We start from the raw sequence: 55789 nt of genomic DNA, 5'->3' as shown, positions 1-55789 counted from the left end.
ACTGCGGGGCGCAGGCGGCCGGCCCATGGTACTCAAGCGCTTCCCGAAGGGGATCGGCGCTGAGCCGTTCTTTCAGAAGCGCGTGCCTGAAAACCACCCCGACTTTATCGACACGGCAACGCTGCACTACGCGTCCGGAACATCAGCCGAAGAGGCCGTCATCCGGGATGCTGCGGGCTTGGCGTGGGTCGTGAATCTTGGATGCCTGGACCTCAACCCGCACCCCGTGCGTGCCGAGGACCTCGAGCACCCGGACGAGCTCCGGGTCGACCTCGACCCGATGCCGGGGGTCGACTGGGCGCAGATCGTCGACGTCGCCTATGTCGCGCGGGAGGTGCTCGACGACGTCGGACTGGTGGGGTGGCCGAAGACGAGCGGTTCGCGGGGACTTCACATCCTCGTGCGCATCGCGCCTCAGTGGTCGTACCGCGACGTGCGGCTCGCCGCCGAGACCCTCGCCCGCGAGGTCGAGAACCGCGCTCCGGGCCTCGCCACCGCACGGTGGTGGAAGGAGGAGCGCGGCGAGAGTGTGTTCGTCGACTTCAACCAGAACGCCAAGGACCGCACCGTGGCATCGGCGTACTCGATCCGGCCCCTGCCCGACGCCCGGGTCTCGACTCCGCTCACGTGGGACGAGGTTACCTCCACCCGGCCGGAACAATTCACGGTGCCCACGGTGCTTGAGCGCTTCGCGGCGATGGGCGACCCCCACGCCGGGATCGACGACGCGGCAGGGACACTCGACAGGCTCATCAGTCTGGCTGCCGGGCTCGGCCCCGCCGAAAAGCCGCCGCGCGGCGGCGACGGTCTGGGCCGCCGGCAATCGGTAATGCCGCTCATCGAGGTGGCACGGACCAAGACCAAGCCCGAGGCGCTCGCGGCGCTCGAGGAATGGAAGACCCGGCATACGGACCTCTTATCAGCCCTGCACCCCGCAGACGTACTCGTCGACGGAATGCGGGGATCGAGTTCGCTCTGGTACCGGGTCCGGGTGAACCTGCAGCACGTCCCGGAAAAGGAGCGTCCGCCGCAGGAGGAACTCATCGCCGACTACGACCCCTGGGCCGGCAAAGAGTGGCCGGGGCGCCCTGGATCCTGACCGCCGGATCCTGACCACCGGATCCTGACGCCACGGGACGGGCTCAGGCGTCCTGAGGCTTGTCCGGCTGCGCCAGGGTGTCTGCGTGGCGGTGGGCGACCTTCCATTCGCCATCCTCGCGCCGGTAGACCTGGGTCACGCGCAGTGTGTAGTCCCTCGGCTCTCCGTTCACCGAGGCGCTCGTATGCTCGTACCCAACGGTGTAGGCCATGTCCCCGATCACGTCGGCAGCAATCACCTCGTGCGTGTATGACGTGCAATCCGAGAAGGATGCTTCCAGCTGATGGAAGATGCGCCCCACGTCCTCGGGACCGCTGCCGGACGTCCACGCGCCAAGCACGGTAACGGGCTCTCTTCGGGACCAGATGGCGAACCGCGGCGCGGCGTCGCCGTTATGCAGGGCGGTCTCGGCGTCCTTGAGGCGCGACCCAACCCAGGCCATGAAGTCATCCCGCTCACTCACGTCGGACCTCCAAAGGGCTCACTGTCCGTCAACGGCAGGATAGGTCTATCGCCGTCCAGGCCGTCCCGGCCCCGCCATCCTAAGCGTGCCTCGTGGTGGCTGCAAGGGTGGGGGTTACCTCTGCCCCGGGCAGCTGCGGGCTAGAGGCCTCGTCTCGATTCCAAGCTTTCCACAAGGGGGTTCAGGCAAGATTCGGTCCGAGGGTGTCCCAATTGATTGCGGGGTGGTTGTTATGGATGAGAACCCGAGGCCGAAACTCTCTGCCCTATTTTTGGTGGTTTCCGTTGCCGTTCTGGGTGCACTTGGGGCATTGGGCTGGTATGCGGTGAACGTCATAACCGCCCTGTTGTCCCCGTCGGTGCGTTGAATATGCATCGACGCTCCTGACACCCAATTCGACGCGCACTCGGATTGCGGGATCCATTTTGCGGCTGCCATCGCGGCCGCCGCACATCACCGCCGTCGAACATGGCCAAGGACGCGGCGGGGTGGACGGGCCTGAACGCCAGATGTTCGCGTTAGAAGTTGATAGCGGCATAGGCTTCCCGACGACGCAGGGCACGCTTACGGTGGGCAAGAGGAGCAGGACACAAGCCATTCGAAGGGACCCGCCATGCTGATCTGTGCAACTTGCGCCGTGGAACGCGACGAACCTGCCCGGGACGTTTGCCCGATCTGCACCGACGAGCGGCAGTATGTACCCGAGGACGGACAAAAGTGGCTCACACTGGACGGGCTGGCGCAGGAGGGCCAGCAAACGGTGTTGACGGAGAACGAGCCGGGCCTTGTCGGGATCCGGACAGAGCCAAAAGTCGGGATCGGCCAGACCGCCCAGCTTGTGGCGACACACGAGGGTTCGCTGTTGTGGGATCCGGTCGGATATGTCGACGACGGCGCTGCGAAGGCAGTGCTCGAGCGGGGCCCGGTCCTGGCGATCGCCGCCAGCCATCCACACATGTTCGGTGTGCAGGTCGAATGGTCGCATCGGCTCGGCGGCGTCCCCGTACTTGTGGCGGATGCAGACCGGCGATGGCTGGGGCGCAATGATCCGCTCATTAAATACTGGTCCGGCAGTCAACCTATCGCCGAAGGGTTGACCCTGCACCAGACCGGGGGCCATTTCCCGGGCAGCGCGGTCGTGCACTGGGCAGCAGGCGCCGGCGGCAAAGGAGTTTTGCTGACCGGTGACAGCGTGTATCCGAATCCAGACCGTCGCTCCATCGCCTTCATGCGCAGCTACCCTAACCACGTGCCGCTATCCGGCGCGGTGGCGGAGCGAATCGCCGCGCAGCTGGGAGAGCTCAACTTCGACCGGATCTACGGCAACTTCAACAATGTCATCGCGTCCGGCGCCAAGGCCATTCTGCACAATTCCGCCCAACGGCACGCTGCTTGGGCGCGCGGCGACTTCGACCATTTGACCTGATCCGTCCAGTTCCCCTTTTGCGTTAGCGTGGGATCAAGCGCCGCAGTAGACGTCAGAGGTATCCGAGCCATCATGGCGACCAGGAGAACCCCAGGTTCTCACGGCGCTCTCATCCCTTCCCCCTATGGAATCCGAAGAAGCGGAGTAACAGTGAAGGCCATCGTGTACGAAAAGACAGGGCCATCGTCCGTGATGGCCCTCCAGGACAGGCCACTGCCGGCACCCGGACCGGGCCAGGTCAGAGTCCGGGTGGTGGTCTCCGGGGTCAATCCCACCGACTGGAAGTCCCGGGCCGCCGCCGGGACCGGCAGCAGGCTGGAGGCACCAAAAGTGCCCAACCAGGATGGTGCCGGCGTTATCGACGAGCTTGGATCCGGCGTGCCGGGGCTGTCCGTCGGCGATCGTGTTTGGCTCTGGGACGTCGCCTGGGGCGGCACCGAGGGCACAGCCCAGGAGTACGTGGTGGTGCCGGCCGCGCAGGCCGTTGCCCTTCCAGACATGGAGTCTTTCGACACGGGCGCATCCCTGGGGATCCCGGCACTGACGGCACATCGTGCACTGACCTCCAGCCAGGACGGCCCGGCCAGGCTTTCGCCGGGCGCCCTGGAAGGGCGGGTGGTGCTGGTCACCGGTGGCGCGGGTGCGGTCGGGCACGCGGCCATTCAGCTCGCCCGCTGGGCCGGGGCAACCGTCATCGCGACCGTGAGCGGGGAGCGGAAAGGTGAACTTGCCCGCCGGGCCGGCGCGCACAGTGTGATCAACTATCGCACTGCCGCCGTCCCACAGGCCGTGCACGAGGCAGCCCCTGGAGGCGTTGACACGATCGTCGACGTCAATGCTCCGGCGAACATCGGCAATGACCTCAAGGTGGTGAAGCCGGGCGGAACCATTTCCATTTATGCTGCCAACCCCGGCGAATCCTTGGCCATTCCCATTCGCGAGAGCATGGGCAAGAACGTCCAATTCCAGTTCATCCTCACGTACACCGTGACGGAGCAGCAGAAGGCGGCGGCCGTTGCCGCCGTCGCCGATGCGCTGAAAGCGGGGGCATTGCGGGTCGGCAATGAACACGGACTGCCCCTCACCCGCTTTCGGCTCGAGGAAACCGCGGCAGCGCACGACGCCGTAGAACAAGGCTTCGTCGGGAAGGTCCTGGTCGACGTGTCCGCGGCCTGACCACCTTCTGCGTGTCCGGCGAGGAGCCTGCGACCAGACAATGCGTTCGGCATACTGGTTCCATGCAGGCGACGACGGTGTTGGTCGAAGGTGAGAGTGACCGGCTTGCGGTTGAGGCGCTGGCCTTCCGCCGTGGCCATGACCTGGCAGCCTTGCGGGTGTCGGTCGTGCCGATGGGAGGCGCGACCAGCATCGTTCACTTCCTCGACCGCTACGGACCGAATGGCGCAGGCCACCGGTTGTTGGGCCTGTGTGATGCAGGGGAATCCCGTGGCATCGCCCGCGCGCTCGGCCGGGCAGGTATCGGGTCCGGTTCGCTGGCCGAGCTTGGGTTCCACGTCTGTCACGCCGATCTGGAGGACGAACTCATCCGCTGCCTGGGGATCGATGCCGTGCTCAAAGTCATCGCCGCTCAAGGCGAGCTCGCGTCGTTCCGGCTCCTCCAACGCCAGCCGTCACTGCGAGAGCGGCCAATAACGGCGCAGTTGCGCCGGTTCTTCGGCGGACGCAGCGGCAACAAGGTCCGATACGCGCCGCTGCTGGTCGACGCTTTGCCGGCCGGACAGGCGCCTCCGCCGCTCGCCCACCTCGTTGCATCATTTTGATCCTGCCGCCCAAAGGATCGAATGCCTTCACCGTGTCACGGGCATCCCGCTATCTACGTGCGGCGGTGGATGGACTTGTAGCTCAGGTACGCGTTCAGGCCTTCAATCCCGTACTCGGTGCCAAGGCCGGAATCGTGCCGGCCGCCAAAGGGGGCTGCATGGTTGGATGCGAAGAAGTTGATGCCCACGGAGCCCGTGTCCATCCGGTCGGCCGCGTTCAGAGCGGCCGCCGCGTCCTGCCCGAACACCAGACCGCCGAGCCCGAACTCGGTGTTGTTAGCCAGCGCGACGGCCTCGTCAACACTGCCATCGGCGTCGTCGTATTTTAGGATGCACAGGACCGGGCCGAAGATCTCCTCGCGGGAGATCCGCATCTCCGGGGTGACGTCGGCGAAGACTGTGGGCTCCACGAAATAGCCGCCCTCAAGGCCACCGCCTAACGACGCCGCACGCCCACCGGTGGTGGCCCGCGCGCCGTCGGCCAGGCCCGACTCCACGTACTCCAGCACGGTCCGGTACTGGGACTCCGTTGCGCAAGGGCCGAACACAGTGTCCGCCTCGAGCGGATCACCCTGCTTTCCGGCCGCAATCGTGGCCGTGACCATCTCCACCACTTCGTCGTATCGGCTCGCGGGCGCCAGGATCCGGGTCGAGATGTAGCAGGTCTGGCCGGTGTTGCGCATCGACGACCGGATCAGCACCTTGGACATCGCATCCAGATCCGCATCAGGGAGCACAATGGCGCTGGACTTCCCGCCCAGCTCCAGCGTGACCGGACGCAGCAGTTCCCCGCAGGCCGCGGCAATTTTCCGGCCCACCGGCGTCGATCCCGTGAACGCCACCTTTTCGACGCCCGGGTGCTTCACCAACTGATCCCCCAGCCGGCCGGAGCCGGTTACCAGGTTGACCACGCCCGCCGGAACCCCGGCCGCGGCGACGGCCTCGATAATCACCCGGATGGACAGCGGCGTGGGCGACGCCGGCTTGATCACCACGGTGCAGCCTGCCAGCAGAGCCGGCGCCAGTTTGATGACCACCAGGTTGATGGGGAAGTTCCACGGCGCGATCAGCGCGCAGACTCCCAGCGGGTCGCGCCGCACTACTGACTCGCCGCCGCCGCGCGGGAAGGGGCGGACATCCTCATGCTCAAGGTACTCGGCGAGGGTGGCGAAGTACCGGAAGATACCGGCCGCGTTGGCTGCCGCCCCGGCGGATTCGGACACCGGTGAGCCGTTTTCCCTCGAGTTCGTCAGGGCAAGCTCCTGAGCCCGATTCTCCACCTCCTCAGCGATCCGGAGAAGGTAGCTGGCGCGCTCAGACGGGGTAAGCCGGGGCCACTCGCCCTGAAAGGCCCGCTGGGCAGAGCCGACGGCGGCGTCCAGGTCTTCCGGCGTTCCGTCCGGCACCGAGCCCCACACTTCGCCCGTAGCGGGGTCTGTCACCGGGTTGCGGCCGGTGCCCCGCGAAGGCTGCCACGCGCCGTCGACAAAGATCGTATCCACATGCGTATGCGGCAGGGACAGCTCCGTCCGGGCTACCAGGGCAGGAGCATCATGCGTGGCGGAGGTCATCGGATCACCGCCGTCTTAAGAAGGGCGTTGGATCGGTTTAGGTCCGCGGCGGCCATATCGTGGGCGGCCTGGGTGATGAGTTCGGGCACGATCTCGGTGGCCAGCCTGTCGGTGTACGTGGCCGGGTCCATGGCGAACCACGAGGAGGCCAGGGCGATCCCGGCGCGGTCGAAGCGCCATAGCCTGTCGGCATCGCGCATCAGGGCGTCTTCCAGGGACCGGGCCACCGGCCGGGTGTCGTGGCCGTCGATGATCTCGCAGACGCGCTCAATGAATTCGGTGGAGTATCCCAGGGCGGGGAGCACCCGGCGGGCCACGTCGCAGCCCTGCTGCTCGTGTTCGTAGCGGATGGCGGCCTTCCGCCAGTCACCGGTGAAGCCCTCGGATATGATGCGGGATTCATCAACGTGGGCCCAGCCAGTGTCGTGCAGCACGGTGGCCACGCGTACCAGTTCAGCGTCGGCGCCGGGATAGGCCCGGCACAGCCGTTCGGCGTAGGCCAAGGAAATCGGCAAGTGGATGTCGTTTCCGCGTGTCCGCGTCTCATGGACCACGGCCTTCCACAGGGCGTCGAGTTCCTGAACGGCAGCCGGGGTATTGCAGATCGCGGTGGTGTCTACCGGACCAGCCGCGGGAACAGGCCGGACGCTGTACTCCGCGGCAAAGGCCTGGGCCGGCACGTCCACCGGTTCAGCGGCGGGGCTGGCTGCGACCGGAGTCTTGGGGGTGCTCATAATGCTCCTTCGGGTGGGCCGGCGTACTGTCTGAGTGCAGTTAGCTGTCCGTGGTGATGGTCTTGAGTTGCGTGGTGGGGTCCGCCGCGGCGTCGGCAGGGATGTTCTGGTCCTTTGCCAGTGCGTTCTTGACGGCCATGAAGTCCAGCGGGGCGTTGACGCAGTCCGCGGCGATGACCTGGCCCTGGCGGTAGTACAGGACGCTGAACTTCCCGCGGTCCTCGTCCCGACGGAGTACCGTCTGGTCGTAGCCGTTGCACAGCCCGGCGATCTGCAACTTGAGGTCCGCCTGATTGGACCAGAACCACGGGATCCCGGCGTATTCCTCGCGCCGCCCGGTCAGCGAGTAGGCGGCCACCTTCGCGTGTTCGATGGCGTTGTTGACGCTTTCCAGCCGGATCCGCTCCCCCGGCTCCGACCCTGGCACCGGGTTGGGCATGTTGGCGCAGTCGCCGATCGCCACCGTTGTGCCGTCCGAGGCCAGCGCGAAGCGGTCCACCACAATCCCGTTGTCCACCGTCAGCCCGAGCTGTTCGGCCAGCTGTGTGTTGGGAATGACGCCGATCCCCACGAGCACAATCTGCGCGGAGAGCTCTGTGCCGTCCTGGAGTTCGACGCCGGCGACCGCGCTACCGCCCTCGCTTGCTGTGAAGCGCTTGGCGCTGGTGTTGAGCCGAATGTCCAGGCCGCGGGAACGGTGCGCCTGCAGGAAGTACTCGGCCGTCTCATCTCCCACGGCGCGGCCAACGAGCCGCGGACCGAACTCCAGAACCGTGACGTTCTTGCCCATCTTCCGCAGGCTGGACGCGGCCTCCAGTCCGATGAACCCGCCGCCGATCACCACCACATCCGTGGCATCCCCCACCCGCGCCTTGAGTGCCAGCGCGTCGTCGGCGTTGCGGAGGTACAGCACGCCGTCGAGGTTCCCGCCCTCAATCTCCAGCTTGCGGGCCCGGGCGCCGACCGTGAGCGCCAGCCGCTTGAAAGGGAACTGTTTTCCGGCGGAAGAATGCGCGACCCCGGAGCCGTCGGGTTCCTTGTCGATCCGGACGATGTATTCGCCCTTGACCAGGGCCACGTTGTGTCCGGCCCAGTAATCGTTGGAGCGGAAGATCAGTGATTCGCTCTCTACCGTGCCCTGCAGGAACTCCTTGGACAGGGCCGGCCGCTGGTAGGGTCGGTGGTCCTCGTCTCCGAGCAGGGTGATGTGTTCGTCGAAGCCGAGTGCCCGCAGCGATACAGCAAGCTGGACCCCGGACTGACTGGCGCCGATGATCAGGAGCCCCGTGCGCGTTGGAGTGCTTTGCTCCGCGACGAGGGTGTCAGTTGCCTGCTCCACTGCTTCCGCGCCCACGGCTACACCTGGGTTTCCGGGGTGGTGACGAACAGCTCCACCGCGTCCGTGAGCCGGAGCTGGCACGACAGCCGCGAGTTGTCCTCACGGTCGACGGCCGTGCCGTAGAGCATTTCGTCTTCCATGTCCTCCATCGGCGGAAGCTGCGAAAGGCAGTCCTCGCGGACGAAGACATGGCAGGTAGCGCAGGACAATGAGCCGCCGCATTCGGCGACGATCCCGGGGACGCCGTTGCGGACGGCCGTTTCCATGACTGAATCGCCGGGGTTTCCCTGGACGTCGCGGACAGCGCCCTCGGCGTCGGTGAAATGAACCGTTGGCATGTGGTTCTCCTTAGGTTGAATCGGATGATGGCAGGCAAGGGAGCGCCTCAGATGAACTGGCGGCCGCCGTCCACCACCATGGTCTGGCCCGTGTAGTAGGAACTGTCCGGCCCAGCCAGGAAGAGGGCCGCGCCCACGATGTCCTCGGGCTGGCTGGCCCGCTTGATGGCCCCGCGGTCCACACCGTAGTTCTCGGCGTTCTCCATCAGGCCGTAGCTGGCTTCGGTCAGCGTGAAGCCGGGGGCGATCGCGTTGACCGTGATCCCCCGGCGGCCCAGTTCCTTGGCCATCACCCGGGTCAGGGCCACCACGCCGCCCTTGGACGCGACGTAGTGGAGCCACTGTTCCGAGCCGCTGAAGATGGTGGCGCTGGAGAGGTTGATGACGCGCCCGCCCTCGGGCAGGTACGGGCTCGCCGCGCGGGTCACGAGCCAGGGGCCCTTGAGGTTGACGTTCATCACCAGGTCCCATTCGGCCGGGTCGATGTCCTCGAACGGGCTGCGGGTCACCCCCGCGTACACCGCCGCGTTGTTGAGGACGACGTCGATGCTTCCGTTCCCGAAGTCCGCGCAGTCCCGTGCGAGGATCTCAGTGGCGTCCACGCTGGTGACGTCCGCCGGGAAGGCGGCGGCCTCGGCGCCGAGTTCGCGGACCAGTTTGGCCGTCTGCTCAGCGCCCTCGAGGTTGATGTCGGCGACCGCCACGCGGTACCCGCGACCGGCAAAGCCGAGCGCAAACGCCCGGCCCAGCCCGCCGGCGGCACCGGTGATCAGGACGGTCCTTGCAGCCGGCGCGTTCAGCTCAGACATGACTGTGGCTGTGGGCGTGGGCGCCGGGTCCGGTCGCCAGGAGCTCCGGTTGGTCGGCATCGAGGATCTGCACGGTGCCCTTGGTGCCGTCCACCCGCAGCCGCTGGCCGGTCTTGATGGTGGTGGAGGCGGAACCCGTTCCGGTCACCGCCGGAAGACCGTACTCCCGGCAGACGATGGCCGCGTGGCTCATCATGCCGCCGATGTCCGTGACCGTAGCCTTGATCTTGCCGAAGATCGGGCCCCAGGACGGCGCGGTGACGGTGGCCACCAGGATCTCGCCCTGCTGGACCTCGGAGAGCTGGTCCGCGTCGGTGATGACGCGGGCCAGGCCCTCCACCACGCCCGGCGAGGCAGCCATGCCGCGCAGGCCCCCGCCCTCCACTTCCTCGCCGGCGCCCAGCCACTGCTGGACCTGCTCGGTGGTGATGCCCCACAGCATCCGGGTAAAGGGTTCGGTGATGGATTCCGGCGGGGTGTTCAGCGCCGGGGCAGGCCGGGCGGTCTTGAGCGCGTCCACGATTCCGCGGCGGCGCTCGATCTCTGCCGGCCAGTAGTCGGGACCGATCGGCTTGGCACCGACGCCCCAGCCCGTGACCAGGTCGAACAGCGCGTCGCGGACCTCGTTGCGGCCCAGGTAGAGGAGGTCGTCCGGTTCAGTCCAGAAACCCTCGGCCTGCATCATGCGGGACAGCTCGCGGATCTTGCGCCAGAAGACGCCCATGGTCCAGTGCTCGATGTAGAAGTTGTGGTTCTCCACGTACGGGTAGGCGGTGGCGGCGAGGCCGCGCTTGGCGTCGAAGAGGGCCCGGTTTTCGCCTTCGAGCAGCTCGCGGTATTCCTCGATGATGCGGTCGCGTTCTGCGATGAGCGCCTCCACCGGCCGCATGATTTCCTGGCCCTCGTCCACGCGGCGGATGTAGTCCGCGACGTAGCCGAGCGGGATTTCCTGGTGTTCGTTCCAGTACTTGTCGTGGCCGTAGAAGCCGTTGCCCACGGTGAAGTTGAACCACGGGTCCTTGGCGGCATCGTACTGGGACGTCCAGCGGTCACCGCCGGGGGCCGCGGCGATGGCAGCCAGGGTGGCCTCGACGTCGTCGGTGTTGCTGAAGTGGGCCTGGATCCCAAGTTCCACGGCAAGCTTGGCGAGCTGCTTGAGCTCGTCATCCGGGCGGAAGAGCTCCATGTCCACGCCCTGCACCATGGTGGCGATGGACTGGTCCGGGATGTTGGGGAAGACCTGCTTGCAGAAGTTGAAGAAGTCCAGGTAGGCGATGTAGCCGAGGTTGAGGAACTCGAAGTGGTACTGCCAGTTCTGGTAGGCCAGCTGGATGAGCCGGTCGTAGCTCTCCAGGAGCTTCTCGGAGCCGTCCTTGCCCTTGCCGGAGAGGATGTCCTCCATGGGGACCAGGTCCGGGAGCTTGGGGAAGGAAATGGTTTCCATCTCGTCGATGGTGCCCTTGACCTTGACGTGCCACTGCTTGAGCAGCTGGTCCCAGTTCTGGAAGTAGTGGCCAACGCGCTGTTCGAACAGGGGCACGCGGGCGGCGATCTGGTCCGCCGGGACCGGGATGGGCGACATGTAGAGGTAGCCCAGGTGGACGCGGAACTCGATGCCGTTGGCGTTGGGGATCATCAGGTGCCGGGCGTTGTACTGGCCCAGGCACTTGACCGCGAACTCGCCGCCGATGGTCTCGAAGGGCTTGAACACGGTGGGCCAATGCTGGCTGTCGCAGAACCAGAACTTGGCGTCCTCCTGCTCCTTGAGCTTGTCCTGGAAGACCAGATAGTACGGGTAGATCTTTTCCCAGCCCTCGGCCCCGGCGGGGACCGCGAGCTCGGAGGGTTTGGGGAAGGACTTCAGGGACATGGCGGTCCTTTCAATACGGGCTCGGCGTTGAGCCTGGGTGACGTAGCGGACTAGCGGGTCGGAACGTTCTAGAAGGACGGCTTCAGCAGTGAGGACGTGATGCTGCCGAGGCTAAAGCCGGTGGCGGACGACGGCGCCGGGCCGGCCGGCGTCGTGATGGCCGGCGTCGTGGTGGCTGGCGTTGTCGGGGAAGCGGGTGCTGCCGCAGAAGTGGCGGGGCTGAGTCCGCTGAAGTAGCCGCCGGCGGCTGCCGAGGATGGGACAACAGGCTTCGAGGAGTGCACGGTTTCCGGGCGGGACTGCAGCAGGAGCAGGTTCTCCCCGTCCGGCAAGTCCGCATCGAGGGCCCACTCGATGTCCTGCGGGCACTTGTAGTGCTTCTCCGCGCGCTTGGCCATCTGCGCGACGGCGGTGAGCTCGGCGCCGGTGAGGCTGCGGCGGCCGCGGCGTTCGGCGTCGACCTCCCGCTCCACCAGGCGGCCGGCAACAGCGTCCGGGACGAGTTCGGCGTGCTTGTCGCCGAGGTGTTCGGAGACGACCGCCAGCGTGACCTTGTCCAGCATGATGTTGTCCGGCGTGACCTGGCCGGAGACCACCATCTCCCCCACCCCGTAGGAGGAGTCGATAGTGATCTTGGAACGGTCGCCGTTGGTGGGGTCCATGGTGATGGCGACGCCGGAGACCCGTGCGTTGACCATCTTCTGCACCACGACCGCCATCGAGAGGCCCTCGTTGGGGATGTTGTTCTTGAGCCGGTAGATGATGGCGCGGGATGTGAAGAGCGAGGCCCAGCACTGGCGGATGTGCTCGGTGACGGCCTTGACGCCGTCGAGCCAGAGGTAAGTGTCCTGCTGGCCGGCGAAGGAGGCGTCCGGCAGGTCCTCGGCGGTGGCGCTGGAGCGAACGGCCACCGGGACCGGCGACTCAAAGCGGGACATCAGGGACTCGTAGGCGGCGACGGTGAGCTCGCGCAGGGCCTGAGGCACCGCGCGGGAGCGGATGTCCGCCCGGATCGCGGCGGACACCCTGTCCACCTGGCCCATGTCTTCGGGGTCCAGTCCTGCAAGGAGCTGGTGGATGTCCCGGGTGATCCCGGCTTCCTCCATGAAGGCATCGAACTGCGCGGTGGTGACCACGAAGCCGGGCGGGACGGGCATGCCGGCGGAGGTCATGGTGACCAGGGAGGCGCCCTTGCCGCCGAGGTTTTCGAGCTTCGGTTCGATGCCGCCGTCGAAGAACTGGACGTATTCGTTGCTCTGCATATTTCTCAGGCCTTCCAGGTGACGGGGACGGTCTCGGGGACGCGGAAGGAGAGGTTCTCCCGGAAGGAGATGGTTTCCGGATGCTCCAGCTGCAGCTCCGGGACGAGCCGGACCACTTCCTCGAGGGCGATCTTGGCCTGGAGCTTGGCGAGCATGTTGCCCAGGCAGTAGTGGATGCCAAACCCGAACGAAAGGTGCTCGCGGGCGTTGGGGCGGGTGATGTCGAAGTCCTCGCCGGCGTCGAACTTGGTGTCATCCCGGTTGGCTGAGCCCATGAGGAGCAGCAACTGTGCGCCTTCTTCGATGGCGACGCCGCCAACTTCAGCGTCCTTGAGGGCCTTGCGGCGCCAGCCGACGATCGAGCCGGCGTAGCGCAGGACTTCGTCGATGGCGGCGGGAATTTTTTTCGGGTCCTCCACCAGCTGCTTCCACTGCTCGGGGCGGGCCAGGAGTTCGCGGAGGGCGTTGGAGATCAGCGTGGTGGTGGTCTCGTGGCCGGCGAAGAGCAGGCTATAGAGGACGGAAGCGACCTCGTGGTCGGAGATTTCGGCGCCGTCCTGCTGCGCTTTGACCAGGTCCGCGGTGAGGTTGTCGCCGCCTTCCTCGTGAGCCACCCTGACCAGCCGGAGGCATTCCTGCCAGTACTCCACCAGGTTGTGGGCGTGCGGGATCTGTTCGTCGTCAGTGAGGTCGCCCCACGTCATGGCGGCGCGGGAATCGCTCCAGCGCTTGAAGGTGTCGACCTGGGCTACGTCTGCGCCGATCAGGGTGAGGATGGTGATGGTGGGGACGTCGTAAGCAAGGTCCTTGACCATGTCGCCGCGGCCTTCCGGCCGGGCCAGCATTTCTTCAAGCAGTCCGACGACGTTTTGCCGGATGAACGGTTCCAGAGCCTTGTAGCGGCGGGGGGTGAAGGCCTTCTGCACCACGGCGCGGATGCGGGTGTGCTCCGGCGGGCGGCGGGCGGAGAGGCCCGAGTAGGCGGTGAAGCCGCCGTCGTCCATGATCTTCTTGGCCGCGGCACCGCGTTCGCGGACAGGCGCCTGGGCGTTTTCGCTGGAGAAAGTCTCCCAGTCTTCAAAGACGGCCTTGATGTCGTCATAGCGGGAGACGACATAGAGGCCGATCCGCTCGTCGAACATCACGGGCTGCTCGGCCCGGAGTTCGGCGTAGGCGGCGAAGGGATCCTTCATCTGGAACGGCTCGTAGCCGTGGTGCCCCGTAGGGGCTTCGGCGCCGTGTCCGAAGGGACAGCGGCCGGCCGTTTCAGTCGACGATGACATCTGGGCTCCTTGGTTTTCCGGTCCCGCTGACAGCAGCAGTGCATGCCGGGGGTTCTTCCACCAGTGTGGCCCCCGTCACCTCGGGATGGCAGGAATGGCTTCCACTGAGCGGAAGCCACTTTGCCGCGGGCCTGCAGCTGCAGGATTCGGACTAGTCCGATCCCGCGGCGTGGCTACCCAGCAGCGTTTCCAACGGGATCCGCGCGGTGGCGCGTTCGATCTGCGCCGAGATGCCCCTCAGGACGGGAAGGTGGCGGCTCATCGTGGCGGCCTGGCTCGTGGGAAGCACCAGGCCGATCGCGGCGCCGATTCTGCCGGTGTGGAAGACCGGGACGGCGATGGAGCACGAGCCCAGCCGGACTTCCTCGAGCGTAGTGGCGTAGCCCTGCTCCCGGATCTGGGTCAGTTCGGCGGCCAGTTTTCTCGGGTCAACGTGGGTGTGCGCGGTGTGCCGCTCGAGCTGCCGGTTCAGGTAGGCGTCGCGGACCCAATCCTCCTCGAAGGCCAGGAGGACCTTCCCGACGGCGGTCGCGTGCATGGGCAGGCGTCCGCCGACGCGGGAAGCTCGGGGCAGGCGCTTGGAGCCGTAGACGCGGTCGATGTACAGCACCTCGTGGCCGGACCGGACGGCCAGGTGCGCGGTTTCGCCCGTGAGGGAGAAAAGATCCTGGATGTATGGGCGCGCCGCGTCGCGGAGCTGCCGCCCGGTGTTCTGGGCAAGCTCCCAGAGGCGGATGCCCAGCTGATAGCGGCCGTTGGGCTCGCGGGAAAGTAATCCCCAGTCCGTGAGCTCGTTGACAAGCCGGTGGGCGGTGCTCAGGGGCAGCCCGGATTTTTCCGCGATTTCCGTCAGGCTGAGGGCACCCCGGGACTTTTCGAAGGCTTCCAGGATGGAGAGCACCTTCGAGGTCACAGTCCTACCGGGCTCACTGCTGCCGCCAGCCATCAAGGCTCCTCTGCGATATTCGCCCATCGTCGATGGTCGCCGGGACGTCCGATCAGAGTCTAGCCCTCGAGCAGGAGCACACGAGTCCGCCAAAGAGCTGCAGCCGGCCGGTAAGTAGAATCCGGGGAAGTATCTTCCATGGAATCCAAATGCTAATCTTGATCCATGGACACCAGAACTGGCCAGACTGACTTCTATCCCCTCTTCAGCGCACTGACCCGGCTGGAAACCGAGCTGTGGGATGCGGTCGACGCCCGCCTGCGCCAGGAATGCGGACTTCCCCTCGGCAGGTTCGAGGCGATGGTCGTTGTCTCCTCCCTTGGCACGTGCAGGGTGTTCGACATCGCGTCGGCGCTGGCCATAACCGTGGGCGGCGCCAGCAAGCTGGTTGACCGTGTTGAGGCGGCCGGGTACTGCTCGCGGAAGATGAACCCGGGCGACCGGCGCTCCTCCCTCCTTGACCTCACGGAAGAAGGGAAGGCGGTGGTTGCTCGGGGCCGCGCTGTGATCGAGTCCGAGCTCGCGCGCTGGTTCACCCCGGCCCTGAGTCCGCAGGAGACCACCACCCTGTTCGACCTCCTGGCCCGGCTTCGCAGCGCCCAGCGGCCCTCCGTGGACTCGACGGCGGCCGGTCAGTGAGCGGCGGCACCATGCGGGCCGTGGTGCTGGACGGCCCAGGGCCGGCCGAGGCGCTGGTCATTCGCGACCGACCCATCCCCGTGCCGCTGCCGGGCCAGGTGCTCATCCGGGTCCGGGCGTTCGGGCTCAACCGCTCGGAACTGCACACCCGCCTGGGCCTGGCCGAGGGCGTCACGTTCCCGCGCGTGCCCGGAATCGAAGCTGTCGGCGAGGTGGCCAACTCCCCCGGCGGCGAGTTCCGCACCGGGCAGAAGGTCGCCACCCTAATGGGGGGCATGGGCCGCGTGTTCGACGGCGGCTACGCCGAGTACACGTGCGTGCCGGCCCRGCAGGTCATTGCCTTCAAATCAGAGCTGCCCTGGTCCGTCATCGGCGCCGTCCCGGAGATGCTTCAGACCGCCCACGGCTCCCTCACCATTGGCCTGGACATCCAGGCCGGCCAGAGCCTGCTCATCCGCGGCGGAACCTCCTCCGTCGGCATGGCCGCCGCAATACTTGCCAAGCGCCGCGGGCTCACCGTCCTGGCCTCAACGCGTGACGAAGTCAAGCGGGAAGCGCTCGCCTCGATCGGCGTCGATCATGTCCTGATCGACGACGGCGACCTCGCCACTGCCGTGCGCCGCATTGTTCCGGGCGGCGTGGACGCCGCCCTCGAACTCGTCGGCACCCCCACGCTGCCCGACACGTTGCGCGCCACCCGGGTCCACGGCGTCGTCTGCTTCACCGGGATGCTCTCAAACCAGTGGACGGTCCCGGACTTCTATCCGATTGACTACATTCCGCGGGGCGTCCGGCTCACCTCCTACACAGGCGGCGCCCCCGACCTCCCCGGCGGCGTGCTCCAGGAATTCCTGCAGGCCGTCAGTGACGGCACCGTGATGGTACCCATCGGCAAGGTCTACACCCTCGATGACATCGTCCAGGCCCACACGGACATGGAGAAAAACCGCGTCAGCGGCAAACTCGTCGTCACCACGTAAGACCCACAGCCGGCAGCGAATGCTACGTCCCCCCAACCCTGTTGCGACGCCCCGCTGATTCGCAACAGTCGCTGGGGGAATACGCGACGCGCAATAATACTTGAAGCTTCAAGAGAAACTTATTGTGCCCAACACCCCCGAGCAGGAGCATTCATGCGCATCTCCGAGAAGTCCACCGATCTTGACGGCCGCCACCCGGGCACTTCGGCAGTGGCGACGACGGCCGGGTCGTCCGACCCTGCGGCTCCCCTGGTGGTGCTGTTGCACGGCCGGGGCTCAAGCGAGCGCGAGATCATTGCCCTCGCCGACCACCTGCCGCCCGGCCCGGCCTACGCCGCCGTCCGGGCGCCGATCGCAGAGGGCGGCGGCTATGCATGGTTTGCCAACCGTGGCATCGGCCGTCCGGTCGCCGAGTCGCTGACGGCATCCATGGCGTGGTTCCGAACCTGGCTCGATGCTGTCGCCCCCGCAGGCCGGCCGGTCGTGCTCGTCGGCTTCAGCGGGGGTGCAGCATTCGCTGGCGGGCTGGTCCTTGCAGATCCGCAACGATTCTCCGGTGCGGCTATTCTGTACGGCACCTTGCCGTTCGACGCCGGTGTCCCGGTCACGCCGGCCCGGCTGGCAGGCCTTCCGGTTTTCGTCGCTCAGGGCGATCAGGACAAAGTCATCCCGACGGAACTGCTGGACCGCACCTGGAATTATTTGCTGACGGATTCCGCCGCCCCCGCCTACGCCCGCCGCGACCCCGGAGGGCACCAGATCAGCGGCCAGACGCTCCGTGAACTCGCGGGCTGGATCCACGAGCGACTGTCGTTCCTGGCTCGTTCCGGAGCGAATGAAGGCACCACCGGCGGACGCTGGTCGGCCCTGCCGGACGGCACTCTTCCCCGCAGGGCCGGTCAGCGTCCCACCGTGTCATGGACAATCCCGCAGGAACAGCGCAGTGACAATGCGCCAGTGGACCTTCAGGAAAAGTTGTTCGCCAGGATCAGTTCGCTCGCCGGAGTCTCGACTTCGCAGTCCGTTATCTCCGTTCCAGGCGCGCGGGGCCTGATGATAAAGCCGGAACCTGACGCTCCCGAGGATGCGTTCCTGGTCCCCTCAGCCGGGGAGTTTGCCCACCAGCACCCGCCCCACGACGGCTCCCTCCACCTGGCCCTGCCACCCCAACTGGCCGCGGACGCAATCGCCAAGGGCTGGGCAGTGGCCCACCCGCTGGCCGGCATCCGGCCGGCTCGAGGCATGGTCATGGTCTACGGGCCCCGCGACGAGAATGAGCTGCACGTGGTCGCTGCAATGGTAGAGACCAGTCACGCCTGCGCCACAGGCCCCGACGCCCACAGGTTGTAACGTTCCGGCAGGCCGGCCCCGATCATGCACCCCGGCGTGGCTTGCGAACCCGCGCATGGCGTTTCGCATTGTGCCGCGCCCGAGTGCGCGTGGCAACGTGGCCCAGCTTCGCCTGGAGCAGGAGAAGGCGGGGAACGGCGAAGTAGACGGCAATGGGAACGACCACAAGAGTGAGCGTAAAAGCGCGCAGGATCGGTGGCCACTCCGGCGCCAAAGCGGCCAAAATACTCATCCCGATTGCGGCCAGCGGAAAGATCGCCACCCAGGTGATAGCAGCCCTCACATGGACCGATGCCACACCGACGGTTCGGTGATGATGCGCATCCGTTTCATCGGCCGCTAGCGCCTTACCCTCGTGTTCCACTCAATCTCCAAACGTCTGGTTGGAATTGATGCTACTGCGCGCTGTTTCGCGAAAGCAAACAAACGGTTGGAGTTATGATGGGGGCCATGGCCTGGGACACTGATGCGACGCAGAAGAAGATCCTCGATGCCGCAATTACCGAGTTCTCCGATCGGGGCTTCTCCGGTGCGCGTATCCATCAGATTTCGCGGATCTCCGGGTGCAACCGCGAACGGATTTACTTCTACTTTGGCGGCAAGGCCGGACTCTTTGAAGCGGCCCTCACCCGCGAACTCGTCACCGCCCTGGACGACCTTCCGGTCGCCGGCATGGGTCCTGGTGCGATCGGAGAGTTCGCGGGACGGTACTTTGATTTTTCCAGGAGCCGCCCCAGCCTCGCACGCCTTACCTTTTGGGAGGGGCTTGAGCAGGGACATCCAGTAGGAGCCGAGGCCCGCACCCTCCGCTCGGCGAACAAAGTCACCGAGATCCGGAATGCCCTACCGGCCTTGAGCGAGGCCGCGGCCGAAGACCTGCTCCTGACCATCGTCACCCTATGCCACGCTTGGGTCTCGAGCCCGAATGTCCCCTTAGTGATCACCGGACCGCCGGACGAAGAGCGCAGGCGCGCATCCATCGTTCGCACCGGCGAACTGCTCGCTCAAGATGCCGTGGATACGGCCCAGCGGCCGTCATAGGCGCCAGCCCGGCCTGCGTAGCCGCCGCTCCCCGGCGCCCAACCCCGGGCCCGACCCCGGGGAACTCACCCGCCACACCCGCCCGCCGCGAGTTCCGTTCTGAGAAATAGTTGACGCTTCAACTTTCCTGACGTACATTTAGTTGTAGCTTCAAGCATCACTCCCCCAAGAGAACAGAATCTGATGAAAACCCTCCTGGCCCGCATATTCGGAAAGAAGACACCCATGACGAACCTCACCATCATCGGCAACGGCAACATGGCCCGCGGCATCGCCACCCGAGCACTCGCCGGCGGCCTGACCGTGGAAATCCTCGGACAGGACATCACCAAAGCGCAGGAACTGGCCGCCAAACTCGGCGCCGGCGTCACCTTCGGGACCACCGCCGAGGCCCCGCAGGGCGCCATCGTGGTCCTCGCTGTCCCGTTCGACGCCGCCAAGAACGTCGTCAGCGCCTACGGCGAGGCCCTGACCGGCAAGACCATCGTCGACATCACCAACCCGGTGAACTTCGAGACCTTCGACTCCCTGGTCGTCGAGCCCGGCACCTCCGCCGCCGAAGAAATTGCGCAGCTTGCCCCCGCAGGCGCCAACGTGGTCAAGGCGTTCAACACCACCTTCGCCGGCACCCTCGTCGCCGGAGAGTCAGGCGGACAGCCCCTGGACGTCTTCATCGCCGGCGACAAGGCGGACGCCACCGCCGCCGTGAGCAGCTTCGTCAGCGCCGGCGGCATGCGCCCCCTGGTGGTCGGTCCGCTCAAGCGCTCCCGGGAACTCGAAGGCTTCCAGTTCGTCCTCATGACCATGCAGGCCAACCCCGAGTTCGCCGACTTCAACTGGGACACCGGACTTCAGGTCACCAAGTAACACGGACTGCGATAGGCGTCAAGAAATAGACGCAAGAGCACGACGGCGGGCCGGATCCGCCGTCGTGCTCTTGTTTGCCTCGGCGGCAGGCCTCCGGTTCAACGCTTCTTGCCTCCGACACCCGGCACGGACGCGACCTGCTTCATCCACGCCGCGATCTGGCGTTCGTCGACGTCGTCCATGGATTTGAGCTCCACACCCCGAGTCGACTTGCCCATCCCCACCGGTGTCACCGGAGGTACAGGCTCGAGCGCGGCGCCATTCACAAACATGAGCTTCACATGGCCAGCAAAACCGCCGCAGCTGAAGCACCACCCGTCGCCGACTCCGTAGTAGGACATGCCCCACTTCACTGAGCGCCGGAGGCTGGGCAGCGTCTTTGCCGCCAAAGCATCGACCGTTTCGGCGATGCCCCGCTGCGGCTGTGGCAGGCTGGCGATATATGCGAAGACTGGCTTGTCGCCGACCGCCGCTTTTGCCGGGCTTGCCCTGCCGGTCATGGATTCCGGCAGAGTTGGGGCGACGTCAACACGCGCACCGGTGCGCGTTGCCGGCTTTTGGGCTTCCCTCTTACCGATCTCCCCGCTGGTCATGGAGGGTATTATTCCTCACCCATCGCGAGACGGAACCACAACCGTTTTCTCGCGAGCCGTATCAGGCTCTTCGGCGAGGTCTCTAACTGTCCGCAGTTATCGATTCCAGGACGGCCTGGAATGCTGGACTTACTCGTATCCCCAGGCCACCATCGTCGGACACCTCGGTAAGTTGCTCGTAGCTCGTCCCGTTCCACCAAAAGACGTGTGGACTCACCGGTGCAGGTGAATCGCTGTATCCCATGGCGGCGAATCGGGCCATTCCGTTAACCGCTGGAATGACGGTGGCGTCTTCGATGATGTGCCAAACGACTTGGTGTCGGTTCGGGACGCTCATGAGCCAGCCGAATTCTTCTCGGACGCGCTTGCCGATGAGTTGTGAGGCCAAGTCGGGAAGAAGTAGAGCCCGGCTCCCGGTATAGACAGATTCACCTAACAGAGCCGTGAACGAGCCCCCTCCCGGTGCAGGGAGGGTTTCGAGTTTTTCGACTGCCAGCCCGCGAAGGTTCGCAATACCCTGGGTTCTGAGGGCTTCGAACCCGCCGAACTTGTTTGCGTTGTTGTGACTGAAAACGGTAACCGTGTCCGGGAGGTCGAGCGCGATCATCTCGACGATGCCCGGCGCGAACTCCCTGTGCGGGTAGCCGTCGATCCCTGGCATGCTCGCCTCATCATAAAGGCGTGCGAAAGTCTGCTTCGCTACATCAGCAGGGGCAAGGATGTCGAACGGATCGGGTGCGTCGAAGCTCGCCAGAACGCGTTGAAGATGTTCGCGTATCAGGTCCCGCCACAAGGATTGCGGCTGGTCACCACGAGCGGCGGCCACGTTCCAAAATCCGAATTCACGCCCGGAGTCATCGACAGCGTGGCCGGGCTGAACATGGACTTCGAGTCCCATCTCGGCGAAAACTTCGCGCGTGATCGTTCGGAAATGGTTAGCGCCTGAAATCGTGAAGAACGTGAGGTGCGAATCAGGCGGTTCCGGTTCGGGAGACTTCTTCCTGAAGATGCCCACAATGACCCGCTTTCGTTGTGGCGGTCGATCGATTCAAGTCGACAATGCCCGGCCTGGGAGTTTCTGCTGCCGTCAGTGGGTCCACAGGCTGAGCGCCCGGTGAACCCGATTCCGATTCTGTCGCAGTCCGATGGGAACCCAGGTTGCGACCCGCCCGGTAGAGACCTCCAGCCGGAACAGGCGGCATTGCTTTAGGGGCGGGTCCGGCACACCCAAGTCATGTCCAGGGTTCCGGCCGGGAATCCAGACGTGCCCACGTATCGAGACCGAGATTCGCGTGCATCGCACTGCCCCTAAGCCGATCGGTCTGCACAGCATGTGTATGGTGCTGATATGGCTTCTCCGCAGACGCTAAGTGAGCCCGAGCGCCGCGTCGTCGCGACTTGGGCCGCAGATTGCGCTGAGCGGGTGGTGGCCTTATTTGAGGCCGAGGCTCCTGCAGATGATCGCCCCCGCGACGCCATCGCCCGGGCGCGGGCCTTCGCCCGCGGTGAACTCAGTGCCGCCGACGAGATCCGCCGGCGGTTTGTTGCCGGCCGTGCCGCACGCGAGGTGACCAGCCCTGCTGCGGTGGCTGCCGCCCGGTCTGCCACGCAAGCCGCCGCCGTCGCCCACATGGGCGCGCACGCCCTGGGGGCAGCCGCGTATGCCGCGAAAGCGGCCGGACTGGCCGCGCCCGGTCGGCCTCAGACGATCGACGAAGAGATCCACTGGCAACTCGAGCACATGAGCGCCGAAGCCCGGTCCGCGCTCCGGCGCCTGCCACCGCTGGGCGCGAATCCCGCCGGTCCGCTGGGGCCAGGACTTCTCGCATCCGGAATCCTCGCCTCGATCATCCGCACGATCCAGGCCGACTTGGCCCGCCCCGACCGGCCTGCCTCCTCCAGTTGAATCTGCCGCCCGCAAGCCGGTCCCCCCACCGCGACACCATCCGCCCGCACTGGTGCTGCCAGAAAATCCGATACAGCTACTGGATTCCTGGAAGCCAGCAGCTTGGCCCACGTGTCCGGGTGAGGAGACCGTCGGGACCAGCCGCCGGAGACGGTGGTCGAGGATGCCATCACCTGCTAGGATCCCCAGAATCCCCACGACCGCATGCAAGTCGCAATCACTCTGGAGGTTCGCGATGCCGGACACCACCTGCCACATGTCGATCTCGCTGGATGGCTTCGTCGCCGGGCCGGACCAGAGCCGCGAGAACCCCCTGGGCAAGCGGGGGCTGGAGCTGCACGGCTGGCACATCGGCGACCCGCGGGCCAACGATGCCGACAAGGTCGCGAACGAGTGGCTCATGCGCCCACGGGGTGCGTATGTGATGGGTCGAAACATGTTCGGCCCGGTCCGAGGGGACTGGGATGAGGACTGGGCCGGGTGGTGGGGAGCCGAACCGCCCTACCACGCGCCGGTGTTCGTGCTGACCCACCACGGACACGACCCGATCCAGATGGACGGCGGAACGACCTTCCACTTCGTCACCGAGGGCTTCGACGCGGCCTACTCCGCAGCGCGCCAGGCCGCCGGGGACAACGGCGTGGACATCGCCGGCGGGGCCTCGACCGTCCGGCAGGCACTGATCGCCGGCGTGATCGACGAGCTCACCCTCGACATCGCACCGGTCCTGCTCGGTTCGGGCGAACGCATCTTCGACGGGGTTGAATCCTTCGGCTTCGAACCCGCCGAGGTGCTCCACTCACCGCTGGCCACCCACATCCGCTATCGCCGCGTCGGCTGACTCCGAACAGGGATCCGGCCCGCTCCGGCCCAGGTACGACCCGGTCCGAAGCCCAGGGTGTGCACATTGTGCATACCCTCCTTTTGCCCACTTCGGCGCACCCAAACAAGGGGCCACATATGCCTGGGACCAATCCCAATGGCCAGTACGTTCGTCCAGCGACGGTAATCCGTCCTCCCCGATCGGTGTGACGGGTTTCCCCCGGTGCGAGAATGTCTGCATGCTCACCTTCCTGGAGACTGAACGACTTCTGCTCCGGCAGTTCACCCCCGACGATGCGGAGCTACTCGTGGAACTGGACAGCGATCCGCGCGTGATGCGGTACATCACTGGCGGTATCCCCACCCCCCGGGGCGAGATAGAAGGCGACTTCCTCCCGGCATTCCTCGACTACTACCAGCGCTTTCCCGGCTACGGGTTCTGGGCCGCGATCGAGAAGGCGACCGGGGAATTCCTCGGCTGGTTCCACTTCCGGCCGGGCCCCGACGATCCACAAGATCAGCCGGAGCTGGGCTACCGGTTGCGCCACGCAGCCTGGGGAAAGGGGCACGCGACGGAGGGATCGCGGGCGCTGATCGCCAAGGGGTTCACCGAGTTCGGGGTGCAACGGGTTGTAGCCTCGACCATGGCAGTCAACACGGCCTCCCGAAGGGTGATGGAGAAATCCGGGATGCGCCTCGTGCGGGCCTTCGTCGCGGACTGGCCGGTGTCCGTTCCGGGCGACGAGCACGGCGACGTCGAGTACGCGATCACCCGAGATGAATGGGAGACTGACGATTCCCGCCTTCGTCCCCAGTGACCCGCCCGTATCGGCGCGCGGCCGAGGCTGCCCTTCAGCAGCTTCAGTGCCCCCCCCCCCCCCCCGCGCGGAAACCAGTTCGAAAGCTTCGATGCTTCAGTCGCGGTCCTCGCCAGCCAGGCATGCGCACAACTGCGTGAGTTCATCCAATCCCGGCTGCGGCACGGCGTAAGCGGCCGCAGCGGTGACGATGCCGCTCTCCGGGCTGGACTCGCCTCATCGATGCTGGTCGGGATCGTCACCAGCAGGCGGATCATCGGCGTGCCTGTGCTGGTCGACGCGGACACGGAGAAACTGGTGGCGACCGTAGCTCCGGCGATCCAGCAGATCCTGGTCGGCGCACCCTCCCAGACTGACCGGATCGTGGAAGGCACCGGCGCGTGACTGCCATTGAAAGTCATGTCACATAGGACTCGTGGGCTGCATGAACTCATGTCAGCTGAAATAGGCAGGTAGGGGCCCAGCCACCAGCAACGGCATCAGGTGTACAGGGGCTTGGACAATGTCCACGCTATCTTTGGCCGGACAAAGGTCCGCCAGCCCCTCCCGGCCACACGCCAATTCGAAGTCATGGTGGCCTGACTGCGCTGACCCTACACGGCCGGGGAGTACGCGGACCTCCGCGCCCTCCCGGAAAACCTGACAGCGACCGATCAACGTTGAAGCCCGGATTAGACTCACGCACACGGGCAAGCCCCCCGTTCCTCTGCGGCTTCCCACCGGCTGTCACCATCACCGATCAGGACCCCTATGCGGAGATTGCATGCTTCCTGAAGATCCATCGCGGGAACGTGGCCCGAATATTCAAATGAACGCGCGCACCTAACGGTTCACTTGACAATATTTCTGAGTCGACTCAAAATTGAGTAGGCTCATGTTTAACCAAACCGTACGTCATAGAGGAGCAGCACGCCATGAGGGCATTCGTCGTCACCAAGTACAAGGAGCCGCTTCGCGCAGCAGACGTCCCTGAGCCGACCGTCGGCGACCGCGATGTGCTGGTCCAGGTCCAGGCAGCTGGCCTCAACCAATTGGACGAAAAGATCCGCCTGGGTGAGTTCAAGCAGATCCTCCCGTACAAGCTGCAGCTGATCCTTGGCAACGATGCCGCCGGCACAGTCATCCGTGTCGGGGCAGAGGTGCGCGGCTTCAAACCCGGTGACGAGGTCTACGCCCGCCCCGACAAAGACCGCATCGGCACGTTCGCCGAACGCATCGCCATCACCGAGGCCGATCTGGCACTGAAACCCGCATCGATCAGCATGGAGGAGGCTGGCTCACTACCGCTGGTTGCACTTACGGCGTGGCAGGCCCTCGTTGAGCAAGGCAACGTACGTCCGGGGCAGAAAGTCCTCATTCACGCCGGGGCCGGCGGGGTCGGGTCGATCGCGATCCAACTCGCCAAGCACCTCGGCGCCACCGTCGCGACCACCGCCAGTGCCTCCAACGCCGACTTCGTGCGCGATCTCGGCGCGGACACTGTGATCGACTACCGTACGCAGGACTTCGAACAGCTCCTCACCGGGTACGATCTGGTGCTCGACAGCCTCGGCGGGGAGAACCTCGTCAAGTCACTGCGCATCCTCAAGCCCGGCGGGAAGGCGATCGGAATCGCCGGCCCGCCGGACCCGGCGTTCGCACGCAAGGCCGGCCTGAACCCTGTGCTGCGCCTGGCCATCGCGGGGCTCAGCAGCCGGATCCGGCGGCAGGCGAAGAAGCTCGGCGTCAGCTACGAGTTCCTCTTCATGCATGCCAGCGGCGACCAGTTGCGCCAGATCACCGCCCTGGTTGACGACGGCGTGCTGCGCCCGGTCGTTGGACGGGTCTTCGACTTCGCCCAGACCCCACAGGCGCTCGAGTCGCTGGCCAAGGGTGGCCTCCGCGGCAAAGCCGTCGTCACACTTCCCTCCTGAGCCGCCGGCAGCCATTCACCTCACAGACCACCCAGGAGGACTACCAGCATGAGCAGCTTTGACACCCCGAACGGCTCTGTCGTCACCTCGTACGCGAAGGCCGCCACACGCTCCATCACTTCAGGTGGCATCACCTACGCCTACCGCGAGCTGGGGCCCAAGACCGGCATCCCCGTCGTATTCTTCGTGCACCTTGCCGCGACCCTGGACAACTGGGACCCGCGCATCATCGAGCCCATCGCGAAGAACCGCCACGTCATCACCTTCGACCAGCGCGGTGTCGGCGCCTCCACCGGGCAGGTTCCCGACAGCGTCGAGGCGATGGCCGACGACGCCCACACCTTCATCAAGGCCCTCGGGTTCGACCAGGTCGACGTCTTCTCCTTCTCAATGGGCGGCATGATCGCCCAGGACCTGGTCCTCAAGCATCCCGACCTCGTCCGCAAGCTCGTGCTGGCTGGTACCGGGCCGCGGGGCGGCAAGGACATCGACAAGGTCGTCGGCACCACCTACTGGGACGTCCTCCGCGCGACCCTGACACGCTCGGACCCGAAGGAGTTCCTGTTCTTTAACCGCAACGCGACCGGCAAGCCGGCCGCGAAGGCGTTCATCAAGCGCTTGCAGGAGCGCACTGTCGACCGCGACAAGCCGATCAGCACCAAAGCCTTCCAGACTCAGCTGAAGGCAATCCGGAAGTTCGGCCGCTCCGCGCCGTCGGACCTGTCAAGGCTCACCCACCCCACCCTCATCGCCAACGGCGACAACGACCGCATGGTGCCGTCGGTCCTGTCCGGGGACCTGCACCGGCGCATCAAGGGATCCGAGCTGATCATCTACCCCGATTCGGGCCACGGCGGAATCTTCCAGTTCCACGACAGGTTCTCCCCCGTCGCCGTGGAATTCCTCGCCCACTGACCAGCACGTACCTGACAAGATCCCGCTAACAGAGCAGAGAGTCACTGTGGCTGTGCCCGTCCGTGAATACGGGCGGGCACAGCCATTGGCGTGGCGCCCCGTCGCGCTGGCCAGCTCGAACAGGACACCCACAAACGCGTCAGCAGAGTGATCAAAAGTATCGCCACCCGTGACGCGGCCCCTGGCTAGTGACTCCCCCGGAGTGTCAGGCCAACCCCGGATCCTCCGCTATTCAGACACTCCCTGCGGCGGGAGTGGTGCCACCGCGCTCACTTTTGGTGAACGCGGTGGCACCGGTTGTTCCCTTATGCGTTCGTCGCCGCCAACTGCGGGTAGACCGCTTCGAGGGGTGCGCTGAGTCCGGCCTTGAGCTGGACAGACGTGTCGTCGGCGAGGACCTCGTACTGCCCTGCCTCGGTGGCGTCGAACACGGTGCGCACCAGCACGGCCGGGTCGAGCTTCGGGTCGGTGGCGTGCGCGGCCATCGCGGTGTCGACGTATGCGACGTGGACGCCGACGACGTGCACGCCGGCGGGGGCGAGTTCGAGGCGGAGGGAGTTAGTCGCGGACCAGAGGGCGGCTTTGGTGGCGCTGTAGATGCCGGCGACGGCGTACCAGCTCAGGGCCGAGTGGATGTCGATGATCATCGCTCCGTCCTTCACCGACAAGACCGGAGCGAACGCGCGGGCGACGAAGAGAGGCCCGAGAAAGTTCGTCTCGACGTTCCTGCGGATCTCCTCGTCCGTGTGGGTGAGGATCCCGGCACTGGAGACCGACGCGCCGGCGTTGTTGATCAGCACGGTCACATCCGGTGCCGCCTCGACCGCCGCCTGGATGGAGGCGGAGTCGGTGACGTCCAAGGCGAGCGGAACGATGCGCTCGTCGTTCCAAGTGCGGGGGGTGCGGGCGGAGGCATAAACCTTTGCAGCTCCCCGCGCGAGTGCTTCGTGCACGAACTGCGTGCCGATTCCGCCGTTGGCTCCGGTGACGAGGACGACTGCTCCGTTGAGTGAGGGCATGACTGTTTCTTCTTTCTGATCGGTACGGGGTATGTAAGGTCGGCGGCGGACGGCCCGCGGCAGACGATTAGGCGTGTGCCAGGGCCGGATAGTCGGTGTACCCGGCCGCGCCGCCGCCATACAGGGTTGCCGGGTCCACCTCATTCAGTGGCGCACCAGTGCGCAGGCGCTCAACAATGTCGGGGTTCGACAGGGCGAAGCGGCCCAGCGGCGCGATGTCCGCGAGCCCGGCGTCGATGTCGTCGGCAATCTGCTCACGGTCGCGCCCATAGCGGACGACGAGGATGGCCGCAGGCCACGCGTCGCGGAAGGACCGCAGCAGTTCGTCGTCACCGAGGTGGTGTACGTGCAGGTACGCAAGGTCCAGTGCGGCGAGTTCGCCGACCAGGTGGCGGTACTGGGTCCGGACGTCGGCGGGATCCCCTTCGTTGATTCCGCCCAGCGGGAACGCCGGTGAGATGCGGATGCCGGTCCGGTCTGCCCCGATCTCCTCGGCCACCGCGCGGGCGACCGCGACGACGAACCGGGACCGGTTCTCCACGGATCCGCCGTATTCGTCCGTGCGGTGGTTCGAGTTTGGCGAGAGGAACTGGTGGAGCAGGTACCCGTTCGCGCTGTGGATCTCCACGCCGTCCGCTCCCGCTGCGATAGCGGAGGCTGCGGCGTGGCGGAACCCGGCGATGGTGGCCTGGATGTCTTCGGCAGTCAGCTCACGCGGCACCGGCGTCTTCTGCGGGCCCGTTGGAGTGAACATGTCCTGCTCGGCCGAGATCGCCGACGGGCCCACGGGCTGACGGTGGTGCGGGGTGTTATCCGGGTGCGACATCCGGCCGACGTGCATCAGTTGGATGAACAGGGCTCCGCCGCCTGCATGCACCGTGTCGGCGATCTTTCGCCATCCCTCGATGTGTTCAGGAGTGTAGATGCCGGGGGTGTTCAGATAGCCCTGGCCATCCTCGGACGGCTGCGTGCCCTCGGTGATGATCAGCCCGAGCGAGGCGCGTTGGCCGTAGTACTCCGCGGCCAGTTCCCCGGGGGTGCCATCAGGGTTTGCGCGGCTCCGGGTCAGCGGGGCCAGCGCGAGCCGGTGCGGCAGCTCCACATTGCCGAGGGTGAAGGGTTGCCAGAGGGAGGAAGTCATGTGTGCGGTCCTTTGCGTCGCGGGGTAATAGCGCCACCACTCTGCCGGGGCGGAACACTGGGGTTCGGCCCTTGCGTGGGAGAATGAACGAAGGAACATTCGAACCCACACAGTAGTGACTATACTCATAACTGAGTGCAGTCAGAATCTATTCCGGAGGATCCATTACCATGTCTCTCGCCTCCCAGCCGGTCGGACGGCGCGAGCGGAACAAGCAGCAGAAGCTGGACCGCATCACGGCCGCGGCAAGCGAACTGCTGGCCGAGCACGGCATCGAGGATGTCACGACCCAGCAGATTGCCGACAAGGCGGACATAGGCACCGGGACCCTGTTCCTTTACGCGAAGACCAAAGGCGAACTCCTCCTCCTCGTGCAGAACGCACACTACGCCGAAGCGCTTCAGCAAGGTCGGGTTGATGCCGAAACCACCCCGGATACCCTCGATGCGGTGCTGGCAATCGTACGGCCGATCGTGGAATGCAACCGCGTCCAGGTCGACAACGGACGCACGTACCTGCGGGAAATGGTCTTCGGTGATCCCGCGGAGCCCCGTCACGCTGAGGCCCTCTCCATCGTCGCGCAGACCGAGGAGGCCATCGCTGCCGTCCTGGGCAGGCAGGAGCTGCCTCGTGCGCAGGATGCCGCTACGACGGCCCGCATCGTCACCGCCATCATGTTCCTCAGCATGGCAGCGACCGTGAACGCCGCATTGAGCATCGACGAGATCGTTCAGGACATCCGGACCCAGGTCGGCGTACTGCTGTCTCGCTGACACAATCAAGTGCTCGCACTAACGCCCGGTGTCCACCAATTGCCTGGGGTCGTGGATCGGCAGAAGAACGGCCACCGCTACTGTACTGAATGCGCAGCCTGACTCCCTCACCAGACGAGGGGGCACCGTGCGGTCCCAGGCAAAGGATTTTGAACGCCGGACTTCAAGTTAGGCGTTCCCCTCAGCCCCGCAAACCCGCCGGATCTTCTGTGTGCTGGAGCCGGGAGCGCGGTTCGCCGCATTCCGGGTTTTTAAGTCCTCCCGGGCAGCAGGTGGGGTCCCATCCGATCGGTCCGGGTCGCCATGAGTGCGTCGGTAAGCCGCCGGACGTCCCTTGCCCGCACTTCGTCTGTGGGTGGCACGGTGCAGGACTCGCTGGTGCAGGTCAGCAGCGCTGCCGTGACCTCCGCGATCAGAGCCGGGGATGGGCTAAACCGGTATCCGCCGTCGGCAGGGTCGTTAGAAGAATTCAGCGCCCTGGTGATGAACACGGCGGCCTGCGTCCTGCTCGCCATGCCGAGTTTCCTCAGAATGGTTGAGGTCAGATTCTTCACGGTCTTTTCCGCCAGCGACATTTCCTGGCTGATCTGGCGGTTGGTCAGCCCTCTCCCCAGTCGGATGGCGGTATTCATTTCCTGTCTCGTAAGGGTCAGGAGTCTCCTATCCAGGGACTGGGTTGCGGGCCCGACGAGCGGGGTAACGAGCGCGGTCCGGAACCGGCCGCTGTACGCGGTGTGCCCGGCCAGGGCACGGCGGATGAGCCTGAGCTGTTCGCAGCTGCCGTCCTGTTTGGACAGGCACCCCCATGCGCCGGCCAGAATCGAGTCGATCAGCACGACTTCGTTGGCATCTCCGGTCATCAGGAGGCACCGGATGGTCGGGGCCGCCGCAGCGATGGCCCGGCACACGTCGGCACCTGAACCGTCCGGGAGATCATCGTCAAGGATGACCAGCTCCGGGCGGAGGGCAGGGATTCGCCGGAACGCCCGGTGCGCGGATCCTGATTCTCCGGCGATGCTGAGACCTTCGGACTCCAGCAGATGGCGCAGGCCCCGTCTCACGACCTCGTGGTCGTCCAGCAGATAGAGGCCCCGGCCGGCCAAAGGGGGCGGCGGGTGGATTTCCGGTTCAGCCATCATCGCCATTACGTTCCTTCGCTTTTAAGGCACCGAAGGCGTGCTGGATGATCCCGTCCGGTCCCCATCCAGCGTGCATCCATGCGCACACTGCCCGACGGGCCCCACACTAAACCGATAGGGCCGACCCAACAAGGGCCCGCGGGGGTGGATCCGTGGCTTTTCTGAACGTGTTCTGCAGACAACCGGTGTCGTAACCTCAGAGCGCCACTAGTGCTCCGTCGGGGAGTATGGCCCAGAGCACGCTCGGGCGGCGTCGGGCGCTCTTGGACGCTGCGCGCTTCTCCGATGGCGCTCATGATCCCGTGGTTCGAACGTGTCGGCCGAGGATTTCGGCGCGTTTCCTGACCGCGCTAACGTAATCGGTGAAAGCCTGCTGCGTGTCGGACGCAAACTCCCGGAGCAGCAGCCCGCAAAGCGGGCCAGTGAACTCTTCTCTTACGAGCAGGTGCGTCATGCCGCCCAGCGGTTCAAGCGTGAAGGTGCGCACCCCGGTGAGCAGGCCCAGAGGCAGGCCCTGGGTCCAGGTCATCACCTCGCCGGGCATCTGCTGGACGCGCAGCCGGAAGGTGCGCTCCCCTCCGGTGTGGGTTCGGATTCTGATGGTGCCACCGTTGCGCAACTCGCCCCTGATGTGCGTGATGCCGGATTCCCAGACGGTGAAGTTCCGTGCATCGGTGATGACGTCCCAGACGGTGGAGCTTCGGGCTTTGATCAGTGTCTCGGCCCCGACCGAGTGCCTGGCCATGCTGTGACCCTGGCCGAGAGGGCGCCGGGTTATGGGCACCTGGTCTGTAGACATCAGCCCGCAACCCAAGGCATTGGCCGCGGGACCGGACTGCCGACGCGACCAGCCAGGCATCGGCAGGCTCCACGGCCGATAGCGCCGGCAAGGGACAGCGCCGCGTTCTGGACGGCCATGACACCGCAGCCCTCCGCGGCCGGCAGATCGTGCATCACCAGCACGACGCTCCCTACTGATTCTTCAGACAAGGGGTTCTCCTTTTCTAAACGGAGTGACAGCCGGATAGTAGCCCGGCTTCCTGTGGGCAGCCAGAGAGTCCACTGATCGGGTTATGCCTCGCAGCCTCGGCCGGTCCGAACCGCCTGCGGGAACGCCCTCGACGGCTGGCAACCGGCCACCGTGCCGCCCAATGGCATGGAGCGACAGTCTGGAGGTTGCGCAGAAGGACACCGCACCCTGGTCGAGGACTAAGACACCACCTCGTCCATGGTCATTGCATCTGCTGCCACGCGGTGCTGGGTCGATGGCGCTCTCAGACCAGAGCCTTGGTCTTGATTCTTTCGAATTCATCAGCGCTGATTGTTCCGGAGTCCCGAAGAGCCGTGGCTTTGGAGATCTCGTCGCTCGGACTCGGTGCAGCGACGCTGCGGATGTAAGCATCCGAGGCCTCCCGGTTCTCCTGGGCCCGTGCCATGGACCGCTCCGTCATGCCCTTACCGCGGGCAATCACGTAGACCAGCACACCCAACAAGGGCACGAAGACCAGGAAGAGGATCCAGACGGCTTTCCACCAACCGCTCAGCATGTCGTCGCGGAACAAGTCGCCGATGACGGCGAACAACGCCCAGAGGAAGGCGATGAACGCGTATACGAGGAAGAACCACCAGAAAATATCCCAAAAGTTTTCCCAGAAACTCATGTCAACTTCCCTGCTTTCTGTAGGAGCGGAGTGGGTCGGGAATGCAGCCGGGCAGGACTGAGGCTAGCTGCAGACCTGCCCGGAGGGGCCTTGAGGTCAGCATTTAGTCGCCGTTTGGAGGTCACTGACCGCGGCCTGGACGTTGGCGGCGTCGTCCCGCAGGGAGGCGGCCGCCTGAGTAAGGGTGGCATCATCCGGGACGGCTCTGACGGCTGCGTCGAACTTGTTTTCGGCCGTCTTAACTGCGTCCATTTCGTCTTTGGCTACATCCTGGCTGGCCTTGACCAGGTCGTCGTAGGTCTTCGCGACCTGTTCCCGTGCCGATTTGATCTGTTCTATCGTGGCAACAGGTTTGAGTGTCTGTTTGAAATTTGTCAGGGATCCGGCGAAGGCACTGGCAGCAGCGCAGGCCTGCGAAACGTTCTTCTCCGCTCTGGCGCTGCTGACACTGGTGCCGGGGCTGGACGTGCCGCAACCCGTGAGCAGTACGATGGCTGCCCCGGCTGCGATCGATCCGGCGAGGATCGGGTGTGGTCTGGACACTGGAGGCCCCTTTCCGAAATGGAATGCGGCAGGGAACCCTGCCGCACGCAAGTCCGACCATTGTCTACCCGTAACGCGGGCGTGGGCCTCATCCGGGGAAGGTGATACGTAGCGGCAGAACCACGAGTTCACCGGACTCGAGATTGCCTCCACTACCAACCGGATTGAAGGCGGCACGAACGCCCAACTCAGACTGATGCTCCACAGCCACCGGGGCATGAGCGAAGAGCACCAAAAGCGAGCCATCCCGAGGTAGGACTCGAACTGCATTCCCTCCATTTCGTCCCGGCAGCTGAGCACCAGTCCCGGAGTCACCGCCACGGGGCAGGTGCCGGGAGATCCGACGGCACCGGAGGGCTAGGACTCATGGCGCAGACTAACGGAGAAGCAGGTCCCAGCCGTCGGGTCTGGTTAGGGTGGAGGATGACCGGAGAACCGAACACTTGGCACGACAAGCACAAGGCTTCCCTCACCCGCGGGCAGCAGGCCGCGGACTTCATGCGAAACGGGATGGGGAGCTGGCCTTTCGTGGGAGGTTTCATCGCCTTCATGCTGGTCTGGGCCGCCGTAAACACCTGGGCGCTGGCGACCCATGCCTGGGATCCGTACCCCTACATCCTTCTTAACCTCTTTCTGTCCATGCTGGCCGGTCTGCAAGGAGCAATTCTGCTCATCGCCGCCAAACGCCAGGATGCCATCGCAGGGGCCATGGCCCAGCATGACTACACTACGAACCTGAAGTCCAAGGAAGAGATCGATCTCCTGATGGACATTAACCGCCAGCAGTTGGAGATTCTCCGCGAACTTCAGCAACTCACAGAACACGGACCAAACGAAAGCAGCCTTTCAACTAGCGCCCGCCCGGCCTAAAAGATGAACCGATACCGGCAGCCGGCAACCCTGGCTAACGGCTCAGGCGTTCCGCAAAGAGGTGCCCCGTAAAACGGCAGCGAAGCCTCCCGTAAGCGGGCCCCCGACGTGCCACACCCCGGGCAGTGACCTGCGGCGCCGTTGTCATGAGTGCCTGATGGGGCGCTCACAGAGTGCGCCAAGGCAGCGCGCGTGTGGAAATTTCGTTGTTCGACAACCCCGGTTGGCGGGCGGATACTGAAGAACCATGAAGCCTACCCAAAGCGGGTTGCGCATCCAGCTTCTCGGCTCGTTCATCGTGTACGTCAACGGGAACGCCGTCGAGAACAGCCACTGGCGGCTGCAGAAGGCAAAGGCCGTGGTGGCAATGCTGGCGCTGGCGCGTGGTCAGCGTAACCGTCGCGAGCAGGTACTGGACCGCCTGTGGCCTGACATGGAGCCGGTGGCCGCCGCACGGAATCTGCATCAGACCCTGTACGTCGCTCGCCGTGCGCTCGCTAGCGCTGGAGCCGGCAGCGACGGGCTGCTCGCCATCCGCGGTGAAGTGGTCGTGCTGGATGACACTGGCCCGGTCGATGTCGATGTCCTGCAGTTCGAGCGTTCGGCCGTGGCAGCGTTGACTGCAGGTGTCGAGGCCGGCCTGCGCGATGCGGCCGACTTGTACACTGGTGATCTTCTGCCGGAACTGCCGGATGCGGACTGGCTGACGACACGCCGCGATGAGCTCCGGGAAATCCATCGCGAGGTACAGGTGAAACTGGCGTCCACGGTGGCGCAACGCGCACCGGAGGAAGCGTTGGTCATCCTCACCCATGCGCTCGAATCCGATCCCGTTCACGAGGGAGCCGTGCGCGCGCAGATGGTGGTGCTGGCTGGGATGGGCCGGCGGTCGGAAGCATTGGCACGATATGAGCGGCTGGTCGACGAACTCCTCGACGCGTTCGGGACCGACCCGGACACCCGGACGGTGGAACTGTTTCGCGAATTGTTGACCGGCTCGCCGCCCGAGGAACGCCTCCACCAGCCCGCCGGAGTGACCGGCAAAGACGATGCCATCGGCTATCTGCCATCCCCGTTGACAAGCTTCATCGGGCGCGAGCGTGAGCTCGTTGACGTCGAGCGGCTGATGGGCCATGCTCGCCTGCTCACCCTCACCGGGGCTGGCGGCAGCGGCAAGACCAGACTAGCCTTGGAGGCCGCGAAGACAGTTCGTCCTGGGTACGTGGACGGAGTCTGGTTCGTCGACCTCGCGGCCGTTGGGGAGTCGCTGCTGGTGGCCGATGCCGTAGCCGAGGTCCTCGGGTTGGATTCCGGCGCGGCACCAAGCCGCGTGCAAGCGCTGGTCGACCAACTGGGGCGACGCTCGCTGCTCCTCGTGCTGGACAACTGCGAACACTTGCTCGCGGCCTGCGCGCAACTCGTCGTCGCGCTACTTGACGGATCCCCTGGGATTAAAGTTCTGGCCACCAGCCGGGAGCCACTCCATGCCGACGGGGAGTACACCTACCGGGTGCCGTCATTGCCTTTGCCCTCGCCCCTGCCGTCTGACGCTCTCGACCTGGCCGTGCTGGGCCGTCTGCCCTCTGTCCGGCTTTTCGTTGAGCGGGCAGCGCAGGTCCGGCCGGGTTTCGCGCTCGACGCCGACAACGCGCAGGGGGTGACAGAGTTGTGCCGACGGCTCGACGGGATGCCGCTGGCCCTCGAATTGGCCGCGGCCAGGACGGCCGTACTCGAACCGGCCGAGATCGTCCAGGGATTGGGCGATGCATTGTTCATGCTCGGCGGGGGAACCAGCGGCGTCACACGGCACCAGACGCTGCGTGGCACCTTGGAATGGAGCCACGAACTGCTCACCAAACCGGAGCAGGTTCTGCTGCGCCGGCTGTCTGTGTTCGCGGGTGGTTTCACCCTCGACGCTGTGGCAGCAGTCTGCGCTGACGCGCCCCTCCAGCAGGTCGAACTGCTCGACCTGTTGGCCAAGCTGGTGGACAAGTCTTTGGTGGTCACCGAAAGGAGGGGCGCCGGGACCCGATACCGGCAATTGGAGACGGTCCGCCAGTTTGGCCAAGAGAATCTCGATCATGCAGGTGAGGCGGCTCAACTGGCGGCTGCGCATTGCGCCTACTTCCTTGCCGTCGCCGAATCCCACAATCCCGAACGGGCCACCGGGGTGGTCATCGAACAACCGAAGTTGCTCGACCGCGAGCACGACAACCTGCGCGCTGCGTTGCGCTGGTCGTGCGCCCACGAGCCCGGGACCGCGCTCCGGCTCGCGGCCAGCCTGTGGCGGTTCTGGTTCCTCCGCGGTCACGCGGTCGAGGGAGCACGTTGGGTGGAGCGTGCCTTGGCGGTGGCTCCCGACTCGACCCGGCCTCGCGCGGCCGCTCTGATCGGCCTGACCGGGCTGGACAGCCGGCAGGGCCGTGGCGATCGGCATCGGGCGCTCGGCGGGGAGGCTCTGGCAATTATGCGGGAGATCGGCAACCCCGACGAGGTGACGATGGCCCGGCTCATTGAGACCTCGCTCGCCTGGAGCACTTTCGACCTCGACGAGGCCGAACAGCTGGCGGCCGACGTGCACACCGAGGCAGTCGAGGGTGGCAGACCCGAACATTGCGCAGCCAGCAGTTGGCTGCTCGGCCAGTGCGCGTTGTCCCGGGAGGACGGACCACTCGCCGCCCGTCACCTAAACACCTGCCTGAGCGAACTCGCGCAGTCTGAGACCAGCACTCCACCCTTCCTGCCGGTGATCACGCCCAGCCTGCAACTGGTCCCGATCGCCGGACGGTTGGTGCCCTGCGTCGAGGAAACCCTGCTGTTGGGCCGGCGGGTCGGCGTCATCCAAGCCAAAGGCTACGTGCTGTCCGCGATCGGCTACGCGGCCAGGCTTTCGAGAGACACGCAGTCTGCGATATCCGTCATCACGGATGCAGCCGAACATTTCGCCGAGTTAGGAGATGACCTGGCCAGGGCGCAAACACTCCACCAACTTGGCTGCATTCTGCGCGACTGTGGCGACCACAGTGCGGCCGATGAGGCCCTGTCCTTGGCGCGGGAGCTTCGGCTCGGTCTGGGCGACCGACGCGGCGAGCTGCTGACCGAGATTAATATCGCCCTGCTCCGCGCCATGGGTGGTGATATCGACCGCGGCCTGACAGACGCTCGGCGTTGCCTTTCAGGGTTCGAGTCCGCGGGAGATCAGGTGGGAATGGGCGCCACGCTGACCATTCTCGGTGCCGCCGAACTGATCTCCGGGGAGGTCCGGGCAGCGCGGGAAATGTACAGGCAGGCAGCGGAAAAAGTCGCCCCATGGCGGCGACACACTGGCTGGCAACGGTTGATGGTGGCAGAGCTATCCAACGAGCTCGGCGACCCACATCGGGCGGCCCGAGAAATTGACAAGGCTGGGGAAATTTTCGACCGAACGAAATGCCTCATCGCCGGTCAGCGGCTGGCCGCACTGCGTAGGCGGGACCCGGATGATGATGTTGAGACGGCGTTGAGTGCTCGTTGAGTACGGTTCACTAGCGTGATTCCTGGATCTGACAAATAGATCTGACCAACCAACAGCAATCAGGAGGAACGCATCGTGACAACGACGCAGACTGGGCCGACCCGTATCGGCGAGGCCACCATCGCCGAGTTCGCCGCCGGGCTGCGCGGCACGGTCGTCAGGCCAGGGGACGCGGACTACGACCACGAACGCAGCATCTGGAACGGGGCCCACGACCGGCGCCCGACGCTCATCGCACGCTGTGCGGGTGTGGCAGACGTGATCCGCACGGTCGATCTCGCGCGCAGCGAGGGGTTGCCGTTGTCGGTTCGCGGCGGTGGACATTCGATCCCCGGGTTTTCCACCGTCGACGACGGTATCGTGCTGGACCTTTCGCTGATGAAGGGGGTCCAGGTGGACCCTGCCCGCCGCCGCGTGGCGGCACAGGCAGGGTGTACCTGGAAGGACCTGGATGCAGAGACCCAGCAATTCGGGCTTGCGGTGACCGGTGGCCTGGTGTCCTCAACCGGCATCGCCGGCTTCACCACCGGCGGCGGCATCGGCTGGCTCGTGCGCAAGCACGGGCTGGCCAGCGACAACCTGGTCGGCGCCGACGTCGTCACTGCTGACGGGCAGTTTATTCACGCCAGTGCCGATGAGCACCCCGATCTGTTCTGGGGGCTGCGCGGCGGCGGCGGCAATTTCGGTGTGGTGACGTCCTTCGAGTATCAATTGCACGAAGTGGGGCCCATGGTCCTTTCCGGCCTGGTTTTCTACCCCGCAGAAGAAGCGGAGCAGGTGTTGCGCGGCTATCGGGCGGCCTGCGCGGCGGCCCCCGATGAGCTGACCACGCTGGTCAACATGACCATGGCGCCGCCGGTCCCGTTCCTGCCAGAATCAGTGCACGGCAAGCCGGTCATCGCTGTGGGAGGGTGCTGGTCCGGCGATCTAGATGCCGGCGAGGCTGCCACCGCACCCTTCCGGTCATTGGGCACGGTCATCGCCGATGTGTTCACGGCCAACCCGTACGCGGGATGGCAGCAGGCGCTCGATCCGCTGTACCCGCGGGGCGTGCACAACTATTTCCGCTCGGCATTTCTGCGCGCCGCCGACGACGCGTCCGTGCGCGTGCTGCTGGACTCGTTTGCGGCATTGCCCAGCGCCATGACGCAGATTCACCTGCACCACCTTGGCGGCGCGGTCGGCCGGGTTCCTGCCGAAGCAACGGCCTTCGCACTCCGCGACCAGGAATTCATCGTCAATGTTGTTGCGCGCACGCCGACAGCGGAAGGCTTCGCGGATGTCGTCGAATGGGCCCGGGGCGTGACGTCTGCGCTCGGTCCGGATGTGACGGCCTACGTGAATTTCACAGGTGAAGCGAATACGGCGCTCGTCCGGGCGTCGTACCCGGCGGATACATACCGGCGGCTCGTGGAACTGAAAAACGAATACGACTCCACCAATCTATTCCGGTTGAACCAGAACATCGCCCCCACGGTGTGACAGCACTGCCTGCGCCAGAGGCACCTCGGATGGGTCCGCTGCACCCAGCAAACCCCTTACCTGAAGTTGCGTGAGTTGAGGCAGGAAGATCCCTGGGTTTCCGGGGGTCTTCCTGCCCGTCTCGTGGGAAGCAGGCAAGGAGCGAGCCACAAAGCAGCAACGGCAGGAAACTCACTCCGGTGTGGACAACGTACACACCCCTCTTGGCCGGACAAACGGGAACCAGCCTTCCCCCACGCCACCGGTAAGCCCGCATTCCGGAGAAAAACATCTTCAAGAAATCCCCGCAGGTCATGTCGTCAGTAGGACCCCACGGCATGAATAGGTATTAGGCCAACCACAGCCACCAAAACAACTCGGAAAGGAGACCCGGATGACCCACCCCCCTCGAACGAGGGGAAACACAGCGCCCGAGGTGGGACTCGAACTGCATTCCCTCCCCCGCACACACTGGACTCCCCGGACATGCGGAATCCGGCCCGGTTCGAAGGCCGAAGTGTGGACAAAGTACACATTCCCAAATTGCCCAGTTCAAAGCATCGCAGCCACGTGCCGCCCCCAAGAAGTGAAGAGCGCACTCCAGACGATCTGGGCATCACACACCTGAATTCAGACGACCCACGCGCGCACGTCTTGATGGCCTCGATTAAGCTGATGCGCTCTCGTCGGCCCGTCTGAACACCCGTCGCACGCCGCCTCGCGCGAGCATGAGAACTATGATCACTGCAGTCACTTGAAAGAAGCCACCGAGACGGACAGCGTCGCCGAATACCAGGTCAACCAGTCCGAGCACCATGAACTTGCTCCCCGGCAGCACCAGCAACAGGGTGAACGCGCTGACAATTCGAACCCGCCGAGTATCGGCCGACCGGATCCGCGCAACGATTTTCTTCTTCGCCCACAGCACGACTTCAAGGACGACCTTCAGCAGGATCGCCGTCAAGAGCGCCAACAGGAATGTTTCGGATATGACGTCGGGAAACAGCTGGATGAACACACCCAGCACCACGAGATAGACCAGCACGTCGACCAGATCTATTGGACGGATCCGCATCCAGCGAGTATATCGACGGCGCCCGGACCGCCCTCTTGCCCGATTAGGATTCCTTCCGCTTCGCTCAGGCCCTGCAAGTGCCTCACCCGCCCCACGCAGACCCAGAGCAGTCCGTTTGCCCTTTCCACGGTCTGCCCCATAAGAGTCGTTCACGCGTGGTCTCGGTCTCTCCGCGACCAGGATGTAACCAAGGTCCGCCGCCCTCGACTCGCGGATCTGGCTCCCAGCTAGGGGTGCCGACCTGTCAATGAGCAGCTGGTCGGCAAGTACTACCGTTCGTGCTCTACGTGGACGGGGTCTTACGCCGGCCTTCCAGCAGGGCAAGAGTAGCCCAGGATAAAAGCGCTGGGACCAGGATCAGCAGGACGAAAACCCACCACTGGTAGTGGAAGCTCCACAGCAGGACGAGCCCACCCACGACGAGTCCGAGTACAAAGTAGAGCACGAAAAAAACGATCCCCAGACCCATGATGCGTCGATTCATGAGTACATGCTCCCATGAGGAGCAATACCTTAATGGAAGTAGTGAGCCAGGGAGTTTGGTGGAGGCTCGTGGCGCCACGAAGCGTGCCCGTAAGCCGATCCCTCAGCGGGCGCTGCGATAAGACCCGGCGCTATGGCAGGAACGGCTGCGGGTGCCAGAAGCCACCCCAGCTGCCGCATGGATCCCGCGTGCCAGGCACGCATCGCCGCCGGTGGGTGTGCCACGGCTAGTCTAGGGGTTCACAATTCTTGGGGGATTGAATGGCTCGGACACACAACGCACCGGTTTTTCTCGCCGGAGTGATCCTCGTGTCCGTCGGCTGGATACTCTTCGGCCCGACGAGTATGCTCGCGGCAGCTTCCGATCGACCCGTCTCCCCCAGTCACCCAAATGCGGGGTTGTAGGCTCAGAACATGTCAGCTCATTGGGGGATGCAGACTCAGCGCGGAAGAGTACTGCTTGTTTTGACCGGACTCGTCCTTGCGCTGGCGGGTTGTACGTACAGTGATCCGCCTGAGCAGACAGTTAGCTCATCGTCCGAAGGGGCAACGGTGCCGCCCCGGTCATTTGAAGAAAACGTTGGTGACGTGGCCCGTTTGCTTGGTGCATCCGTAACGGCCGCTGGTATGCCAACGGAAGCAGAGCCTGCCGGGAAATTGGTCACTGTTCTTGCTCCCGGGGACTACGTCGTCACGGCCGCGTGTGCCGGCGGCTACTTCGCCAAACTGACGATCGTTGAGGGCGATGGGCTTCCGCTGTCAACAGACGGTGACTGCGACGCCACATTCCAGCGGTTCCTCAGGCACGCGGGCGGTCCCATCACGATCAGCGCGATCCCGTCGACCGGCGGGCCCGCAGCCGCCGGGGTTGCGATAGGGCCCAACACTGACCCCATGGCTTCAGCACAAGCGGACATGGGCGAATGGTCATCAAAGCAGCTGAAACCCGCAGTGCCGGGAGAGCTGGCCGGCTCCGCTGCTTCGAATTCCCCGACCAGCTTCGGAATGTCCGCCAAATCCGGCACTTACGAATTGCAGTTCTTGTGTGAAGGACCCTCCGGGACCGAACTGTCGGTGGCCAGTTGGTCCGGTGTCGAAGTCGTCGCCCCGGTGCAGGTCCATTGCAATGGGAACATCTTCAAAACGACAGTGCAGCTGGAAGCAGGCGCCGACAGAGTCGATTTCAAGATGAACCCAGGAAGCGGTGGCTCGGAAACCCGATACGCCTTCAGGCTCGTTCCGCCCACGTAGCCTCTCCTGTCCGGACGCGTCGACCTCGGCTCGGAGTCTTAGACGCGCTCATGTTGAACCGTCGTGTTCGGACTGCGGTTCCCGGGTGGTTCCGCCGAACCCCACCGCGCTGCCGTGCGTTGGGGGAGCGTTCAGACGACCAGGGCGTCGCCTTGGCGCAGTTGTGTGCGGGCTCGACGAAGAGTCTCACCTTACCGGGATCTTCCTGGGCCCTGGGATGGTCAGGTGCCCTGGTAGTCGCCGGAGGCCTGCTCGGGAACTTCCCACTCCCCTTTGGGGGTCCGGAATCCACGCATGAATCCGAACATCAAGTCGGTCATTCCGGCCGGGTCACCGCCGCAACGGACGAAATCTTCCCGTCGGCGCCGGCCTAGCCACGTCGTGTGTCGGACGCCCAGAACCGTGACCAGGGTTGCACCGAACACTGCAGCGGTTAGGAAGATAGGCAATTCAGTGCTGAACCAGGAGGCCAGCAATCCCGCGGAAATTGCTCCAACCCCGATCCACAGAACGAACCCGGTGACTACTGCTCCGCGCAGCGATGCGTTACTGGGACGGTGGATTGGGATGAACTTGGCGGGGTCAACGGGCGTATAGCCGCGCCTGGAGCGGCGTCCGGTTTGTTCGGACATGAAGTTCGTATCCCCTAGATTGTCTGCGCTGACCGGGGACATCCCGACCATTACTCTCGAATCATATTCTGGACTATGGCGCCAGTACCGATAATGGACCCCAGTGTCCCGGCTCACGCTAATAACTGATGAGCCCATTTAACCGCTCTTCACCACCGGACCTTGTTGCGGGAAGGCCCGGGCGTGGACCCGGGCCAGGACCTCGACTCCGAGGCCCCCGGCGGCCCCGCACGCCACGGCCGCGAGCAACAACCCGCCGGGTGGCCGGGAAAGCAGGAAGAATTCCTGCACGAGCGGGAGGTTGAGCGAGACCAGCAGGGAGGCGCTCATGGCCAACACCACGGCCAGGCGCGCCGCGTTGAGGGGGCGCGACACGGCCGATAGGATCCACAGTCCGACCATGGACAGCGTCAGCACAGAGGCGCTGCTGACTTGTTCGGACGTGGCCGCGCCGGCCAGCGGCGCGAATGCGTTCAGTGTGAGCAGGGAGGCCGTGACGATCAGTCCGGCAGGGACGGAGAACCATAGGGACCGGCGCAGGAATCCGGGCTGATAGCGGCGCGGGTTCGGCATGAGCGCCAAGAAGAAGGCCGGGATTCCGATCGTCAGGCCGTCCGTGAAGGATAGCTGGCGGGGAAGAAACGGAAACGTCCACTGCAGGAGCCCGAAGGTCACCGCGATGGCGGTCGCATAGACCGTTTTGCTGAGGAAGAGGCTGGAGACCCGCTCAATATTGGCGATGACCTGCCGGCCCTCAGCTAGGACTCCGGGAAGCCGGTCGAAGCGGCCGTCGAGCAACACCAGGCGCGCGACTGCCTTGGTGGCGGGCGCCGCGGAGTCCATGGCGATGCCAAGGTCGGCGGTCTTGAGCGCGAGGGCGTCGTTGACGCCGTCGCCGGTCATGGCAACAGTATGTCCCCGGCGCTGGAGCGCCTCGACCATCGCCCTCTTCTGGGCCGGCGTCACTCGGCCAAACACCGTGTTTGATTCCATCACCTCCTCCAGATGCAGCGGGTCCCCCGGCAGTGAGCGTGCGTCGAAGCCCTCCGTGACTTCCAAACCAACCCTGCGGGCAATGGCGGCAACGGTGCGGGGATCGTCGCCGGAAATGATCTTCAACCCGACCCCTTCGGTCCGGAAGAACTTGAGGGTCTCCCGGGCATCGGAGCGCGGCTGTTCCCGGAAGGTCAGCAGCGCCACAGGGTGGAGCGACGCCGGCAGCTGCTCCACCTTCCCATTGGCTGGCAACTGATCCGCGCCGGCCAGGAGCAGGGTCCGCAGCCCCGATGCGGCCAGTTCGCCGGCCTGGCGCAAGACGTCGCTCTGGCGCGGTACTGCGCCGTCGGGCGCCGAGATCGACGGCTTCAGACGTGCGGCTGCGTCGTCGCCCTGCACAAGCATCATTTCCGGTGCTCCGAGAATCCAGGTGCGCGCACCGCGGGCGCTCCCGTTGAAGCTGACTCCGCTCCACTTCCGGGCGGAGGAGAACGGCACGGACCGGACGGGTTGAAGGCCGCCATCATCCTCAAAGGCCGTGCTCAGGCAGCGTGCCGTGGCGTTTGCCTCGGGTTCGGCGCCAAACCATGCGAGGGCCTGCTCCCATCCCGGTTGCGGCGCCAGCGGGTGAACCGCGTCGAAGACCAGTCCTCCTTCTGTGAGGGTTCCGGTCTTGTCCATGCACAGTACGTCTACGCGTGCCAGTCCCTCGACAGCGGCGAGTTCCTGGATCAGTACGTTGTGTTTAGCCAGCCGGAGTCCGCCCACGGCGAAGGCCACGCTCGTCAGCAGCACTAGTCCCAGCGGGACGATCGCGATCATGCTGGCAATGAGTCCCACGAGTGCGGGGGTCCAGGCACCGGTGGAAATGGCGGACTGCCAGCCGCCGCGCGCCTGGATCTCGCCGTTGAGCACGATGAGGGCAACGGGCAGCAGGATCCAGGCGATCCAGCGCATTACACGGTTGAGGCTGTTGCGGATCTCGGAGTTCACCAGTGAGAAGCGTCGCGCATCTGCCGTCAGCCGGCTCGCGAACGACGCCGCTCCGACCCGGACAACCTGGGCGTTGCCGTGGCCGGCCACGACGATCGATCCGGAGAGTACTTCCGTCCCCGCATCCTTACCCACCGGGTCTGCTTCGCCCGTGAGAAGCGATTCGTCCACCTCGAGGCCGGACGACTCCAGTACGGCAGCGTCGGCAGTGACCTGATCCCCGGCCCGCAACACCAGGAGGTCATCTTTTACGACGTCGGCCGTGGCGATGTCGTGGATCTGCCCCTCGCGCAAGACCCGCGCGAGGGGGGCGTTGAGGACAGCCAGCCGGTCCAAGGACTTTTTCGCCCTGTATTCCTCGACGACGCCGATCACGGCATTGCTGACAGCGGCGAGGCCGAACAGGGCATCCCGCCATTGCCCCAGGAACAACAGCAGCAGGAAGCTCGTGCCGACGATTGCGTTGAAGAGCGTGAAGACGTTGGCCCGGAAGATCTGCCACAGGCTCCGGCTAGTGGTGTCCGGCACGCGGTTGGTAAGCCCGCGCTCGACCCGCGTAGCCACCTCCCCCTGCGACAGCCCCTTGGCGGCCGGCCGGCGCCTGGCGGCCTTCCGGTCTTTGGCTGCCGGGGACGCACGCCGATGCAGAAAGGCTCGTCTCTTGCGCCGGCGGTATGCCTTCACCCTCCGATGGTATCCGCCGTAGCGCCACAATGTGGCGCACTGCGACGCATACGCCGGTCCCCCACCGGGACACCATCCGCCCGCACTGGCGCTGCGAGAAAATCCGATGCAGATACTGGAGCCTGGAATCGCGCATACCCCGGCCGCAAAACTGTCCCGCTCAGGGTGGACAATCCCGACAGTTGCACCCGCGCAGATCATTGGCTGCGTCCGGGTCTGCACCAACGAACAGGACCTGGCAACGCCGCGCATGGCGCTTACGGGGCTGGGCGACCCCCGAGGGCCTGACCAATGGTGACCACGGCGTGACCGGCATAAACAAGGATCGCTGGGATCGAACGAAGCCCTGGCGGCTGTCCGGGCCGGCGGCACCCTGCAGCAGCAACGGCCACCCCCGCAAGGGCCCATAAAGGAGATTTGTACACAGTCATACGCTCACAAGCCTCTGAACAGGGAAAACACGTGCCCGAGGTGGGACTCGAACTGCATTCCCTCCCCCAGAAACATTGAGCTCCCCCCGAGACATAAGGAATCCGCGCAGTGAGGTCCGCGATCGACTCTGAGGCGACTCAACGATGGCATGCCAGCGCGAACATCACAGCCGTGAGGGCCGGCGTCCTGGCCCGACGTACTCACACGCGTATACCCGAGATGTCCCGCCCGGCTATTGTGCCTCAGAAACCCCCGGCCAGCACCCGCCTGAGACGATTTACGGTGAGACATATTTCCACGGCACGACACGACACGAGGCGGGCCAGCACGCTGTCGGTTCCTTCAATCCTCCAGACACGACGGGGTGTCTTGAATGGTGTTGTTTGCCAAGACGGCAGCGGATACGGTCGCTGCCGTGTTTCTCACTGGCGGTCGTCGACAAGAATCCTGCACGGTTCGGTCCTGGTTGGCGGTACGAGGAGCGACGTAGAAGCTCAAGAGGGCCTTTCGGTCACTCTTTGATGGGGGCCGAACGACGGACAGTAGTCGAGTGCACTCTAAGTGCAGTATGATGCACTTATGGATGAGAGTACAACGAGCTTGGCGCTGGCAATCGGCGCCCGAGTTAAGCAGGAGAGGCAGTCGCGGGGCTGGACGCTTGATCAGCTTGCGGAGTCTGCAGGGGTAAGCCGCAGGATGGTCGTCAACGTGGAGCAGGGTGCCGCGAATCCCAGCGTGGGAACTCTGCTGAGGATCAGCGACGCGCTGGGTGTGGGGCTGCCGGCGTTGGTCGAGCCACCTCGCCCGAAGCCGGTGAAGGTCACGCGCAGTGGTGAGGGCGCTGCTTTGTGGAGCGGTGAGTACGGCGGCCGCGGGGTGTTGGTGGCCGGCACCGAACCGCCGGACGTGGTTGAACTGTGGGACTGGACGCTGGGTCCCGGCGACCGTCATGTGAGCGAGGCCCACACGTCGGGCACCAAGGAGCTTTTGCAGGTCCAGCAGGGCACGGTCACGGTGGAGGTCGCAAGTCAATTGCTCACCCTCGATGAGGGCGATGCGGTGACGTTCCCGGGCGACGTGGCACACTCTTACGCCAATCCGGGCACGGAGCCGGCGAGGTTCTCCCTGGCCGTCTTCGAGCCGGGCGTGGGGACAGGTCACCGGCCGGAGGCGTCCGATGCTTGAGTCGGGCATGCTTCAGGAATTTCTCGACGGCGGCCATGTTGACGCCGCCGTGTTCGCGCTGCGGCCCGACTACCGGGCTTTGCTGCTGGCCGTTGACGGACTCGTCCCTGGCCCGAGTGACCAGGCCGGAGAGGAGATGCTCCAGGCGGCGGAGTCCGCAGCCCGGGAGCTGCTCAACGGCCGGCCGGCTGAGCAGCTCCCACACGTGGCTGCGTGGCGTGAGGCTTATCAGGGCTTCGGCGCCAAACCGAACCGCACTCGCAACAGCCTGGAGGCGCTCCTGCGCCGGGCGGTGTCCGGGTTGCCCCGGGTGAACCGTCTCACCGACCTCTATAACGCCGTTTCAGTGCTCCACCAGGTCCCGCTGGGTGGGGAGGATCTGACCCGCTACAGCGGTGCGCCGCGGCTGGTTCGAGCCACCGGCAAGGAAGCCTTTGATACCGCCGCCGACGGCGCCACGGTGATCGAGCACCCGGAATCCGGCGAGGTGGTGTGGCGCGATGACGCCGGCGTGACCTGCCGGCGCTGGAACTGGCGCCAGGCACGCCGCACCCAGCTCGGCGAGGAGACCACCTCCGCGCTGTTCATCCTCGACGCGCTCGAACCCATGACCGATGAGGCGCTCCACGCCGCAGCCGAGGACCTGATCGCCCGGCTGACCCTACTGGGTCCCGACGTCGGCGTTGCCCGCCGCCTGATAGCCGCGGGCACGCCAGCCAACGAAGGAGACTGACATGCTCGTCCACTCCCGGATACGCGCGATCGTTGACCGGCAGGCCCGAAGGGGTCAGCCGTGAGCCAGCGCGTCCCCAAGAATGTCCCCGTTCCGCCGTGGGGGCTGGCCGTGGCGGCCATGCTCTCAGTCCAGCTGAGTTCGGCACTGTCAGTGGATCTGATCGCGGCGGTGGGGCCGGCCGGAACTGCCTGGCTCAGACTCAGTGTTGGGGCGCTCGTCTTCTTGGCCGTTGCCCGACCCCCATTGCGCGCGCTGCGCCGCCCCGACGTCCCCGTGCTACTGGGGCTGGGTGTCGCCACCGGACTGATGACCATCGCGTTTCTCGCCTCCATCGAACGCATCCCGCTCGGCACCGCCGTCGCGATCGAGTTCCTCGGTCCGCTGACTGTCGCCGGGGTGCGCAGCCACAGCGCACGCTCGCTTATCTGGCCAGCCCTGGCGCTGCTGGGCGTCGTCCTTCTGACCGAACCTTGGGCTGGTGAGATCAACCTCGCCGGTATCGGGTTGGCAGGGCTCGCGGCCGTCGGGTGGGCCGTCTACATTGTGCTCACCCAACGGATCGGCGACCGCTTCACGGGCATCGGTGCGCTTTCACTCACCGTTCCCGTCGCAGCTGCCACGGCAGCGGTCGTCGGCATCCCGCAGTCCGCCGGACATCTCAACCTCGGTGTCCTCTCCGTCGCTTTCGGACTGGCCGTCCTGATGCCGGTGCTGCCAATGGCGCTCGAGATGCTCGCCCTGCGCCGGATGACGCCCACGGCGTTCGGTACCCTGATGGCCCTCGAACCCGCCATCGGGGTGCTCCTCGGGCTGCTCGTGCTGCACCAGCAGCCCTCACTCACCCAATTCGGTGGCATCACGCTCGTCGTCCTTGCAGGGGCCGCCGCGCAACGCGGTGGCCGACGGCGACCGCGCTCCCGCGAACACGCCGGCGCCCGCATCGCCCCCGACCTCATCGGCCAAGGGCCAAAGTAAGCGACAGTCCTCCAAATAGGGGGTCCGCCAGACTGTCGCTACGCGGGAATTCCCTGCTGACAGGGCCCGCAGCTAAGTCCCCCAGGGAGTGCCTCAGACTTTGCTTCCCTGTTATTCAGACCTAAGGAGTTATAACCATGTTCACCGGCTTGAGTGCCTTCCCCCTGACCCCTCTGGCAGATGATGCTGTTGACGAGTCTGCCTTTGTTCGCCTGATCGAACGGCTCTCGGAGGCGAAGGTTGGCTCCATTACCGCGCTCGGATCCACGGGCTCCTACGCGTATCTGAGCGGCGAGGAACGGAGCCGTGTGGCTCGTCTTGCCGTCGAGCACGCCGGCGCGACACCGGTGTTCATTGGTGTTGGGGCCTTGCGGACCTCACACGTCCTCGCGAACGCTGAAATGGCAGAGCAGGCGGGGGCTTCCGCACTCCTGCTTGCGCCCATGACCTATCAGCCCCTCACCGAAGATGACGTGTTCGAACTCTTCCGGACCGTCACCGCGAACTCGTCGCTGCCCGTGATCGTCTATGACAACCCGGGCACCACCCATTTCACCTTCACGACCGAGCTTTACGGACGCATCGCGGAACTGCCCGGAATCGCCTCCATCAAAATCCCCGGTGTGCCGGCCGATCCGGAGCAGGCACAGGCGCGGGTTCAGGAAATCCGAGCCGCCGTCCCGGCGCACGTGACCATCGGAGTTTCCGGTGACGCAAAGGCCGCCGCCGGACTGGCCGCCGGGTGCGATGCCTGGTACTCCGTCATCGGCGGCACCTTGCCCGCCCTGGCGCTGCGGATCACCCGGGCCGCTCTGGAAGGGCGGGTCTCAGACGCGACCGCTGAGTCCGAACGGCTTGCACCGTTGTGGGAGTCGTTCGCCGAGTTTGGCGGGAGTATCCGGGTCGTTGCGGCCATAGCGGAACAGCTGGGACTGGCATCACCATCGTGCCTGCCGCTTCCCCTCCAGGGATTGACCGCGGAGCAGCGTGCCCATGTTGGCAGGATTGTCGATGAGCTCGGGCTTAACCCGTAGCGCCGGCCTCGGCGTTTCACGCGGGAAGTACCGCCGGGGCGGGGCGCTGGCGCGCTACGTCTTCGCCGCGACGCTGGTGCGAAGCGCAGACGGCGGCGCAGTGGTCGCCATCGTGCTGCTCGCGCACGCCTGCGGGATGCCGGGCTGGCTGGCCGGCATCCTGGGAGCATCAATCACCGCACCCCACGTGCTCGGCCCCTTCATCGCCCGACGCCTCGATACAGCCCGTGACGGACGCAAGGTCATCGCGTGCTCCGCAGTCCTCCACGGGGTGCTGCTCGGTGCTGCTGCACTGCTCCTGCCCGTCGCCTGGCCGATCTGGCCAGCCTTGCTGCTCTTCGTCTCCGGCATCTTCGGGCCGATGCTCACCGGCGGGATCAGCAGCCGCCTGCCCTCCATCGCCGGCCCCGGGCAGCGCAGCCAACGCAGAGCACAAAGCTGGGACGTCGCAAGCTACGGACTCAGCGGCACCCTCGGCCCGGCAGCAGTGGCATGGATCGCGGCAGCAACCGACGCACTCACCGCGACATTGGTTCTGGCCGGAGCCGCCGTCGTTGGTGCTGGAGCCGTCCTCGCACTCCCCAAGCAAGAGCCGCCCAACAAGGCCGTTGAGGTGCCATCACCCGGACGAACACTGAGCCTCATATGGGAACGTGGTCCGCTGCGCCGCACACTCGGACTCACCGTGACCGTCGCATTCTCTGTCGCCGCGCTACCGATCTACGCCGTTGCCACAGCTCCCGCGTTCGGCGGCGCCGCGGCCGCCGGAACACTGGTCGCAGCCTACGGGATAGGGAATCTCCTCGGATCAGCAGGGCTCATGCTCCGACCGCTTCGCCGCGACGCAGACCCTCTCATGAGCTCCCTCTCCGCACTCGTCGCGGCAACGCTGATACTCGTGATGCTTACTCCGACACTCCCCACATCCCTCATTGCCTTCGGCCTGGCAGGGATCGCCAACGCAATGTTCTTCGCGGCAACCCTCGCCGCGCGAAGCGAATACGCACCCATCGAGGCCCGCGGCCAAATCTTCATCTGGGTAGGCGCACTCAAGATCGCAGCAGGATCCGCCGGAACAGCCGTCGCGGGTGCAACTATCGCACAGACGGTTTGGGCACCCCTTCTGCTGGCGACAGCCCTCACAGCAATTGCTGCGACCACCAGCATCATCGAGCGCTCCCGTCCACGCTTGTCCAAACACTAGCCCGCCTGAATCCGCGGCGTGTATGCGGCGAGCAATGTCTCCAACCTGATGGCCCCGTCGCGGAGCACCGGGCCGGCCGAGGGTGTCATGCCCGGCGAAGGGATCAACGCCGACGTCATCAAAGAGGAAACCCCGGGGCCGTCGAGGGCCACTTCGGCCCCTTCTCGGCCGCCGCGGAAGCAACTGTCGCTCAGATCTGCCTGGGTCACCGACGCCATGGCCTTTATGATGGGCAGAAATCCACCGGCATACGCCCTGCGGCCACAGTTGAAAGGTAAGTAGGCCTTGGCGGGGTGGGTAGCGTTGGTCCATGGGACTGGTCGACGACAGCCCGGACCGGGCAGCCCTGACGTTGACGCGGCTCGCCCGCGGAAGAATCCGTAGGACCCGGCGACCTGGCAGGCGCATGCTCGACTATCTAGACGACCTCGGACAGCGGAACGGCACCCCTTCCTCGGGTTGGTGGCCACCGCATTGCCCCGAGCCACTTCAAATCCCTGGACTATCTGGGAGCAGGGTTGCGCGAGCCGTGTTGGGGCGGGATGTTCGACACTAAATCACTGTCACCTGCTGGAATTTGACCTTGTCTTTGTCGTCGCGCGCCGCGCCCATTTGACCGGGAGCGCCGCTGGGCCCCGCGAGGCCCGGTGTGGATGGCTGGCCAGGGTCAGTGCTGGCGTGGCTGAAGTCGCCTCGGGCGCCGCTGTCGCCGGTGACCCCCGCGGCACCTCCCGGGCCCGGGTCTCCTCCTTTGCCGGGGTCTCCTGACTTCGCCTTGAACACGCTCTGGCCACCGCTTTGGTCGGAAATGTAAAAGACAAGGATGTCTCCGGCTGCGCCCGCGTCGCCGCCCCGACCTCCAACCCCGCCCTGGGCTCCATTCCCTCCTGCGCCGCCGTAAGCGCCGGGCTCGCAGTCGTTTCCGTCGCCGCCCTTTCCGCCCTTGCCGCCGGCGCCACCTTTTCCTCCGTTTCCACCTTTCCCTCCGTTGCCGCCTGAAGCGTCGACAGATACGTCGCTGCCGAGGACGCTCACGTGTAGTTCAACGGTGCCGCCCTTGCCGCCTGGCAAGCCATCCGCGCCGGGGCCGCCGATGCCGCCATCGCCGCCACGTCCGCCGCGCGTGGCACCAGTGTCGGTGACGAAGAACCAGCCACTGCACACCGCTCCGAATCCCCCTTGTCCCTGCGGTCCGTCTCCTCCGGCAGCGCCAGCCGCGCCATCGCCGCCATCCGTTCCCCGCTTGTCGATGCCGCCCATTTTAGGATCTCCTGTTCTGGTGAGGGTAAGTCTCTGATGGGTTTGCTGCTGTTAAGTTCAGCGCCAGCCGGCCGTGACAGCCTCCACTCGAGCGAGGATCTCGGAGATGGCAAGACGATCTGTATAGCCCTCTATGGGCGGATGCGGGCCGGGCTTGGTCATTTCCTCCACCACCAGGGGAATCTCCAATGGTGTAGGCGGGGCACCGACCATCTCGTTGCAGGTGAGCAGGAAGTGGCTGCTCTCCGGTACGATCCAGCCGTACTGGTGGAACTTCACGTTCCCGGCCGTCAGCGCGTTGATCGATCGTTTGAGGAACAGCAGGCCTCGCACTTCGAGGTCGCGGTCCAGAAGCCGGACCTCCTTCCACACCGGAAATGCGTCGCGGACCGGTGAAATGAAACGCGCACCTTTCTCAGCGGTCAGCTTCGCCAGGGCAGGAGAATGGCCACGAGCGATAAGCATCGCCGTTGCGCGACTGACCGCGTCACGCACCATCACAACTTCCTGTGGAATGGTTGCAGTGCCCTCGATCTCTCGGGACGACACAACACCGTGGTTACCCTCAGAGAAAACCACATCAGGCACAGAGGCATGCTCGAGACTGCGTTGGATGTCGTTCAGATCTTCCTCCGGGATGGCGGGGTGGATGATTCCGAGGCGGTAGAGGTCCCTGATTGAGCGCGGTCTTTCTTCGACCAGAAATTCAGCGGCCGGAGAGTCAGGGCTGTCAGAGAAGACGACCGGGTAGTCCGACTCCTCGATTACATATGTGTCAGGCATGATCTGTCCTTGCTTGAACGGAACCTGTTTGGGGGAATGGGGTCCGGTCACGAGGTGGGGACCTGCGTGAAGCGGTCAGCTCTGGGTGATCGGACCAGTCGGCGCCTGCGAGTGTCTCTCAGGTGGGACCGCCAGCCGCCGATCCTCATCCTGGGCGCGGAGACGTGGCGGGCAAGGGACACGGTCGGGTTCTGGACGATTTTGGCTCTGTAGCCGTCCGCGATCAGCAGGTCGTAGACACCTTGCCAGCCTGATCCGTCGACGAAGCCGCCGTGCACGAGCACGAGGTTCTTTACTGGTTCCTCGGACATGCGACCCTTCTGTTTAAGGGAGTAACAACCGGATGCTAGCCGGACCCGGTCCGGGTCGCTAGGGTCCATTGACCGGGGCAATGCCTCGACGCCGCCTTTACCTGCGATTCCGTCGAATGGTTCTCGAAATGGAACGGGCGCTCCCGAGCCCGAATCGAGTTTGAGAGGGAGCGGGGAACCCAGAAAGTTGGTCGGGAAGTGTGCCTCATTCTGTCCCCCGGGGGATGGAGCCTACGGTCAGCGGAGCGCGCGCAGATACCGTGCAGGCACGATTCGCTGCCCGATTCGAAGGAGTGGGTAGATTGCCCGCCAGTCGGCCATCTGCTCCCGGCTCAGCGCGCGCCCAGACCGGGATGCACCGCAGCTTTGCAGTACCGCGGACCTTTCCCGTGAGTCAACGCGCACCCTAGCCCGGGATGCGTTCTGGAACTACGCTGGGGCAGGCGTCGCCCTGTTTCCGGGCAGGCGGCGGGCACGTGGTCGGGGAAGGAGGCGGTCCATGAACGCACAGAACATCACCCACTGGATCCGGGCGGGGTTGTGGACACTGCCCCTTTACGGTCTGATCACCGCCTGGGCCACGCTTGAGCCTCAGCCGGACCAGCAAAAGGATCCAGACGCCTGGGCACGGTTCGTCAGCTCGGGCTCGTATCAATCCAGCCACTTGCTCGGCAGCTACGGAGGCACCATCCTCGCCATCTTCGGGGTGTTCGCGCTGGGCTGCTGCCTGGCCAACAGCCGCGTCGGCCGCCTGGCACTGGCAGCAACAGTCATCACCGTCGCAGGAACTGCCTTGCTAATGGTCCCCGCTGTCCTCTCCACTTTCGCCACTCCCGCGATCGGGAAGGCGTATCTGGAAGGGAACCGGGACGTCATGCTTCTGGAGTTTCCATCCGCCATGACGGTCTCGTTCCTGCTCGGGCTGCTGCTCGCGTTCGTTGGCAACGTCTTGCTTGGAGTCGCGGTCTGGCAGTCCCGGACGCTCCCCCGTTGGGCCGGGGCGCTATGGATTGCCGGCGCCGTACTGTTCTACCTCCTCGGCGTCGTGCTGGGGCAGGCGACCACGGGCAGCAGCCTTCCGACACAACCGGCCGGTGCCTTGCTCATGGCTGCATCGGGTGGCTGGATGGCGTGGAGCCAGTCACGGCAGGGCCAGCCAGCCGCGGCCGTCCATGCGGCCGGCACGCGCTGACGGCTTAAGGTTCGTGGAGGTCGGACTTGCCCCAGCGGTCCAAGTGATTGTGTTGAGAATTCGCGTCGGCTCCATCCGTTCGGATGGATCGAGACGATGAATACCGGAGAACGCCTCATGCCACATCTACCAGACCGCGCCAGACACCAACAAAAATGGGCCCCCGCCGGGGCCCATAAAGGAGATTTGGACACATTCAGCGGCTACAAGCCCCTGAACAGGGAAAACACGTGCCCGAGGTGGGACTCGAACTGCATTTCCGTCCCCGCAAACACTGGACTCCCGCGGAAACATGCGGAAATCGGTCCAATCCGACACCGGTACGGCCCGGTCCGAAGCCCAATGTGTGTACTTTGTACACACCGCAAAATGGCCAGCTCAAAGCATCGCAATCACCAGCCGCACCCGACACGTTTCGCCGGCGACCACCAGCAACCGCAGCAACTCGGCTAAAAAACGCCGCTCCCCATCGGCCACACGTGGCGAGTGAGGCCGCCCCCGTCACGACATATTCGAGACTTCCTTGACGGGCAGTGTGACAAGTGCCATAGTCTTCGTATGGACCTGTTGGACAGCTGGACAGCTGCGCAAGATCGAGTGGTACGCGTCGGCGCGGCCGAAGCGGTCTTCGCATCCCTCCGCAGCGCAATCGAAGGCGGCAAGATCCCTGTCGGCACCCGCCTGGACTCAGAGGCATCGCTGGCCAAACAGTACGGCGTGAGCCGGACGATGGTCAGGGAGGCGCTGCGTTCCTGCACCGCGTTGGGACTGACGGCCACCCACACGGGTAAAGGCACCTTCGTCATCGCTGACAAGGTGGCCCAGGACCTCAAACTCGGCAAATATTCGGCCAGCGCCCTCGTGGAAGCCCGCCCCCACGTGGAAGTGCCGGCCGCGGGCCTCGCCGCCCAACGCCGCAGCAACGAAGACCTGGAGGCCCTTCGGGAAATCCTCCGGGAAATGTCCGAGGAGGACGATCTCCAGCAGTGGGTGCTTTTGAACACCGAGTTCCACGTGACCATCGCCCGGTGCAGCGGCAATGGCGTGTTCGAATCATTCCTGTCCGACATCTGTGACGCCATGGCCAACCAATCGAACACGCTTAACCTCGTGGCGGACCGGCGCAAAGAATCGGGTCAGGAGCACGCCCGCATTTTCGCTGCCATCGAGAGTGGATCAGCCGACGAAGCATCCCAGGCCATGAGGATGCATTTGCACGGGGTTGAATGCGCCCTGGGCACCATCGTCCCCGGAAGCGGAAACTCCAGGTCCGGCCATACGCGCTAGATCCTAAACCTCGGATTTCACCCACCTCCCCTGCTGCAATCGCCGCAGGCCCCGCGCGGTCTCTTTGCCTTGGAACAACCATGCCCACCGTGCTGGCAGCGGCGTCACTCAGGCCTGCCCCAGATTTTTCCGTCCAAACCCGTCAACGAAGCCCTGTGAGGACCCAATGACCAACGCCCATACCGCCCCGGACACCCGTTCCGAACACGACCTCCTGGGCGACCGGGATGTTCCCGCCGGCGCCTACTGGGGCGTCCACACCCTCCGGGCCGTGGAGAACTTCCCCATCACCGGCCAGCCACTGTCCTCGAACATGCACCTGGTCCGCGGCCTGGCCGCCGTGAAACTCGCCGCCGCCCGCACCAACCACGAGCTCGGACTGCTCTGCTC

The 55789-nt window shown here is 65.3% G+C and carries 53 protein-coding genes and 1 pseudogene (1 of these 54 cut by a window edge); 29 read left to right on the top strand and 25 right to left on the bottom strand.

The window, feature by feature from the left end; translation table 11 throughout:
* Positions 1-1099: the 3' portion of a non-homologous end-joining DNA ligase gene (gene ligD / locus AC1D1A_RS18430; protein ID WP_476851147.1), read on the top strand. Its footprint begins 146 nt before the window's first position; 1099 of the gene's 1245 nt are visible here — the last part of the coding sequence; its start codon lies off the left edge, out of view; it ends in the stop codon at positions 1097-1099.
* Positions 1100-1142: 43 nt separating this feature from the next.
* On the opposite strand, the gene AC1D1A_RS18425 is transcribed toward ligD, so the two are convergent.
* Positions 1143-1562 carry a nuclear transport factor 2 family protein gene (locus AC1D1A_RS18425; protein ID WP_476948400.1) on the bottom strand — a complete coding sequence of 140 codons (420 nt, stop codon included), beginning with the start codon at positions 1560-1562 and terminating at the stop codon, positions 1143-1145.
* Between the two features lie 613 nt (positions 1563-2175).
* Here AC1D1A_RS18425 and AC1D1A_RS18420 point away from each other — a divergent pair.
* The 3 genes from AC1D1A_RS18420 to AC1D1A_RS18410 all read left to right on the top strand — a co-directional run bounded on the left by AC1D1A_RS18420 (position 2176) and on the right by AC1D1A_RS18410 (position 4769).
* A complete protein-coding gene (locus AC1D1A_RS18420) occupies positions 2176-2988 on the top strand; it encodes an MBL fold metallo-hydrolase (RefSeq protein WP_476948399.1) in 813 nt (270 codons plus the stop codon).
* A 150-nt stretch (positions 2989-3138) separates the two neighbouring features.
* Positions 3139-4164 carry an NADPH:quinone reductase gene (locus AC1D1A_RS18415; protein WP_476948398.1) on the top strand — a complete coding sequence of 342 codons (1026 nt, stop codon included), beginning with the start codon at positions 3139-3141 and terminating at the stop codon, positions 4162-4164.
* Positions 4165-4226: 62 nt separating this feature from the next.
* Positions 4227-4769 carry a TOPRIM nucleotidyl transferase/hydrolase domain-containing protein gene (locus AC1D1A_RS18410; protein WP_476857378.1) on the top strand — a complete coding sequence of 181 codons (543 nt, stop codon included), beginning with the start codon at positions 4227-4229 and terminating at the stop codon, positions 4767-4769.
* A 53-nt stretch (positions 4770-4822) separates the two neighbouring features.
* Here AC1D1A_RS18410 and AC1D1A_RS18405 read toward each other — a convergent pair whose 3' ends face one another.
* The 9 genes from AC1D1A_RS18405 to AC1D1A_RS18365 all read right to left on the bottom strand — a co-directional run bounded on the left by AC1D1A_RS18405 (position 4823) and on the right by AC1D1A_RS18365 (position 14921).
* Complete coding sequence (locus AC1D1A_RS18405) at positions 4823-6340, bottom strand: aldehyde dehydrogenase family protein (RefSeq protein ID WP_476948397.1); 1518 nt, start codon at positions 6338-6340, stop codon at positions 4823-4825.
* A complete protein-coding gene (locus AC1D1A_RS18400) occupies positions 6337-7074 on the bottom strand; it encodes an HD domain-containing protein (protein ID WP_476948396.1) in 738 nt (245 codons plus the stop codon). Before AC1D1A_RS18400 ends, AC1D1A_RS18405 begins: the two co-directional genes overlap by 4 nt.
* A 40-nt stretch (positions 7075-7114) precedes the next feature.
* Positions 7115-8428 (bottom strand): NAD(P)/FAD-dependent oxidoreductase, encoded by a 1314-nt coding sequence (locus AC1D1A_RS18395; protein WP_476948395.1) that lies wholly within the window; start codon positions 8426-8428, stop codon positions 7115-7117.
* Positions 8429-8430: 2 nt separating this feature from the next.
* A complete protein-coding gene (locus tag AC1D1A_RS18390) occupies positions 8431-8751 on the bottom strand; it encodes a 2Fe-2S iron-sulfur cluster-binding protein (protein WP_476948394.1) in 321 nt (106 codons plus the stop codon).
* Between the two features lie 47 nt (positions 8752-8798).
* A complete protein-coding gene (locus AC1D1A_RS18385; RefSeq protein ID WP_476948393.1) occupies positions 8799-9560 on the bottom strand; it encodes an SDR family NAD(P)-dependent oxidoreductase in 762 nt (253 codons plus the stop codon).
* Positions 9553-11430, bottom strand: a complete 1878-nt coding sequence (locus AC1D1A_RS18380; protein ID WP_476948392.1) for a PEP-utilizing enzyme — start codon at positions 11428-11430, stop codon at positions 9553-9555. Before AC1D1A_RS18380 ends, AC1D1A_RS18385 begins: the two co-directional genes overlap by 8 nt.
* Before the next feature lie 68 nt (positions 11431-11498).
* Entirely contained in the window at positions 11499-12692 is a 1194-nt protein-coding gene (locus AC1D1A_RS18375; protein WP_476857382.1) for a PEP/pyruvate-binding domain-containing protein, read from the bottom strand.
* A gap of 5 nt (positions 12693-12697) precedes the next feature.
* On the bottom strand, positions 12698-13975 hold the full coding sequence (locus tag AC1D1A_RS18370) for a cytochrome P450 (RefSeq protein ID WP_476874264.1): 1278 nt from the start codon (positions 13973-13975) through the stop codon (positions 12698-12700).
* A gap of 151 nt (positions 13976-14126) precedes the next feature.
* Complete coding sequence (locus tag AC1D1A_RS18365; protein ID WP_476888105.1) at positions 14127-14921, bottom strand: IclR family transcriptional regulator; 795 nt, start codon at positions 14919-14921, stop codon at positions 14127-14129.
* Between the two features lie 165 nt (positions 14922-15086).
* Between AC1D1A_RS18365 and AC1D1A_RS18360 the strand changes: the two genes are divergently transcribed.
* From AC1D1A_RS18360 to AC1D1A_RS18350, 3 genes are all read left to right on the top strand, one after another.
* Positions 15087-15560, top strand: coding sequence for a MarR family winged helix-turn-helix transcriptional regulator (locus AC1D1A_RS18360; protein ID WP_476948391.1), 474 nt, complete (start codon positions 15087-15089; stop codon positions 15558-15560).
* The gene (locus AC1D1A_RS18355; protein ID WP_476948390.1) at positions 15557-16540 is read left to right on the top strand and encodes a zinc-binding alcohol dehydrogenase family protein; all 984 of its coding nucleotides are present in this window, start codon (positions 15557-15559) and stop codon (positions 16538-16540) included. The genes AC1D1A_RS18360 and AC1D1A_RS18355 overlap by 4 nt, the downstream gene beginning before the upstream one ends.
* Positions 16541-16693: 153 nt before the next feature.
* The gene (locus AC1D1A_RS18350; RefSeq protein ID WP_476948389.1) at positions 16694-17890 is read left to right on the top strand and encodes a luciferase domain-containing protein; all 1197 of its coding nucleotides are present in this window, start codon (positions 16694-16696) and stop codon (positions 17888-17890) included.
* Positions 17891-17912: 22 nt separating this feature from the next.
* On the opposite strand, the gene AC1D1A_RS18345 is transcribed toward AC1D1A_RS18350, so the two are convergent.
* Positions 17913-18254 (bottom strand): hypothetical protein, encoded by a 342-nt coding sequence (locus AC1D1A_RS18345; RefSeq protein ID WP_476857387.1) that lies wholly within the window; start codon positions 18252-18254, stop codon positions 17913-17915.
* Positions 18255-18340: 86 nt separating this feature from the next.
* On the opposite strand from AC1D1A_RS18345, the gene AC1D1A_RS18340 reads away from it, so the two are divergent.
* Positions 18341-18931, top strand: coding sequence for a TetR/AcrR family transcriptional regulator (locus AC1D1A_RS18340; RefSeq protein ID WP_476948388.1), 591 nt, complete (start codon positions 18341-18343; stop codon positions 18929-18931).
* Positions 18932-19156: 225 nt separating this feature from the next.
* Positions 19157-19798 carry an NADPH-dependent F420 reductase gene (locus AC1D1A_RS18335; protein WP_476888099.1) on the top strand — a complete coding sequence of 214 codons (642 nt, stop codon included), beginning with the start codon at positions 19157-19159 and terminating at the stop codon, positions 19796-19798.
* A gap of 98 nt (positions 19799-19896) precedes the next feature.
* Here the strand turns inward: AC1D1A_RS18335 and AC1D1A_RS18330 are convergent, their stop codons facing one another.
* Positions 19897-20391, bottom strand: coding sequence for a DUF1801 domain-containing protein (locus tag AC1D1A_RS18330; RefSeq protein WP_476948387.1), 495 nt, complete (start codon positions 20389-20391; stop codon positions 19897-19899).
* Positions 20392-20473: 82 nt separating this feature from the next.
* Positions 20474-21406 carry a hypothetical protein gene (locus tag AC1D1A_RS18325; RefSeq protein ID WP_476948386.1) on the bottom strand — a complete coding sequence of 311 codons (933 nt, stop codon included), beginning with the start codon at positions 21404-21406 and terminating at the stop codon, positions 20474-20476.
* Between the two features lie 333 nt (positions 21407-21739).
* Between AC1D1A_RS18325 and AC1D1A_RS18320 the strand changes: the two genes are divergently transcribed.
* From AC1D1A_RS18320 to AC1D1A_RS18295, 6 genes are all read left to right on the top strand, one after another.
* Positions 21740-22297: a putative immunity protein gene (locus AC1D1A_RS18320; RefSeq protein WP_476948385.1), complete on the top strand. Its 558-nt coding sequence runs from the start codon at positions 21740-21742 to the stop codon at positions 22295-22297.
* A 235-nt stretch (positions 22298-22532) separates the two neighbouring features.
* Complete coding sequence (locus tag AC1D1A_RS18315; protein WP_476948384.1) at positions 22533-23138, top strand: dihydrofolate reductase family protein; 606 nt, start codon at positions 22533-22535, stop codon at positions 23136-23138.
* 220 nt (positions 23139-23358) lie between these two features.
* Positions 23359-23937: a GNAT family N-acetyltransferase gene (locus tag AC1D1A_RS18310; protein WP_476948383.1), complete on the top strand. Its 579-nt coding sequence runs from the start codon at positions 23359-23361 to the stop codon at positions 23935-23937.
* A gap of 9 nt (positions 23938-23946) precedes the next feature.
* Positions 23947-24321, top strand: a complete 375-nt coding sequence (locus tag AC1D1A_RS18305) for a TetR/AcrR family transcriptional regulator (RefSeq protein WP_476948417.1) — start codon at positions 23947-23949, stop codon at positions 24319-24321.
* A 530-nt stretch (positions 24322-24851) separates the two neighbouring features.
* Positions 24852-25850, top strand: coding sequence for an NADP-dependent oxidoreductase (locus tag AC1D1A_RS18300; protein ID WP_476948382.1), 999 nt, complete (start codon positions 24852-24854; stop codon positions 25848-25850).
* A 48-nt stretch (positions 25851-25898) separates the two neighbouring features.
* Positions 25899-26765 carry an alpha/beta fold hydrolase gene (locus AC1D1A_RS18295; protein WP_476948381.1) on the top strand — a complete coding sequence of 289 codons (867 nt, stop codon included), beginning with the start codon at positions 25899-25901 and terminating at the stop codon, positions 26763-26765.
* A 305-nt stretch (positions 26766-27070) separates the two neighbouring features.
* On the opposite strand, the gene AC1D1A_RS18290 is transcribed toward AC1D1A_RS18295, so the two are convergent.
* Positions 27071-27784, bottom strand: a complete 714-nt coding sequence (locus tag AC1D1A_RS18290; protein ID WP_476857397.1) for an SDR family oxidoreductase — start codon at positions 27782-27784, stop codon at positions 27071-27073.
* Between the two features lie 67 nt (positions 27785-27851).
* A complete protein-coding gene (locus AC1D1A_RS18285) occupies positions 27852-28925 on the bottom strand; it encodes an alkene reductase (protein WP_476948380.1) in 1074 nt (357 codons plus the stop codon).
* Between the two features lie 170 nt (positions 28926-29095).
* Between AC1D1A_RS18285 and AC1D1A_RS18280 the strand changes: the two genes are divergently transcribed.
* Positions 29096-29698, top strand: coding sequence for a TetR/AcrR family transcriptional regulator (locus tag AC1D1A_RS18280; RefSeq protein ID WP_476858734.1), 603 nt, complete (start codon positions 29096-29098; stop codon positions 29696-29698).
* 251 nt (positions 29699-29949) lie between these two features.
* Here AC1D1A_RS18280 and AC1D1A_RS18275 read toward each other — a convergent pair whose 3' ends face one another.
* From AC1D1A_RS18275 to AC1D1A_RS18260, 4 genes are all read right to left on the bottom strand, one after another.
* Positions 29950-30837: a response regulator gene (locus tag AC1D1A_RS18275; protein ID WP_476948379.1), complete on the bottom strand. Its 888-nt coding sequence runs from the start codon at positions 30835-30837 to the stop codon at positions 29950-29952.
* Positions 30838-31129: 292 nt separating this feature from the next.
* On the bottom strand, positions 31130-31582 hold the full coding sequence (locus tag AC1D1A_RS18270; RefSeq protein WP_476857401.1) for an SRPBCC family protein: 453 nt from the start codon (positions 31580-31582) through the stop codon (positions 31130-31132).
* Positions 31583-32111: 529 nt separating this feature from the next.
* Entirely contained in the window at positions 32112-32498 is a 387-nt protein-coding gene (locus tag AC1D1A_RS18265) for an SHOCT domain-containing protein (RefSeq protein ID WP_230009371.1), read from the bottom strand.
* 96 nt (positions 32499-32594) lie between these two features.
* Positions 32595-33041, bottom strand: coding sequence for a hypothetical protein (locus tag AC1D1A_RS18260; protein WP_476948378.1), 447 nt, complete (start codon positions 33039-33041; stop codon positions 32595-32597).
* Between the two features lie 423 nt (positions 33042-33464).
* Between AC1D1A_RS18260 and AC1D1A_RS18255 the strand changes: the two genes are divergently transcribed.
* The 3 genes from AC1D1A_RS18255 (at position 33465) to AC1D1A_RS18245 (ending at position 38907) form a co-directional block, all read left to right on the top strand.
* Positions 33465-33911, top strand: coding sequence for a DUF1003 domain-containing protein (locus tag AC1D1A_RS18255; protein WP_476851179.1), 447 nt, complete (start codon positions 33465-33467; stop codon positions 33909-33911).
* A 247-nt stretch (positions 33912-34158) separates the two neighbouring features.
* On the top strand, positions 34159-37425 hold the full coding sequence (locus AC1D1A_RS18250; RefSeq protein WP_476948377.1) for a BTAD domain-containing putative transcriptional regulator: 3267 nt from the start codon (positions 34159-34161) through the stop codon (positions 37423-37425).
* Between the two features lie 75 nt (positions 37426-37500).
* A complete protein-coding gene (locus tag AC1D1A_RS18245; RefSeq protein ID WP_476857405.1) occupies positions 37501-38907 on the top strand; it encodes an FAD-binding oxidoreductase in 1407 nt (468 codons plus the stop codon).
* A gap of 646 nt (positions 38908-39553) precedes the next feature.
* Here AC1D1A_RS18245 and AC1D1A_RS18240 read toward each other — a convergent pair.
* Both AC1D1A_RS18240 and AC1D1A_RS18235 read right to left on the bottom strand, forming a co-directional pair.
* Positions 39554-39961: a hypothetical protein gene (locus AC1D1A_RS18240; RefSeq protein WP_476857406.1), complete on the bottom strand. Its 408-nt coding sequence runs from the start codon at positions 39959-39961 to the stop codon at positions 39554-39556.
* A gap of 283 nt (positions 39962-40244) precedes the next feature.
* A complete protein-coding gene (locus tag AC1D1A_RS18235) occupies positions 40245-40445 on the bottom strand; it encodes a hypothetical protein (RefSeq protein WP_230012008.1) in 201 nt (66 codons plus the stop codon).
* Positions 40446-40858: 413 nt separating this feature from the next.
* On the opposite strand from AC1D1A_RS18235, the gene AC1D1A_RS18230 reads away from it, so the two are divergent.
* Complete coding sequence (locus tag AC1D1A_RS18230; protein WP_476948376.1) at positions 40859-41695, top strand: hypothetical protein; 837 nt, start codon at positions 40859-40861, stop codon at positions 41693-41695.
* Positions 41696-41916: 221 nt separating this feature from the next.
* Here AC1D1A_RS18230 and AC1D1A_RS18225 read toward each other — a convergent pair whose 3' ends face one another.
* Both AC1D1A_RS18225 and AC1D1A_RS18220 read right to left on the bottom strand, forming a co-directional pair.
* Positions 41917-42327, bottom strand: a complete 411-nt coding sequence (locus AC1D1A_RS18225; protein ID WP_476858741.1) for an NfeD family protein — start codon at positions 42325-42327, stop codon at positions 41917-41919.
* Positions 42328-42465: 138 nt separating this feature from the next.
* On the bottom strand, positions 42466-44844 hold the full coding sequence (locus AC1D1A_RS18220) for an HAD-IC family P-type ATPase (protein WP_476948375.1): 2379 nt from the start codon (positions 44842-44844) through the stop codon (positions 42466-42468).
* Positions 44845-46011: 1167 nt separating this feature from the next.
* Here AC1D1A_RS18220 and AC1D1A_RS18215 point away from each other — a divergent pair.
* The 6 genes from AC1D1A_RS18215 (at position 46012) to AC1D1A_RS18190 (ending at position 51565) form a co-directional block, all read left to right on the top strand.
* A complete protein-coding gene (locus tag AC1D1A_RS18215; RefSeq protein WP_476948374.1) occupies positions 46012-46617 on the top strand; it encodes a helix-turn-helix domain-containing protein in 606 nt (201 codons plus the stop codon).
* Between the two features lie 7 nt (positions 46618-46624).
* Positions 46625-47350 carry a B3/B4 domain-containing protein gene (locus tag AC1D1A_RS18210; RefSeq protein WP_476948373.1) on the top strand — a complete coding sequence of 242 codons (726 nt, stop codon included), beginning with the start codon at positions 46625-46627 and terminating at the stop codon, positions 47348-47350.
* A gap of 60 nt (positions 47351-47410) precedes the next feature.
* Positions 47411-48328 carry an EamA family transporter gene (locus tag AC1D1A_RS18205; RefSeq protein ID WP_476851188.1) on the top strand — a complete coding sequence of 306 codons (918 nt, stop codon included), beginning with the start codon at positions 47411-47413 and terminating at the stop codon, positions 48326-48328.
* A 137-nt stretch (positions 48329-48465) separates the two neighbouring features.
* Positions 48466-49362 (top strand): dihydrodipicolinate synthase family protein, encoded by an 897-nt coding sequence (locus AC1D1A_RS18200; protein ID WP_476851189.1) that lies wholly within the window; start codon positions 48466-48468, stop codon positions 49360-49362.
* Positions 49340-50566, top strand: a complete 1227-nt coding sequence (locus AC1D1A_RS18195) for an MFS transporter (RefSeq protein ID WP_476948372.1) — start codon at positions 49340-49342, stop codon at positions 50564-50566. Before AC1D1A_RS18200 ends, AC1D1A_RS18195 begins: the two co-directional genes overlap by 23 nt.
* Before the next feature lie 798 nt (positions 50567-51364).
* Complete coding sequence (locus tag AC1D1A_RS18190; RefSeq protein WP_476948371.1) at positions 51365-51565, top strand: hypothetical protein; 201 nt, start codon at positions 51365-51367, stop codon at positions 51563-51565.
* Positions 51566-51883: 318 nt separating this feature from the next.
* On the opposite strand, the gene AC1D1A_RS18185 is transcribed toward AC1D1A_RS18190, so the two are convergent.
* Both AC1D1A_RS18185 and AC1D1A_RS18180 read right to left on the bottom strand, forming a co-directional pair.
* Positions 51884-52609, bottom strand: coding sequence for a hypothetical protein (locus tag AC1D1A_RS18185; RefSeq protein WP_476851191.1), 726 nt, complete (start codon positions 52607-52609; stop codon positions 51884-51886).
* Positions 52610-52656: 47 nt separating this feature from the next.
* Positions 52657-52920, bottom strand: coding sequence for a hypothetical protein (locus tag AC1D1A_RS18180; RefSeq protein WP_476851192.1), 264 nt, complete (start codon positions 52918-52920; stop codon positions 52657-52659).
* A 499-nt stretch (positions 52921-53419) separates the two neighbouring features.
* On the opposite strand from AC1D1A_RS18180, the gene AC1D1A_RS18175 reads away from it, so the two are divergent.
* The 3 genes and pseudogenes from AC1D1A_RS18175 to aspA all read left to right on the top strand — a co-directional run.
* On the top strand, positions 53420-54112 hold the full coding sequence (locus tag AC1D1A_RS18175; protein ID WP_476858748.1) for a DUF4386 family protein: 693 nt from the start codon (positions 53420-53422) through the stop codon (positions 54110-54112).
* A 558-nt stretch (positions 54113-54670) separates the two neighbouring features.
* Positions 54671-55399 (top strand): FadR/GntR family transcriptional regulator, encoded by a 729-nt coding sequence (locus AC1D1A_RS18170; protein WP_476851194.1) that lies wholly within the window; start codon positions 54671-54673, stop codon positions 55397-55399.
* A 166-nt stretch (positions 55400-55565) separates the two neighbouring features.
* Positions 55566-55789, top strand: a pseudogene (gene aspA / locus AC1D1A_RS18165) (aspartate ammonia-lyase); the annotation flags it as partial.

The organism is Arthrobacter sp. P1_B9, assembly GCF_056406495.1.
The sequence above is the reverse complement of the archived record's forward strand: the minus strand, read 5'-3'. Positions and strand labels throughout refer to the sequence as shown.

What these genes read in the sequence shown, in the direction of transcription:
- AC1D1A_RS18295 (WP_476948381.1), top strand. Translation starts at nt 25,899, where the DNA reads ATGAGCAGCTTTGACACCCCGAACGGCTCTGTCGTCACCTCGTACGCG.
- AC1D1A_RS18265 (WP_230009371.1), bottom strand. Translation starts at nt 32,498, where the DNA reads ATGAGTTTCTGGGAAAACTTTTGGGATATTTTCTGGTGGTTCTTCCTC.
- AC1D1A_RS18240 (WP_476857406.1), bottom strand. Translation starts at nt 39,961, where the DNA reads ATGCGGATCCGTCCAATAGATCTGGTCGACGTGCTGGTCTATCTCGTG.
- AC1D1A_RS18330 (WP_476948387.1), bottom strand. Translation starts at nt 20,391, where the DNA reads ATGACCAGCGGGGAGATCGGTAAGAGGGAAGCCCAAAAGCCGGCAACG.
- AC1D1A_RS18390 (WP_476948394.1), bottom strand. Translation starts at nt 8,751, where the DNA reads ATGCCAACGGTTCATTTCACCGACGCCGAGGGCGCTGTCCGCGACGTC.
- AC1D1A_RS18375 (WP_476857382.1), bottom strand. Translation starts at nt 12,692, where the DNA reads ATGCAGAGCAACGAATACGTCCAGTTCTTCGACGGCGGCATCGAACCG.
- AC1D1A_RS18385 (WP_476948393.1), bottom strand. Translation starts at nt 9,560, where the DNA reads ATGTCTGAGCTGAACGCGCCGGCTGCAAGGACCGTCCTGATCACCGGT.
- AC1D1A_RS18400 (WP_476948396.1), bottom strand. Translation starts at nt 7,074, where the DNA reads ATGAGCACCCCCAAGACTCCGGTCGCAGCCAGCCCCGCCGCTGAACCG.
- AC1D1A_RS18380 (WP_476948392.1), bottom strand. Translation starts at nt 11,430, where the DNA reads ATGTCCCTGAAGTCCTTCCCCAAACCCTCCGAGCTCGCGGTCCCCGCC.
- AC1D1A_RS18315 (WP_476948384.1), top strand. Translation starts at nt 22,533, where the DNA reads ATGCCGGACACCACCTGCCACATGTCGATCTCGCTGGATGGCTTCGTC.
- AC1D1A_RS18270 (WP_476857401.1), bottom strand. Translation starts at nt 31,582, where the DNA reads ATGGCCAGGCACTCGGTCGGGGCCGAGACACTGATCAAAGCCCGAAGC.
- AC1D1A_RS18250 (WP_476948377.1), top strand. Translation starts at nt 34,159, where the DNA reads ATGAAGCCTACCCAAAGCGGGTTGCGCATCCAGCTTCTCGGCTCGTTC.
- AC1D1A_RS18340 (WP_476948388.1), top strand. Translation starts at nt 18,341, where the DNA reads ATGGCCTGGGACACTGATGCGACGCAGAAGAAGATCCTCGATGCCGCA.
- AC1D1A_RS18420 (WP_476948399.1), top strand. Translation starts at nt 2,176, where the DNA reads ATGCTGATCTGTGCAACTTGCGCCGTGGAACGCGACGAACCTGCCCGG.
- AC1D1A_RS18360 (WP_476948391.1), top strand. Translation starts at nt 15,087, where the DNA reads ATGGACACCAGAACTGGCCAGACTGACTTCTATCCCCTCTTCAGCGCA.
- AC1D1A_RS18230 (WP_476948376.1), top strand. Translation starts at nt 40,859, where the DNA reads ATGTCAGCTCATTGGGGGATGCAGACTCAGCGCGGAAGAGTACTGCTT.
- AC1D1A_RS18175 (WP_476858748.1), top strand. Translation starts at nt 53,420, where the DNA reads ATGAACGCACAGAACATCACCCACTGGATCCGGGCGGGGTTGTGGACA.
- AC1D1A_RS18280 (WP_476858734.1), top strand. Translation starts at nt 29,096, where the DNA reads ATGTCTCTCGCCTCCCAGCCGGTCGGACGGCGCGAGCGGAACAAGCAG.
- AC1D1A_RS18410 (WP_476857378.1), top strand. Translation starts at nt 4,227, where the DNA reads ATGCAGGCGACGACGGTGTTGGTCGAAGGTGAGAGTGACCGGCTTGCG.
- AC1D1A_RS18285 (WP_476948380.1), bottom strand. Translation starts at nt 28,925, where the DNA reads ATGACTTCCTCCCTCTGGCAACCCTTCACCCTCGGCAATGTGGAGCTG.
- AC1D1A_RS18335 (WP_476888099.1), top strand. Translation starts at nt 19,157, where the DNA reads ATGACGAACCTCACCATCATCGGCAACGGCAACATGGCCCGCGGCATC.
- AC1D1A_RS18210 (WP_476948373.1), top strand. Translation starts at nt 46,625, where the DNA reads ATGCTTCAGGAATTTCTCGACGGCGGCCATGTTGACGCCGCCGTGTTC.
- AC1D1A_RS18180 (WP_476851192.1), bottom strand. Translation starts at nt 52,920, where the DNA reads ATGTCCGAGGAACCAGTAAAGAACCTCGTGCTCGTGCACGGCGGCTTC.
- AC1D1A_RS18350 (WP_476948389.1), top strand. Translation starts at nt 16,694, where the DNA reads ATGCGCATCTCCGAGAAGTCCACCGATCTTGACGGCCGCCACCCGGGC.
- AC1D1A_RS18370 (WP_476874264.1), bottom strand. Translation starts at nt 13,975, where the DNA reads ATGTCATCGTCGACTGAAACGGCCGGCCGCTGTCCCTTCGGACACGGC.
- AC1D1A_RS18300 (WP_476948382.1), top strand. Translation starts at nt 24,852, where the DNA reads ATGAGGGCATTCGTCGTCACCAAGTACAAGGAGCCGCTTCGCGCAGCA.
- AC1D1A_RS18290 (WP_476857397.1), bottom strand. Translation starts at nt 27,784, where the DNA reads ATGCCCTCACTCAACGGAGCAGTCGTCCTCGTCACCGGAGCCAACGGC.
- AC1D1A_RS18195 (WP_476948372.1), top strand. Translation starts at nt 49,340, where the DNA reads ATGAGCTCGGGCTTAACCCGTAGCGCCGGCCTCGGCGTTTCACGCGGG.
- AC1D1A_RS18215 (WP_476948374.1), top strand. Translation starts at nt 46,012, where the DNA reads ATGGATGAGAGTACAACGAGCTTGGCGCTGGCAATCGGCGCCCGAGTT.
- AC1D1A_RS18225 (WP_476858741.1), bottom strand. Translation starts at nt 42,327, where the DNA reads ATGTCCGAACAAACCGGACGCCGCTCCAGGCGCGGCTATACGCCCGTT.
- AC1D1A_RS18255 (WP_476851179.1), top strand. Translation starts at nt 33,465, where the DNA reads ATGACCGGAGAACCGAACACTTGGCACGACAAGCACAAGGCTTCCCTC.
- AC1D1A_RS18310 (WP_476948383.1), top strand. Translation starts at nt 23,359, where the DNA reads ATGCTCACCTTCCTGGAGACTGAACGACTTCTGCTCCGGCAGTTCACC.
- AC1D1A_RS18320 (WP_476948385.1), top strand. Translation starts at nt 21,740, where the DNA reads ATGGCTTCTCCGCAGACGCTAAGTGAGCCCGAGCGCCGCGTCGTCGCG.
- AC1D1A_RS18185 (WP_476851191.1), bottom strand. Translation starts at nt 52,609, where the DNA reads ATGCCTGACACATATGTAATCGAGGAGTCGGACTACCCGGTCGTCTTC.
- AC1D1A_RS18275 (WP_476948379.1), bottom strand. Translation starts at nt 30,837, where the DNA reads ATGATGGCTGAACCGGAAATCCACCCGCCGCCCCCTTTGGCCGGCCGG.
- AC1D1A_RS18235 (WP_230012008.1), bottom strand. Translation starts at nt 40,445, where the DNA reads ATGAATCGACGCATCATGGGTCTGGGGATCGTTTTTTTCGTGCTCTAC.
- AC1D1A_RS18200 (WP_476851189.1), top strand. Translation starts at nt 48,466, where the DNA reads ATGTTCACCGGCTTGAGTGCCTTCCCCCTGACCCCTCTGGCAGATGAT.
- AC1D1A_RS18365 (WP_476888105.1), bottom strand. Translation starts at nt 14,921, where the DNA reads ATGGCTGGCGGCAGCAGTGAGCCCGGTAGGACTGTGACCTCGAAGGTG.
- AC1D1A_RS18170 (WP_476851194.1), top strand. Translation starts at nt 54,671, where the DNA reads ATGGACCTGTTGGACAGCTGGACAGCTGCGCAAGATCGAGTGGTACGC.
- AC1D1A_RS18405 (WP_476948397.1), bottom strand. Translation starts at nt 6,340, where the DNA reads ATGACCTCCGCCACGCATGATGCTCCTGCCCTGGTAGCCCGGACGGAG.